Origin of the sequence: Frankia sp. AgB1.9, assembly GCF_016786355.1 — a bacterium.
Lineage (GTDB): Bacteria > Actinomycetota > Actinomycetes > Frankiales > Frankiaceae > Pseudofrankia.
Genome location: NZ_JADWYX010000039.1, coordinates 28,849 through 82,775 on the forward strand (window position 1 = coordinate 28,849; position 53,927 = coordinate 82,775).

48 protein-coding genes are annotated in these 53,927 nt (G+C 72.6%); 33 read left to right on the plus strand and 15 right to left on the minus strand.

Going from position 1 to position 53,927, the window contains the following annotated elements:
• The first annotated feature begins 186 nt into the window (after positions 1-186).
• Positions 187-1,212 carry a class II fructose-bisphosphatase gene (gene glpX, locus I6A60_RS17485; RefSeq protein ID WP_203016179.1) on the plus strand — a complete coding sequence of 342 codons (1,026 nt, stop codon included), beginning with the start codon at positions 187-189 and terminating at the stop codon, positions 1,210-1,212.
• A gap of 99 nt (positions 1,213-1,311) precedes the next feature.
• Here glpX and I6A60_RS17490 read toward each other — a convergent pair whose 3' ends face one another.
• The 3 genes from I6A60_RS17490 to rmuC form a co-directional block, all read right to left on the minus strand.
• Positions 1,312-2,133, minus strand: coding sequence for a glycosyltransferase family 2 protein (locus tag I6A60_RS17490; RefSeq protein ID WP_203016176.1), 822 nt, complete (start codon positions 2,131-2,133; stop codon positions 1,312-1,314).
• Between the two features lie 1,101 nt (positions 2,134-3,234).
• A complete protein-coding gene (locus tag I6A60_RS17495) occupies positions 3,235-3,708 on the minus strand; it encodes a DUF6542 domain-containing protein (protein ID WP_203016174.1) in 474 nt (157 codons plus the stop codon).
• Positions 3,709-3,899: 191 nt separating this feature from the next.
• Positions 3,900-5,330 (minus strand): DNA recombination protein RmuC, encoded by a 1,431-nt coding sequence (gene rmuC, locus I6A60_RS17500; RefSeq protein ID WP_203016172.1) that lies wholly within the window; start codon positions 5,328-5,330, stop codon positions 3,900-3,902.
• A 140-nt stretch (positions 5,331-5,470) separates the two neighbouring features.
• Between rmuC and ychF the strand changes: the two genes are divergently transcribed.
• The gene (gene ychF, locus I6A60_RS17505) at positions 5,471-6,547 is read left to right on the plus strand and encodes a redox-regulated ATPase YchF (RefSeq protein ID WP_203016167.1); all 1,077 of its coding nucleotides are present in this window, start codon (positions 5,471-5,473) and stop codon (positions 6,545-6,547) included.
• A gap of 221 nt (positions 6,548-6,768) precedes the next feature.
• Complete coding sequence (locus tag I6A60_RS17510; protein ID WP_203016160.1) at positions 6,769-7,779, plus strand: glycosyltransferase family 2 protein; 1,011 nt, start codon at positions 6,769-6,771, stop codon at positions 7,777-7,779.
• Between the two features lie 55 nt (positions 7,780-7,834).
• Here the strand turns inward: I6A60_RS17510 and I6A60_RS17515 are convergent, their stop codons facing one another.
• On the minus strand, positions 7,835-9,184 hold the full coding sequence (locus tag I6A60_RS17515) for a heparan-alpha-glucosaminide N-acetyltransferase domain-containing protein (RefSeq protein ID WP_203016158.1): 1,350 nt from the start codon (positions 9,182-9,184) through the stop codon (positions 7,835-7,837).
• Between the two features lie 321 nt (positions 9,185-9,505).
• On the opposite strand from I6A60_RS17515, the gene I6A60_RS17520 reads away from it, so the two are divergent.
• The 5 genes from I6A60_RS17520 to I6A60_RS17540 all read left to right on the plus strand — a co-directional run bounded on the left by I6A60_RS17520 (position 9,506) and on the right by I6A60_RS17540 (position 15,364).
• Positions 9,506-9,907, plus strand: a complete 402-nt coding sequence (locus tag I6A60_RS17520) for a (deoxy)nucleoside triphosphate pyrophosphohydrolase (RefSeq protein WP_203016202.1) — start codon at positions 9,506-9,508, stop codon at positions 9,905-9,907.
• 400 nt (positions 9,908-10,307) lie between these two features.
• Positions 10,308-12,188, plus strand: coding sequence for a translational GTPase TypA (gene typA, locus I6A60_RS17525; protein ID WP_203016201.1), 1,881 nt, complete (start codon positions 10,308-10,310; stop codon positions 12,186-12,188).
• Between the two features lie 496 nt (positions 12,189-12,684).
• Positions 12,685-13,710: a UDP-glucose 4-epimerase GalE gene (gene galE, locus I6A60_RS17530; protein ID WP_203023220.1), complete on the plus strand. Its 1,026-nt coding sequence runs from the start codon at positions 12,685-12,687 to the stop codon at positions 13,708-13,710.
• 56 nt (positions 13,711-13,766) lie between these two features.
• A complete protein-coding gene (gene mshB / locus I6A60_RS17535; RefSeq protein ID WP_203023219.1) occupies positions 13,767-14,645 on the plus strand; it encodes an N-acetyl-1-D-myo-inositol-2-amino-2-deoxy-alpha-D-glucopyranoside deacetylase in 879 nt (292 codons plus the stop codon).
• 179 nt (positions 14,646-14,824) lie between these two features.
• Entirely contained in the window at positions 14,825-15,364 is a 540-nt protein-coding gene (locus I6A60_RS17540) for a DUF6113 family protein (protein WP_203023212.1), read from the plus strand.
• 104 nt (positions 15,365-15,468) lie between these two features.
• On the opposite strand, the gene I6A60_RS17545 is transcribed toward I6A60_RS17540, so the two are convergent.
• Both I6A60_RS17545 and I6A60_RS17550 read right to left on the minus strand, forming a co-directional pair.
• Complete coding sequence (locus I6A60_RS17545) at positions 15,469-16,335, minus strand: transglutaminase-like domain-containing protein (RefSeq protein ID WP_203023211.1); 867 nt, start codon at positions 16,333-16,335, stop codon at positions 15,469-15,471.
• Positions 16,332-16,604 (minus strand): ferrous iron transport protein A, encoded by a 273-nt coding sequence (locus I6A60_RS17550; protein ID WP_203023210.1) that lies wholly within the window; start codon positions 16,602-16,604, stop codon positions 16,332-16,334. The genes I6A60_RS17545 and I6A60_RS17550 overlap by 4 nt, the downstream gene beginning before the upstream one ends.
• A gap of 87 nt (positions 16,605-16,691) precedes the next feature.
• Here I6A60_RS17550 and fdxA point away from each other — a divergent pair, with 87 nt between their 5' ends.
• The 6 genes from fdxA (at position 16,692) to I6A60_RS17580 (ending at position 22,814) form a co-directional block, all read left to right on the plus strand.
• Positions 16,692-17,015: a ferredoxin gene (fdxA, locus tag I6A60_RS17555; protein ID WP_013421911.1), complete on the plus strand. Its 324-nt coding sequence runs from the start codon at positions 16,692-16,694 to the stop codon at positions 17,013-17,015.
• A complete protein-coding gene (gene dapC, locus I6A60_RS17560; protein WP_238435658.1) occupies positions 17,012-18,781 on the plus strand; it encodes a succinyldiaminopimelate transaminase in 1,770 nt (589 codons plus the stop codon). Before fdxA ends, dapC begins: the two co-directional genes overlap by 4 nt.
• 318 nt (positions 18,782-19,099) lie before the next feature.
• The gene (locus tag I6A60_RS17565; protein ID WP_203023209.1) at positions 19,100-19,936 is read left to right on the plus strand and encodes a 2,3,4,5-tetrahydropyridine-2,6-dicarboxylate N-succinyltransferase; all 837 of its coding nucleotides are present in this window, start codon (positions 19,100-19,102) and stop codon (positions 19,934-19,936) included.
• A 48-nt stretch (positions 19,937-19,984) separates the two neighbouring features.
• The gene (gene dapE, locus I6A60_RS17570; RefSeq protein ID WP_203023208.1) at positions 19,985-21,055 is read left to right on the plus strand and encodes a succinyl-diaminopimelate desuccinylase; all 1,071 of its coding nucleotides are present in this window, start codon (positions 19,985-19,987) and stop codon (positions 21,053-21,055) included.
• Positions 21,056-21,392: 337 nt separating this feature from the next.
• Complete coding sequence (locus I6A60_RS17575; protein WP_203023217.1) at positions 21,393-22,196, plus strand: TIGR00730 family Rossman fold protein; 804 nt, start codon at positions 21,393-21,395, stop codon at positions 22,194-22,196.
• A gap of 12 nt (positions 22,197-22,208) precedes the next feature.
• Positions 22,209-22,814 carry a TIGR00730 family Rossman fold protein gene (locus I6A60_RS17580; protein ID WP_203023207.1) on the plus strand — a complete coding sequence of 202 codons (606 nt, stop codon included), beginning with the start codon at positions 22,209-22,211 and terminating at the stop codon, positions 22,812-22,814.
• 8 nt (positions 22,815-22,822) lie between these two features.
• Here the strand turns inward: I6A60_RS17580 and folP are convergent, their stop codons facing one another.
• Positions 22,823-23,635: a dihydropteroate synthase gene (folP, locus tag I6A60_RS17585; RefSeq protein WP_374113448.1), complete on the minus strand. Its 813-nt coding sequence runs from the start codon at positions 23,633-23,635 to the stop codon at positions 22,823-22,825.
• A 317-nt stretch (positions 23,636-23,952) separates the two neighbouring features.
• Here folP and I6A60_RS17590 point away from each other — a divergent pair, with 317 nt between their 5' ends.
• The 4 genes from I6A60_RS17590 to I6A60_RS17605 all read left to right on the plus strand — a co-directional run bounded on the left by I6A60_RS17590 (position 23,953) and on the right by I6A60_RS17605 (position 27,487).
• Positions 23,953-24,363, plus strand: a complete 411-nt coding sequence (locus I6A60_RS17590; RefSeq protein WP_203023205.1) for a DivIVA domain-containing protein — start codon at positions 23,953-23,955, stop codon at positions 24,361-24,363.
• Between the two features lie 296 nt (positions 24,364-24,659).
• Positions 24,660-24,827, plus strand: a complete 168-nt coding sequence (locus I6A60_RS17595) for a DUF3117 domain-containing protein (protein ID WP_007511639.1) — start codon at positions 24,660-24,662, stop codon at positions 24,825-24,827.
• Between the two features lie 310 nt (positions 24,828-25,137).
• The gene (locus tag I6A60_RS17600; protein WP_203042566.1) at positions 25,138-26,919 is read left to right on the plus strand and encodes a M17 family metallopeptidase; all 1,782 of its coding nucleotides are present in this window, start codon (positions 25,138-25,140) and stop codon (positions 26,917-26,919) included.
• 67 nt (positions 26,920-26,986) lie between these two features.
• Positions 26,987-27,487, plus strand: a complete 501-nt coding sequence (locus I6A60_RS17605; RefSeq protein ID WP_238435643.1) for a hypothetical protein — start codon at positions 26,987-26,989, stop codon at positions 27,485-27,487.
• Positions 27,488-27,502: 15 nt separating this feature from the next.
• Here I6A60_RS17605 and I6A60_RS17610 read toward each other — a convergent pair whose 3' ends face one another.
• Together I6A60_RS17610 and I6A60_RS17615 are read right to left on the minus strand one after the other, a co-directional pair.
• Positions 27,503-28,072, minus strand: coding sequence for a PGRS family protein (locus tag I6A60_RS17610; protein ID WP_238435644.1), 570 nt, complete (start codon positions 28,070-28,072; stop codon positions 27,503-27,505).
• A 263-nt stretch (positions 28,073-28,335) separates the two neighbouring features.
• Positions 28,336-28,998, minus strand: coding sequence for an O-methyltransferase (locus I6A60_RS17615; RefSeq protein ID WP_013421922.1), 663 nt, complete (start codon positions 28,996-28,998; stop codon positions 28,336-28,338).
• Between the two features lie 211 nt (positions 28,999-29,209).
• On the opposite strand from I6A60_RS17615, the gene sigE reads away from it, so the two are divergent.
• From sigE to tatB, 4 genes are all read left to right on the plus strand, one after another.
• The gene (gene sigE, locus I6A60_RS17620; protein WP_238435664.1) at positions 29,210-29,989 is read left to right on the plus strand and encodes an RNA polymerase sigma factor SigE; all 780 of its coding nucleotides are present in this window, start codon (positions 29,210-29,212) and stop codon (positions 29,987-29,989) included.
• Positions 29,986-30,663, plus strand: a complete 678-nt coding sequence (locus tag I6A60_RS17625; protein WP_203042567.1) for an anti-sigma factor — start codon at positions 29,986-29,988, stop codon at positions 30,661-30,663. The genes sigE and I6A60_RS17625 overlap by 4 nt, the downstream gene beginning before the upstream one ends.
• Before the next feature lie 220 nt (positions 30,664-30,883).
• On the plus strand, positions 30,884-33,229 hold the full coding sequence (locus I6A60_RS43600; RefSeq protein WP_307873737.1) for a trypsin-like peptidase domain-containing protein: 2,346 nt from the start codon (positions 30,884-30,886) through the stop codon (positions 33,227-33,229).
• Positions 33,230-33,366: 137 nt separating this feature from the next.
• Positions 33,367-33,819, plus strand: coding sequence for a Sec-independent protein translocase protein TatB (gene tatB, locus I6A60_RS17635; protein ID WP_203023200.1), 453 nt, complete (start codon positions 33,367-33,369; stop codon positions 33,817-33,819).
• Between the two features lie 26 nt (positions 33,820-33,845).
• Here the strand turns inward: tatB and I6A60_RS17640 are convergent, their stop codons facing one another.
• The gene (locus I6A60_RS17640) at positions 33,846-34,451 is read right to left on the minus strand and encodes a MarR family transcriptional regulator (protein ID WP_203023199.1); all 606 of its coding nucleotides are present in this window, start codon (positions 34,449-34,451) and stop codon (positions 33,846-33,848) included.
• A gap of 483 nt (positions 34,452-34,934) precedes the next feature.
• Between I6A60_RS17640 and I6A60_RS17645 the strand changes: the two genes are divergently transcribed.
• From I6A60_RS17645 to I6A60_RS17660, 4 genes are all read left to right on the plus strand, one after another.
• Positions 34,935-36,143, plus strand: a complete 1,209-nt coding sequence (locus tag I6A60_RS17645; RefSeq protein ID WP_203023198.1) for an Mrp/NBP35 family ATP-binding protein — start codon at positions 34,935-34,937, stop codon at positions 36,141-36,143.
• A 266-nt stretch (positions 36,144-36,409) separates the two neighbouring features.
• On the plus strand, positions 36,410-36,916 hold the full coding sequence (locus I6A60_RS17650) for a MaoC family dehydratase (protein ID WP_013421929.1): 507 nt from the start codon (positions 36,410-36,412) through the stop codon (positions 36,914-36,916).
• A 148-nt stretch (positions 36,917-37,064) separates the two neighbouring features.
• Positions 37,065-37,712 (plus strand): DUF6758 family protein, encoded by a 648-nt coding sequence (locus tag I6A60_RS17655; protein ID WP_203023197.1) that lies wholly within the window; start codon positions 37,065-37,067, stop codon positions 37,710-37,712.
• Positions 37,713-37,823: 111 nt separating this feature from the next.
• Complete coding sequence (locus tag I6A60_RS17660) at positions 37,824-38,768, plus strand: diacylglycerol kinase family protein (RefSeq protein ID WP_203023196.1); 945 nt, start codon at positions 37,824-37,826, stop codon at positions 38,766-38,768.
• 12 nt (positions 38,769-38,780) lie between these two features.
• Here the strand turns inward: I6A60_RS17660 and I6A60_RS17665 are convergent, their stop codons facing one another.
• Complete coding sequence (locus I6A60_RS17665; RefSeq protein WP_203023195.1) at positions 38,781-39,509, minus strand: suppressor of fused domain protein; 729 nt, start codon at positions 39,507-39,509, stop codon at positions 38,781-38,783.
• 455 nt (positions 39,510-39,964) lie between these two features.
• Between I6A60_RS17665 and I6A60_RS17670 the strand changes: the two genes are divergently transcribed.
• Both I6A60_RS17670 and I6A60_RS17675 read left to right on the plus strand, forming a co-directional pair.
• On the plus strand, positions 39,965-41,656 hold the full coding sequence (locus tag I6A60_RS17670) for a TerD family protein (protein ID WP_203055653.1): 1,692 nt from the start codon (positions 39,965-39,967) through the stop codon (positions 41,654-41,656).
• A 31-nt stretch (positions 41,657-41,687) separates the two neighbouring features.
• Entirely contained in the window at positions 41,688-42,554 is an 867-nt protein-coding gene (locus I6A60_RS17675; protein WP_203023193.1) for a PHP domain-containing protein, read from the plus strand.
• A gap of 127 nt (positions 42,555-42,681) precedes the next feature.
• Here I6A60_RS17675 and I6A60_RS17680 read toward each other — a convergent pair whose 3' ends face one another.
• Positions 42,682-43,881: an acyl-CoA dehydrogenase family protein gene (locus I6A60_RS17680; RefSeq protein ID WP_203023192.1), complete on the minus strand. Its 1,200-nt coding sequence runs from the start codon at positions 43,879-43,881 to the stop codon at positions 42,682-42,684.
• A gap of 89 nt (positions 43,882-43,970) precedes the next feature.
• A complete protein-coding gene (locus I6A60_RS17685) occupies positions 43,971-44,921 on the minus strand; it encodes a CoA ester lyase (RefSeq protein WP_203023191.1) in 951 nt (316 codons plus the stop codon).
• Between the two features lie 304 nt (positions 44,922-45,225).
• On the opposite strand from I6A60_RS17685, the gene I6A60_RS17690 reads away from it, so the two are divergent.
• Positions 45,226-46,671 (plus strand): magnesium transporter MgtE N-terminal domain-containing protein, encoded by a 1,446-nt coding sequence (locus tag I6A60_RS17690; RefSeq protein WP_203042569.1) that lies wholly within the window; start codon positions 45,226-45,228, stop codon positions 46,669-46,671.
• A 64-nt stretch (positions 46,672-46,735) separates the two neighbouring features.
• Here I6A60_RS17690 and I6A60_RS17695 read toward each other — a convergent pair whose 3' ends face one another.
• Positions 46,736-47,038 (minus strand): chorismate mutase, encoded by a 303-nt coding sequence (locus I6A60_RS17695; protein WP_203023214.1) that lies wholly within the window; start codon positions 47,036-47,038, stop codon positions 46,736-46,738.
• A gap of 449 nt (positions 47,039-47,487) precedes the next feature.
• Here I6A60_RS17695 and I6A60_RS17700 point away from each other — a divergent pair, with 449 nt between their 5' ends.
• The 3 genes from I6A60_RS17700 to I6A60_RS17710 all read left to right on the plus strand — a co-directional run bounded on the left by I6A60_RS17700 (position 47,488) and on the right by I6A60_RS17710 (position 51,770).
• Entirely contained in the window at positions 47,488-48,354 is an 867-nt protein-coding gene (locus I6A60_RS17700; protein ID WP_203023189.1) for a PD-(D/E)XK nuclease family protein, read from the plus strand.
• A 48-nt stretch (positions 48,355-48,402) separates the two neighbouring features.
• Positions 48,403-49,617 (plus strand): aminotransferase class I/II-fold pyridoxal phosphate-dependent enzyme, encoded by a 1,215-nt coding sequence (locus I6A60_RS17705; RefSeq protein ID WP_203023213.1) that lies wholly within the window; start codon positions 48,403-48,405, stop codon positions 49,615-49,617.
• A 773-nt stretch (positions 49,618-50,390) separates the two neighbouring features.
• Positions 50,391-51,770: a right-handed parallel beta-helix repeat-containing protein gene (locus I6A60_RS17710; RefSeq protein WP_203023188.1), complete on the plus strand. Its 1,380-nt coding sequence runs from the start codon at positions 50,391-50,393 to the stop codon at positions 51,768-51,770.
• Between the two features lie 222 nt (positions 51,771-51,992).
• Here the strand turns inward: I6A60_RS17710 and I6A60_RS17715 are convergent, their stop codons facing one another.
• Entirely contained in the window at positions 51,993-52,799 is an 807-nt protein-coding gene (locus I6A60_RS17715) for a hypothetical protein (protein ID WP_203023187.1), read from the minus strand.
• 291 nt (positions 52,800-53,090) lie between these two features.
• Between I6A60_RS17715 and I6A60_RS17720 the strand changes: the two genes are divergently transcribed.
• Positions 53,091-53,927 (plus strand): ParA family protein (locus I6A60_RS17720; protein ID WP_307873738.1); only part of this gene is annotated, 837 nt, incomplete at its 3' end.

Here is a 53,927-nt window from a genome sequence, read left to right on the forward strand (position 1 = left end):
GGGGGGGGGGGGGGGGGCGGGGGGGCGCCCCGGCCCCCCGCCCCCCCCCCCCCCCCCCCCCCCCCCCGTTACTCGCGCCCGCGCACCCACCCGCACCCCGTCAGGGACCCGACGGTTCCCGTCAAGGACATTGGGCGGCCATCACAAGTGTGGGCCGCGAAGGGGCGGGGCCACTACGCTTCTGCCGTGGCACATGAGAGCGGGGCCGTCCCCGCACCGCTTGCCGTCCAGGGCCAGGCGCCCGACCGCAACCTGGCGCTCGAACTGGTCCGAGTCACCGAGGCCGCCGCGCTCGCGGCCGCTCGCTGGGTGGGCCGTGGCGACAAGAACGGGGCGGATGGTGCCGCCGTCGACGCGATGCGCCGCCTGGTCGGCACCGTCTCGATGCGTGGCGTCGTCGTCATCGGGGAGGGCGAGAAGGACGAGGCCCCGATGCTGTTCAACGGCGAGGAGGTCGGCTCGGGCGAGGGTCCCGAGTGCGACGTCGCCGTCGACCCGGTCGACGGGACCACGCTGACGTCCAAGGGCATGAACAACGCCGTCGCGGTGATGGCCGTCAGCGAGCGCGGCACGATGTACGACGCGAGCGTCTGCTTCTACATGGACAAGCTCGTCACCGGCCCCGAGGCCGCCTCCGTCGTGGACATCACGGCCTCGGTCGAGGACAATGTCCGCGCGGTCGCCAAGGCCAAGGGCATTCTCCCGCGCGACGTCACGGTCGTCGTGCTCGACCGTCCGCGCCATGCCGACCTGGTCGACGAGATCCGCGCCACCGGCGCCCGCGTCAAGCTGATCTCCGACGGAGACGTCGCGGGCGCCGTCATGGCCGCCTCCGCAGACACCGGCGTCGATCTCCTGCTCGGTGTCGGCGGCACGCCGGAAGGCATCATCACGGCTTGCGCCGTGACCTGCCTGGGCGGCGTCATCCAGGGCAAGCTGTGGCCGACAGACGACGCCGAGCGGGCGAAGGTCACCGCCGCCGGCCTCGATGTGGACCGGGTGCTGTCCACCCGGGACCTGGTCAACAGCGACAACGTCTTCTTCGTGGCCACGGGCATCACCGACGGTGAACTGCTCGCGGGCGTCCGCTACCGCCCCGGCGGCGCGAGCACGTCCTCGCTGGTCATGCGTTCCCGCAGCGGAACCATCCGCCGGGTCGACAGCCAGCATCAGCTCACCAAGCTGCAGGCCTACTCGACCGTCCCGTTCTAGGAAGCGGCCCGTTCCAGGAAGGCGGTCCTGAGCGAGCACACCGGCTCAGGCCGGGCGCGGTGCGTCGCTCGGGACCGACCACGTTTCGGGTCGTCGCGGTCAGGCTGGACGCCGGTACGACTCCTCGACCGGTGCCGCCTTCTCGGCGAGCCTGCGGCGCAGCTGAGCCCGCCCGTACGCCGCTTCCAGCAGCACGCTTCGGGACAGCGGACGGAACGCCTCGACAAAAATGGTCCGTAGGACGCGCATGCCATCCGAGAACGCGTTGAGGTTCGTGACGCCCATGAGGCGTGGGTGCTCGTAGCTCGGGACCTCGACGATGGTCAGCCCGCCGCGCGCCGCCCGGATGTTGATGAGGGTCTCGACCTCGAAGCCGTCGCCCCACTGTGGTTCCTGGCCCTTCTCGCCGGGGCGGAGGTCCAGCACGGGCAGGCAGTACGACCAGAACGCGTTGTAGCCGTAGCAGAGATCCGTGAACCGGTGCCGCAGCAGAATGTTGACGAGGCCGCTCAGACCGAGGTTGCCGCGGGCCCGCAGCCGGGTGATATCGCTGCTGCCGCCGCCCTTGATGAAGCGGGAGCCCTTCGCGAAGTCGGCGCCGTCCACGAGTGCCTGGACGAAGTCCTTGATCTCACCAGGATCCGCTGAGCCGTCGGCGTCGAGCATGACGATGATGTCGCCGGTCGCGGCGGCGAACCCGGCCGCCAACGCGTTTCCCTTGCCCTTCCTGGTCTGATGCACAACGACGCAGTCCGGACGCAGGGCGCGCGCCACCTCCTCGGTGCCGTCGGTGGAGCGGCCGTCGACCAGGACGATCTCCGCGTCCCTCGGCAGGATGCGGAAAATGTGTGGCACGTTTCGAGCCTCGTTCAGCGTCGGAATGACGATGCTGATCGCCGGCACTGAGCCTGTCGCGGTCAAGTTCCTTCCCCCCTGGACTTTCGCGCGCGACGCCTCTGTCGGGCGAGCCTCATACGTACCGGCCCTGCCCCCGGAAGTCGGAGTTATCTCGTCCTCTCGGCCGGCGGCCTCACGATCACTCACGCCTGAAGCCTGGGTGACTGTGCGACGTAGCCGTAAGCTCGAACGAGGTGGCAGCGTCCGACGTTCTGGTGACAATTCTGGCCCACACCGGCCCCCGCCTCCGGTGCTTCTCTGCTCGCTATTTCCGTGCTGTCGGTTCTGCGTTGTCCGGCCTGTGATGTGAGGCCCGTGTTGTCAGGCCTGACCGCCATCGCGCAGTAACGGTAGCATCCGGCCGCGGTGGCTCATCCGCGGCTGTGAGGGGTGCGATACGGGCCTCGACCCATCGGTGCCGGTTCATTTCGGAGCGCGGTCGGTCGAACGCGGGTCGCGATGGTTGTAGCGGCAACCGGCCATCGGCCATGGTCAGGGATGTGGCCGAAGGCCCAGGTACCGGCGCTGTCCAAGCGGCGGTGCTGCTCTAGCTCGCGCCAGCCGGCTGGAGTTCGCGCAAGGCGGCCAGGCCGCTCGGCGCCATAGCCGTGGAGCGGGGCGCGTCAACCGGCTTGCTTCTCGACAGGAACCTGCTCGCAGGGACGCCGCCGGGCGATGGGCTCCGGCCTGTTCGCGCCGCCGCGGACCCTGCCGGCGACATTTCTGGCGGTCCACGTGCCGGGCACGGCGCTTCTGCCTACGCGCCCGGACGTGTGGCTATGGGGTACTTCGCCGGAAACGTGAGAATTTGCCGCACTCGCACAATCCGCAATCGGTGCCTGCGCGATAGTGCTGATGCGCCTGGAAAACATGGCCGCAGGTACAGGTGCGCAGCCAGGCAGCCAGCCCACTGCGCTTCCCGGACCACAGGCACATAACACGTTGATAACACGGCGCGTGGCCGCGCATCGCCAGGATCGCTCGGACGCGTCGGCTGCACCACTGTGCCGGTCTTGTGGTCAAGCGGCGCCAGGTTCCTGAACGCCCTCGTTACGGCGCCGACCGTCCGTTCCGGCCTGGCCGGCGGTTCAGGTTCGGCCCGCGCGCCGCGCGGCCGTCCGTCTGTCAGTGCGGCGTGTAGTCGTCGCGGTCGCGGCGGGTGCGGCTGGCCAGGGCGCGGGCGCGTTCCCGCCGGGCGACCGTCGCCCGCCGGGCGCGGACGAGGGCGACGACGACGACCAGAAGCTCGGCGATCAGCAGGCTCGGAGCCCGCAGGATCAGCTCCGACCCGATATCGATGGCCTCGGTCCGCAGGCCGCCGCCGCTGCCGGACGCCGGGTGCAGGAAGCCGACGGCGACGGTGATCACCGCGTAGATCAGTGGTGGCATGATCGCCACTCCGACCAGGTCGTCGACGTGAGTGCGCAACGCGCTGGCGACGCAGGCGAGCACGAACAGCACTCCGAAGATCCAGCTGAGGTTGCCGAACACGGCGACGTCCGCGGCCGCGCCCACCGCACTGATGATCAGCACGATCAGCGACGCGCCGAAGGCGGTCAGCCCACGACGGTTCTGGCTGATGACCGTCGTGGGTTGCACGGTGGGACGACGTCGGCCGACGGAGGCTCGGTCGGTTGACCCGCGCGGGCGCTCGGCGCGGCCGCGCGAGCCCGCGGGTTCCCGGTCGGGGAGGCTCACGGGGGCAACGTACCGCTCCGGCTTTAAGAAAACGTCAGAGCGATACGTCGCGGCCGTACCATCCGCCGATCTTGCCGGCGATCCGTGTGACTTCAGGCACTCCGCGAAGCGCTGTCGGCACCAACGGTGTCCGCGCCGCCCGCGACCGTGGCGGCGGGAACCGAGGATACGAGCTCCACCACGGTGGGCTCCGAGGCTCTGGCCGCCGCAGGGGAGTCGGTCGAATCCAGGACGAGGCCGGCCGCCGGCCGGACCTCCGCGTCGATCCGTAGCTCGGGAGCGGTGACCGGGCGGACACCGAGCTCGACCGGCCGTGGACTGGTGAGCTCGTCCTCGACGAACTCCATCGCGGCGAGCCGGCGTGCCTGCACCAGCACTCGGCTCTCCAACGAGCCGACGGTCGCGTTGTAGCTCTCGACCGCTCGCCCGAGCGACGTGCCCAGCCGATCGACGTGCTCGCCGAGGGTCCCGAGCCGGTTGTAGAGCTCCTTGCCCAGGTCGTAGACCTCCTTTGCCCGGGTGGTCAGCGCCTCCTGGGTCCAGGCGTAGGCGACCGTGCGGAGCAGCGCGATCAGGGTGGTCGGGGTGGCGATCACGACGTTGCGCCCAGCCGCGTATTCGAGCAGGCCCGCGTCATGGTCGAGCGCGGGCGCGAGGAAGGCCTCGGCCGGGATGAACAGCACCACGAACTCGGGTGAGTCGAGCCGGCGCCAGTAGGCCTTCGAGCTCAACTGGTCGACATGGGTGCGTACGTGGCGGGCATGCGCGGCGAGCCGCTCGGCGCGTACGGCCTCGTCGGTACTCTCGGCCGCCTCGAGGAACGCGGACAGCGGGACCTTCGAGTCGACGACGATGCTGCGCCCGCCGACCAGGTGGACGACCAGGTCCGGCCGCTGGGTCGCCTCGGCGCCGTCGCCGGTCATCGTCAGCTGCTCGGTGAAGTCACAGCGGTTCAGCATGCCGGCGACCTCGACGACCCGGCGCAGCTGCAGCTCGCCCCAGGCGCCCCTGGCCTGTGGCTTGCGCAGCGCGGTCACGAGCTGCGCCGTCTGGGTGCGCAGCCCGTCGGACGCCTCGCGCACCGAACGAACCTGCTCAACGAGCGTCGCGTAGGCCTCGGTCCGAGCCGTCTCCAGCTCGCGCAGCCGGTCCTCCATCTTGGTCAGCGTGTCCCGCAGCGGCGCGACCAGGCTCTCGACGGCGGCGCGGCGAGCTTCCAGATCACCCTGGGCGCGGGTGCCAGCCTCGTCGAAGCGGGCCGAGGCGAGCTGAAGAAACTGCCGGCTCGCGCCTTCGAGCGCCCGCGCCGACAACGCCTCGAAGGTCTCGGTGAGCCGCCGCTGGCTTTGCTCGACGAGCTCGACCCGCTCGGTGGCCGACCGGCGCTCGTACTCCAGCGCGGTCCGCATCCCGGCCACGTCCGCCGTCGCCTGCTGGCGCGCCGCCTGCCGCCCCACGAGATACCCGCCCGCGGCCCCGATCGCGAGGCAGAGCAACGCAAGCAGCACCCCGATGGCGTCCATGACCACAGGCAATCACGCACCACCGACAAAACTCCCCGCGCCCCGGCGGCAGCCCGCTCGCCCACCCTGCGCTCACCCAGCCCCGATCGCCGTACCCAGACCATGATCGCGGGTCTGGCCCTCGCGTTAGGATTGGCTGCATGGGTCTGTCGATCGGCATCGTCGGGCTGCCCAACGTCGGCAAGTCGACGCTCTTCAACGCGTTGACCCGTAACGACGTGGTGGCCGCCAACTATCCCTTCGCGACGATCGAGCCCAATGTCGGCGTCGTCGGCGTGCCGGACTCGCGTCTAGGCGAGCTGGCCAAGCTGTACGGCGACCCGCGGGTGGTTCCGGCGACGGTGAGCTTCGTCGACATCGCCGGCCTGGTGCGCGGCGCTGCCGAGGGGCAGGGCCTTGGCAACAAGTTCCTCGCCAACATCCGCGAGTCGGACGCGGTGTGCCAGGTGGTCCGGGTGTTCTCCGACCCCGACGTCGTGCACGTGGAAGGCCGGGTGGACCCGGCCGACGACATCGCCACGATCAACACCGAGCTGATCCTCGCCGACCTGCAGACCGTCGACAACCGGCTGCCCCGCCTGGCCAAGGAGGCCAGGATGGACAAGTCCAAGCAGGCGTTGCTGACCGCCGTCGAGGCCGCGCGAGCCGTGCTGGACGCGGGCCGGCCCCTGTCGTCCGAGCCGAAGATCGACCTGCCGGTGCTGCGTGAGCTGTTCCTGCTGACGGCCAAGCCCTTCCTCTACGTCTTCAACGTCGATGAGGACGTCCTGGCCGACGACGCGAAATGCAAGGAGCTGACCGGGCTCGTCGCCCCGGCCGACGCTGTTGTGCTGTGCGCGAAGGTTGAGGCCGAGCTGGCGGAGCTGCCCGAGGAGGACGCGGCGGAGCTTCTTGCCTCGCTCGGCCAGAGCGAGAGCGGCCTCGCGGCATTGGCCAGGATCGGTTTCCACACTCTCGGCCTGCAGACCTATCTCACCGCGGGCCCGAAGGAGGCGCGGGCCTGGACCATCCGGAAGGGCGACACCGCGCCAGAAGCTGCCGGGGTGATCCACACCGATTTCCAGCGCGGCTTCATCAAGGCCGAGATCGTCTCCTTCGACGACCTGATGGCCGCTGGCTCCATGGTGTCGGCCCGCGCCGCCGGCAAGGTCCGGATGGAAGGCAAGGACTACGTCATGGCCGATGGCGACGTCGTCGACTTCCGTTTCAACGTCTGACGCTCTGTCTCTCTGATGCTCGGGCGCTCGGACCCTCTGGGCCGACGGGCCATGCGTCGTGGCGTAATCTTCCGTTACTGCCTGGTTGCCAGGTCCGCGACGCACGCCGGAGGTCGGCCTCTCCAGGGCAGGCTCCCTTGGGCGCGCCCGCGGGCGTTGCCATAACCCGACGCCCGGTCCGGACTGAGTCGGCGCGCGATGGAGCGAGCGGAGGAGGCCGTATGAGCACGGTGAGTGTCGTCGTCTGTAGTCATCTGGTCTCGCGTTTCCCGTTGCTGGTGGCGGCCCTGGACTCGCTCCGCGCACAGACCTGTGGGCCCGTCCAGGTTGTCGTCGTCGTCGACGGTGACGACGATCTGCTGAAGAAGTTGTACGACCGCGATGGTGACGAGCTGATCCTGTCGACCGGCGGCCGGACGGGGCTGTCGAATGCTCGGAACACGGGGCTGCGGGCGGTCACGACAGATCTTGTCGCTTTTCTGGATGATGACGCGACGGCGGAGTCGACCTGGTTGGAGTCGTTGATCGCCGCGGTGGCGGGTTCTCCGGACGTTCTGGGTGTGGGCGGGCGGACGGTACCGGCCTGGGAATCTCGGCAGCCGGAGTGGTTCCCGGATGAGCTGCTGTGGACGGTCGGCTGTAGCCATCGGGGTCTGCCGAGTTTTCGCCAGCCGGTCCGGAACGTGTTCGGCGGTTGCGCGTTGTTCCGGCGTGGTCTTTTCGATGAGGTCGGTGGCTTCGACGACCGCCTGGGCCGTAAGGCGAAGGGCGCGGCCGGGTGCGAGGAGACGGAGTTCTGTATCCGGGCGCAGCGGCTGCATCGGGGCGGCAGGTTTCTGTACGAGCCGGCGGCCGTGATTCATCATCGCGTGCCGCGGGAGCGGAGCTCGGCGTCGTATGTGTTGCGTCGCTGTTGGGAAGAGGGGCGTTCGAAGGCGATTCTTCGAATGATTACCCGCGATGAGGGCGGCCCGGTGCGGGTGGGGCGTCGAGGATCGGCGTTGGGTCCCGAGCAGGACTTCCTGTTGCGGGTCCTGCCGGCCGGTGTGGTCGACGGGCTGAGGCAGGCGGTACACGGCCGGCCCGCCGCGGCTGCTCGGGCGCTCCTGCTCCTGGTGGGCTCGGCCGCCACCGTCGTCAGCTTCGCGGCGGCCGCACTCCAGTCGGCCGGCCGTGGCCGGGCCGCGGCGCCGGCACCGCGACCGGTCGCGGTGCACACCCGCGACCTGTAGAGCTCCGGCGGCCGAGGCCCGGCATCGCGGCGCGCGGAGTCACTCGGGCGCGGAGTCACTCGGTCGCGACGGCGCCTCGGCGGGTGGCGGCCCGGGCGGCCGCGGCGACGGCGGCCTCGAGGGGGCCGCGACGGCGGGTCGCCCGCCAGGCGCTGGCGAGGACGAGGGCCACCACGACCTGCAGGACGTAGGAACGGTTCGGGTCGGCCGGCAGCGCGTCGGTCGCGAGCAGCGCGGCGTGCAGGGTGTACCAGGTCAGCGTCATCGAGCCGACCGCGGCGAGCGGCCAGAGCAGAATCCGGCCCAGCCGGCCGTCGGCGCCGAGGCGGGCCACCAGCAGCGCCAGGCCCAGCAGCGCGATCGCCGTCCCGGTGGTGTGGACCAGGTCCAGTGGCGTGGTCGCGTGTGGTGAGGAGACCGCGAGCCACCACCAGCTCTGGGTCGGCGTGCTCCCATAGAGGCCGGCGGCGAGCAGCCGGGCGGTCTGCGCGGGCGGCATCGGCCCGATCCCCGGCAGCACCGCGTTCGTGGCGAGAATCGCGGACCGCCCGCCGAGCGGCCCGAGCAGGAACCAGGACAGGATCTTCGCCGCCACGGCAGTCGCGGCGCCGCCGGCGAGCAGCCATCCGGCGGTTCGGGCGGACCGCAGGTCGAGCCGGCCGACGAGCATCCCGACGGCCAGGTACCCGACCCACGCCAACGCCGGGTAGTAGCCGGTCAGCAAGAGGGTCAGCGTGAGTCGACCAGGCGTGGTCACCAGCGTGCTGAACGAGGGGTTCGCCGTGATCGGCGCTGGCAGGTGTGGGCGGACGAGCTGGCTCAGCCACGGCTCGCCGGCCAGCGTGACCGCGGCGACAGCGGCCAGGACCCAGCGGGGCGCCCGCAGCAGCGGGAGCACGAGCAGGAAGAACACCGCGTAGTAGACCAGGATCACCGCGAGTGGCGTGCGCGTCTCGCCCAGGACCAGCCCGACCAGCCCGATGCACAGCGCCCGCATCAGCGTCGCGAGATGCGGCCGGGGCGTCCGGGCCGCCACGAGGGCGAGCGCCACCCCGGCGAGCACGGCGAACGCCGCCGCCGACCGTCCGGCCGCGATCCGGAACGCCCAGGTCAGGTGGCCATGGGAGTCGAAGTCGGGCAGCACGTGCGTCGCGGCCATCCCGAGCAGCGCCGCGCCGCGCGCCGCGTCGACGCCGACGATCCGTCCCGGCCGCGGCCGCGTGACCCAGACGACGGCCGGCGAGCCCGGGGAGGGCGAGGCGGCCGCCCGGACAGTGGGGGAGTCCCGCTCCTGAACCTCGGCGCTGGGCGGGCCGTCCGGCGGCGGCGTCCTCGGAAGCGGCAGGACCCCGGGGAAGGGTGGCTCGTCGGATGCCGGCGCCGGGAGCTCCGGCATGTCGGGCATGGCCTCACCCTCTCACCGGCTGACCGCCTGGGACCGGCATGGGCGCCGCGAGGCCATAGGTCCCAGTTCGGGTGGGGTGGCTATACCCAATGGGGCCACGTTCTGGGAAAGTCAAGAGCTATGAATCCCGAGCCGGATGCGGGCCGCGCCGCCGGTGCGGACCCCGCGCTCGGTGGCGGTCTGGTTACCGGCTCCGACGGTAGGGCCGGGGCGGCCGGCGGTCGTTCGGCCAGGCACCCCGGTGGGACCCGCGCCACAGGCTCGGATGAGACCGGCGGCGGCCGGGCCGCGGTCAGCTCGGCCGCGAGCCGGGGCCGGCTCGTGGTGGCGATCGCGCTTCTCGACGACGCCCGGCGCGTGCTGGCCGCCCGGCGCACGTCCCCGCCCGCGTATGCCGGGATGTGGGAGTTCCCCGGCGGCAAGGTGGAGCCGGGCGAGGGCGAGCTGGCCGCGCTGGCGCGGGAGTGCCGCGAGGAGCTCGACGTCGAGATCGAGATCGGCTCGTTCCTCGGCCAGGCCGATCTCGCCAGCCCTGGCTGGCGGCTGCGCGTCTGGTTCGGCCGGATTCTGGCCGGCACGCCGCGCGCGGTCGAGGGCGGCGAGCTGCGCTGGCTGACCGTCGCCGAGCTGGACGACGTCTCCTGGCTACCGGCGGATCTGCCGCTCGTCGAGGCGATGCGCGGCAGGCTGGTCGATCCGGCTCCGCTGACCGCGGGCGACTGACGTCACAACCGGCCCGGCTCGGGTACGTGACCGGTGCCACACGTCCGTCGCCGATCGGGCCTGGCACAGGCCCGCAGGGGCGAGCTGTTGTTGAAATCTCCCCGGCCGGTGGGTGTCCAGACTCTCGCGCCAGGTAAGCCCGTCAGCCGAGTCCGTACGATGGAACGGAAGCCCGAGTCGGTCCTCGTTCTCGATGTCCGAGATCTCGTCATCCGATTTCTCGTCGGTCGAGCCGCCCGGGCTGTCGGCACGCCTGGCTTGGCGCGTAATCGCGCCCCGTCACGTCGGACCCGGGCGTTCCAGCAGTCAAGCCCATCTCGGGGTCGAGCGCCCCCTGTCCGCCCCGGAGCCCGCCACCGTGCCCACCAGCACTGAGCAGACCAGCACCGCTATCGACGCCGTGCCCACCAGCACCGAGCCCGCCACGGGCGAGGTTCGTAGCCGCAACGACCGCCGCAACATCGCGATTATCGCGCACGTCGACCATGGGAAGACAACCCTTGTCGACGCGATGTTGCGCCAGTCCGGTGCCTTCAGCGCCCACGCCAGCGAGGACCTCACCGACCGGGTGATGGACTCCATGGACCTGGAGCGCGAGAAGGGCATCACCATCCTCGCGAAGAACACCGCGGTCCGCTACGGCGACACGACCGTCAACATCATCGACACTCCGGGCCACGCCGACTTCGGCGGCGAGGTCGAGCGCGGCCTCGCGATGGTCGACGGCGTGCTGCTGCTCGTCGACGCGAGCGAGGGCCCGCTGCCGCAGACCCGGTTCGTGCTGCGCAAGGCGCTCGCGGCCCGGCTGCCCGTGATCCTCGTCATCAACAAGGTCGACCGCTCCGACGCCCGGATCGCCGAGGTCGTCGACGAGGCCTACGAGCTCTTCATGGACCTCGACGCGGACGAGGACCAGATCGACTTCCCGATCGCGTACTGCAACGCCAAGCTCGGCCGCGCGTCGATGACCCGCCCCGCCGACGGCGACAGCCCGGACTCGCCGGACCTCAAGCCGTTGTTCGACCTGATGCTGGAGACGATTCCGGCGCCGACGTACATCGAGGGCGCGCCGCTGCAGGCTCTCGTGACCAACCTGGACGCCTCGCCCTACCTCGGCCGGCTCGCGCTGTGCAGGGTGCACAACGGAACGATCCGGCGTGGCCAGCAGGCGGTGCTCTGCAGGGCCGACGGCACCCAGGACCGGGTGAAGATTAGCGAGCTGCTGGTTACCCAGGCGCTGGACCGGGCGCCCGCGGAGTCGGCCGGCCCCGGCGACATCATCGCCATCGCCGGCATCCCGGACATCACCATCGGTGAGACGCTCGCTGACCCCGAGGACCCGCGCCCGCTGCCGGTCATCACCGTCGACGAGCCGTCGATCAGCATGACCATCGGCGTCAACACCGCGCCGCTGGCCGGCAAGTCCGGCAAGAAGCTCACCGCTCGGCTGGTCAAGGCCCGCCTTGAGGCGGAGCTCGTCGGCAACGTGTCGATCAAGATGCTGCCGACCGAGCGGCCGGACACCTGGGAGGTCCAGGGCCGAGGCGAGCTGCAGCTGGCCGTCCTGGTCGAGCTGATGCGCCGGGAGGACTTCGAGCTCACCGTCGGCAAGCCGCAGGTCGTCACCCGCGAGGTCGACGGCAAGCTGCACGAGCCGGTCGAGCGCCTCACGATCGACGCGCCCGAGGAGTTCCTCGGCACGCTGACCCAGCTGCTCGCGGTCCGCAAGGCCCGGGTCGAGCAGATGATCAACCACGGGACCGGCTGGATTCGGCTGGAGTACCTGGTGCCGGCGCGCGGCCTGATCGGGTTCCGCACCGAGTTCCTCACCGAGACCCGCGGCACCGGCCTGCTGCACCACGTCTTCGAGGGCTACGAGCCCTGGTTCGGCGAGCTGCGCACCCGGTCCACCGGCTCGATGGTCGCCGACCGGTCCGGCCCGACCACCGCCTACGCCCTGTTCAACCTGCAGGAGCGCGGCACGATGTTCGTCCCGCCGATGATCGACGTCTACGAGGGCATGATCGTCGGTGAGAACTCCCGGGCCGACGACATGGACGTCAACCCGACCAAGGAGAAGAAGCTCACCAACATGCGCTCCTCGACCGGCGACGAGCTGGTCCGGCTGACCCCGCACCGCCAGCTCACCCTGGAGCAGGCGCTGGAGTTCTGCCGCGAGGACGAATGCGTCGAGGTCACCCCGGCCACGGTCCGGATCCGCAAGGTCGCGCTCCTCGCGGCCGACCGGGAGAAGCTGCGGGCGCGGCGCCGGTTTAGCTGAGTTTCTGGTTCGCTCCGTCCGGGCGGCGCGCTCCGGTCCCTCACTCGCTTCGCTCCTGAGGGACCTCCGCGCGCCGTCCTCCTCCGCTCACGGGCGCTCCGGCGACCTCGCTGCGGCCCGGCCCACTTCGCTTTGCTCGTGGGACGGGCCTCCGCGAGGCGCGCCTCCGCGCCGCGGGGGTTTCTGCCGGATCGCGCGGGCGATCTTGTAGGTTCGCTGCTCCGCTCGCGGGCGCGCAGGACCGGCCACGTTCGCTTCGCTCCGTGGGCGGGCCTGCGCGCCGTTGTGGCCGGGGGGCGGCTTTGCGGGCGCTGACGAGGCACGCCTGCGCGCCGCAGGGGGTCGGCCTTGAGGGTTCTGCGAGGTCGCTGTACCCGGGCCGTGGGCGGGGTGGGTGGGTCGGTACCGTCGGGGGGCGGGTAGAAGTGCGCATCCGGGGGCGGGGGTGCCGCCGGACCGACGAGACGGGTGAGCTGTGCCATCTGCGGACACGACGGTGCTGGTGACGGGGGCGGCCGGGTTCATCGGCTCGCACACCTGCGTCGACCTGTTGACGGCCGGCTACCGGGTCGTCGGGGTCGACAACTTCGCGAACAGCTCGCCGCGTGCCGTCGAGCGCATCCGGGAGGTCGCGGGCGCGGCCGGCGCGAACCTGGAGTTCGTCGAGCTCGACGTCCTCGACGCGGTGGCGCTCGGCAAGCTGCTCGCGGCGACGCCGTTCGAGGCGGTGATCCACTTCGCGGCCCGCAAGGCGGTCGGCGAGTCCGTGGCGATGCCGGTCGAGTACTACGACACGAACCTCAACGCGACGCTGCGGCTTGTCGAGGCGCTGCGCGAGCACGGCCCGCGCAAACTGATCTTCTCCTCGTCCTGCTCGATCCACGGTGACGTCGACGTCCTGCCGATCCGGGAGGACGCGCCGGCCCGCCCGACCAACCCGTACTCGCGCACCAAGTGGATGTGCGAGCAGATCCTCGCGGATGTCTGCGCCGCCCAGCCCGACTGGCACGTGACCGCGCTGCGCTACTTCAACCCGGTCGGCGCCCACCCGTCGGGCCTGCTCGGTGAGGACCCGCGCGGCATCCCGAACAACCTGATGCCCTACCTGCAGCAGGTCGCGGTCGGGCGTCGGGAGTACCTGTCGGTCTTCGGCGAGGACTACCCGACCGCCGACGGCACCGGCGTCCGCGACTACATCCACGTCGTCGACCTCGCCGAGGGCCACCGGGCCGCGCTGGAGCACCTCGATGACGAGGCCGGCTACCGCGTCGTCAACCTCGGCACCGGCGTCGGCACGTCGGTCCGCCAGCTGCTGACGGCGTTCGGCGCCGCCTGCGGCCGCGAGCTTCCGTACCGGGTGGTCGCGCGGCGCGACGGGGACGTCGCCGCCCTCTACGCCGATCCGTCGTACGCGGCCGAGACGCTCGACTGGCGGGCCAGCAGAGGACTGGACGAGATGTGCCGCGACGCCTGGGAGTTCCAGCGGCTCAACCCGGGCGGTTACGACGGGGCGTCAGCGTGACAGCCGCCGAGCCGTCCGCCCCCGCCGAGTCGACTCCGGCTGCGGCGCGCCGGGTGATGTTCGTGCACGCCCACCCGGACGACGAGATCATCGCGACCGGGATCTCCATCGCCCACTACGCGGCCACGCCCGACACCCACGTCACGCTGGTCACCTGCACGCTCGGTGAGCTCGGCGAGGTACTCGTCCCCGAGCTGGAGCACCTGCGCAGCGACCTCGGCGACCAGCTCGGCGGCTACCGGATGTCCGAGCTGGCGGCCGCCTGCGCCGCCCTGGGCCTCGACGACCAGCGCTATCTCGGCGGCCCGGCCCGGTTCCGGGACAGCGGCATGATGGGCACCCCCGGCAACGACGACCCGCGCTGCTTCTGGCAGGCCGACCTCACCGAGGCGACCGCCGAACTCGTCCGGATCGTCCGCGACGTCCGGCCGCACGTGCTGGTCAGCTACGACTCCAACGGCGCCTACGGCCACCCGGACCACATCCGCGCGCACCAGATCACGGTCGCGGCGTTCACCGCCGCCGCCGACCCGGACTTCGCGACCGACGCGGGCAAACCCTGGGCACCGTCGAAGCTGTACGAGACGGCGCTGCCGAAGTCGTTCGTCCAGCGCGCCGTCGAGCGGTTCTCCGACGTCGAGGGAACTCCGTTCCATGGTGCGACCAGCGCCGACGACGTGCCGATGGGCGTGCCCGACGAGGTCATCACGACCCGGATCGAGGCGCCCGAGTACCTGGACGCCAAGCTCGCGGCGCTGCGGGCGCACCGCACCCAGATCGCCGTCGACGGGTTCTTCTTCGCCCTGGCCGACGGGGTCGGCCAGCCGGCGTTCACCGTCGACCACTATGTCCTGACCCGAGGCGAGGCCGTCCCCACGGCCGGGCCGGACGGCACCGCGTACGAGACGGACTTCTTCGCCGGCCTCGATCTCTGACGTTGCGGCAGCGGCCCGCTGTCACATCACGGGCGGAGCCCGATGGTGTGATCCGGTCGGGGCCACCTCGGCCAGTCGCCCGAGGGCCGGAACCCGGTGCGGCGCCTGAGCTGCCGACCGGCGAACCGCCATGCCACGGCGCCTGGCGGGCCGGTCCGGCGGCTGGCTACTGTCGAGGTATGCCTCGCCCCAGCACAGGCCCGCGCTCGCCCGCACCCGGCGGGCCGGACGCGGGCGCCACTGGCGCGCGACCGGAGGACTCGATCGCCGCCCGGGTGACGGGGCTCGGCTCGACCGAGCGGCTGCCGGCCAACCCGCCGCGGCTCTTTCTCGCCGCGGCCTACGCTCTCGGGCTCGGGCTCGGGTTCGTGCTCGGCCTGTACGGGGTCGTCTGGGTGCCGGAGGGGCTGCGGCTGGGGGGCGCCTTCCTGTCCGCCGGCCTGCTGCTCGCGCTGGTCGGCAACACCGCCGTCGCGCTGCTGGTGCGCTGGCTGACCGGGACCCGCCTGGGCGCCCTCGTCGTGCTGATCGGCTGGGCCCCGGTCGTCCTCGCGCTCGGCTCGTCCCGGCCGGAGGGGGACCTGATGCTGCGGGCCACCACCACCGGCTACCTGTTCCTCGCCCTCGGCGCGCTCGCCCCGGTGACCGTGGCCGTCGTCGGGACCGCCAGGCGCGGCCTGACGGCGTTCACGCTGCCTCCGCCTGGGTCGTCCAGGTAGTTCGGGGACGGCGCTCGGCGCTGGCACCAGGAGCGGCCGTGACGGGCCCCAGATCCACGCTGGCGGCGCCCAAGCCCCTGCTGGGCACTCGCCCAATAAGGGCGCTAGTTGAGCCGGGAGCGGGCCGCGCGGGCGGCGGCACGGGCCGCCGCGGCCGCCGTCGGCTCGGCAGCGTCCACCGCGTCGGCGAAGTTGGCGAGGTCGCGGGCGCCGCCGAGGTAGTCGCCCCGGCGGATGCGCAGCTCGCCGCGCTCGCGGCGCAGGCTCGCGGGATGGTGCGGGAGCAGCAGGGACAGCTCGACCGCCCACAGCCTGGTCGACGTCGAGTCTGCCCGGGCGGCCAGCACGCGGATGTTGCCCAGCACCCGGGCGAGCAGGTCCTCCCGGTTCATCGGGGCCAGCTGGGCCCGGCTGAACGGGACGCCGGCCGCCCGTACCCGGGCTGCCGCGTCGTGGACGGTGATCCGCCGCCCGCCCGCGAACGGATCGACCAGCACGTTCTCGCGCGGGGTCCCGATCGCCACAACCATGTGGCCCGGTAGCCCGACCGGGTAGGCCGGCACCCCCAGCCGGGCGGCCACCTCCAGCCAGATGACCGAAAGCAGGATCGGCAGGCCGTGCCGTCGGCGCAGCACCTCCGGCAGCAGCGACGAGCGCAGGTCGTCGTAGTCGCCCTGCAGGCCCGAGTAGCCGCCGCGCAGCCCGAGCGACTCGTGGAGCGCCTCGGCGGCGTCCAGCGGCTCCGACGTCGCCATCGTGTCCCCGGCCTGGCCGCCGGCCGCGCGGGCTCGGGAGACCTTGGCGGCGAGGACCGGCCGGGCCTCGTCGGTCAGCCGGTCCAGCGCCCCGGGGACGTCGGCGGTCTCGGCCTCCGGGTCGGCCTCGGCGGCGATCAGCTGGCAGGCGAGGGCGAGGTCGATCGGAGTCCTTCTGACGACATCGGTGAAGCGGGCTCGGCTGCGGGCGCTCATCGACGGACCTCCTGACCCCTGTCCTCCGGGTCCGGCGGGTCGGGCTCCGGCCGGCGCCGGTCAGGTCGCGGTGGGACGACCTTGGCAGCGACGAGATCGGCCTCCGCGACCCTGGTGACCTCGCCATTCGCGTCGACGACCGTGAGCACCCCGGCTGTCCAGGACTGGAGGGTTCCGATAACGTCCGTCAGCGGCACCGGCCCCGCGATGCGGCGCCGGATCACGACCCGCGCGCCGATGTCGGCCAGAGTGATGCGGACGACATACACGACCAGCGAACGCCCTTGCTGTCGACACGGAACGGTCGAGGTCGATACTAAGGAATCAGTCGCCCGTGAGCCGAGGAGGAACATCCGGTGACCTACGTCATCGCCGAGCCCTGTGTCGATGTTAAGGACAGGGCTTGCATCGAGGAGTGCCCGGTCGACTGCATCTACGAAGGCGGACGGATGCTCTACATCCAGCCTGACGAGTGCGTCGACTGCGGTGCATGTGAGCCGGTCTGCCCGGTTGAGGCCATCTACTACGAAGACGATGTGCCCGAGCAGTGGAAGCCGTACACCGACACGAACGCGAGCTTCTTCGAGGAGCTCGGCTCGCCCGGTGGCGCTTCCAAGGTCGGCGCTCTTGACTACGACCCGCCGGCGGTTGCCGCGCTGGCCCCCCAGGGCGAGCACTGACCAGCCCCACCGGCGTACCGCGCACGACCCGGGCGGGCGGCCGGGCCAAGGTCCGGCTGCCTGACTTTCCCTGGGACACGCTGGCCCAGTACAAGCAGAAGGCCAGCCAGCACCCGTACGGCCTGGTGGACCTGTCCGTCGGCACCCCGGTAGACCCGGTGCCGGCGGTCATCCAGCGCGCCCTCGCCGCCGCCGCGGACTCTCCCGGCTACCCCCAGGTCTGGGGTACGCCGGAGCTACGGGACGCGGCGGCCGGGTGGATGGCCCGGCGGCTCGGCGTTCGCGTCGACCCGTCGGCCGTGCTGCCCGTGCTCGGGACCAAGGAGCTGGTCGCCCAGCTGCCGACGCAGCTTGGCCTCGGCCCGGGTGACCGGGTCTGGGTGCCGACTCCGGCGTACCCGACGTACGAGGTCGGCGCGCTGCTCGCCCGCTGCGAGCCGGTCTACGGGCCGGCGGACGGCGTGGCGCTGGTGTGGCTGAACTCACCGTCCAACCCGACCGGCCGCTGCATGAGCGTCGAGGAGATGCGGGCGGTCGTCGGGTGGGCCCGGCAGCGAGGCGTGATCGTCGCCAGCGACGAGTGCTACATCGAGCTCGGCTGGGAGAACCGGGCCGTCTCGGTGCTGCACCCGGACGTCTGCGGCGGCTCGCACGAGGGCCTGCTGGCGGTGCACTCGCTGTCGAAGCGGTCGAACCTGGCCGGCTACCGCGCCGGGTTCGTCGCCGGCGACCCGGGGCTGGTCCGGGAGCTGCTCGAGCTGCGCAAGCACTCGGGCTTCATGCTGCCCGGCCCGGTCCAGGCGGCCATGACGGCGGGGCTCGCCGACGACATGCACGTCGCCGACCAACGGGCCAGGTACGTCAACCGGCGCACCGTGCTCGCGGCGGCGCTCGCCGTCGCCGGGTTCACGATCGAGCACAGCGAGGCCGGCCTGTACCTGTGGGCCACCCGCGGTGAGGACGCGTGGGCGACGGTGGACGCGCTGGCGAGCGTCGGCGTGCTGGTCGCGCCGGGGACGTTCTACGGCGAGGCCGGCCGGCGGCACGTCCGGGTCGCGCTGACGGCGCCGGACGCCCATGTGGCGACGGTGCCCGAACGCATGGCCATGCTGCCGCCACCACGATCGGCCGCGCCGGCCACCGGCCCGCGCACCGGTGGGTACGCCTATCCGCCAGCCGGGCAGGCACCGCCGACCGGGCCCGTGCGCATCACCGGTCCGGGAGGCGGCGCGCCAGGCGGCCACCAGCCGCCCGTGCCCGGCCGCGGACCCGCCGGCCAGGGGCAGCCCGGATACGGGCAGTCGCGGCCAGGCGCCGGGCCCCCAGGCCCTCCGCCCGGCTACGGCCAGCCCGACCACGGTCAGGGCGGCTATGGCCAGCCGGACCATGGTCAGGGTGCCTTTGGGCAGTCTGACCATGGTCAGTCCGATCGCGGTCAGTCCGATCGCGGTCAGTCCGATCGCGGTCAGGGTGGCTATGGGCAGTCTGATCATGGTCAAGGTGGCTACGGCCAGCCTGATCATGGTCAACCCGACCACGGTCAAGGTGGCTACGGCCAGTCCGACCGTGGCCAGCCTGGTCACGGTCAAGCCGGCTACGGCGAGTCCGACCAGGGACAGCCTGGATACGGCCAGCGGGCGCCCGGCCAGCCAGGCCCCGCCCGCCAGGGCGCGGACCGGCAGGGGGTCTTCGACACCTTCGCGGGTCTCGCGGACACCTACGGCGGCCCGGACGACGAGCAGGACGGGCCAGCCGACCTGAGGTGATCATCCGGCCCAGGGCCAGGAGGACTGGACCTGGGCCGGCCGGGGTCCAATGTCGAATCTGGCAACGTTGGCCTCGTCCTGAGACCAGCAAGATCGCTGTTTTCGCCCTCGCGTGGCTGTAACCGCCGCGGTTTTGTGACCATCAGAGGGCCAAAACAGCGATCAAGCTAGCGGGCGGACCTCGCCGGGCCCGGCGCAACGCGGGAGCGACCACCAGGGCGCCCTGCGCCCGGGGCGTTCCGCGGTGCGGTGGATCTCCGCGCCTCCGATTGGCTTTGGTTTTTCGGGGTGGGGGCGGGCTCGGCTAGGGTCGGGCTGGTGAGCACTTCATCCTTCGTCTCTCCGCTGGACTCGGGCATCGACGAGCTCTGGGCGCGCCGGGCCGACATCACCCCGGCCGACGCGGACGCCCGCAAGGCCGTCGTCGCGGCCGTGGACGCCATCGACGCCGGCGAGGCTCGGGTCGCGTTCGTCGCCGCTGACGGCTCGGTGGTCGTCGACGAGCGGGCCAAGCACGCGATCCTGCTGTCCTTCAAGGTTCTGCCCATGGGCGAGTCGAACGCCGGCGACTTCCACTACCACGACCGGATGCCGCTGAAGACCCGGTTCGACGGCGTCCGCGTCGTCCCCGGCGCGATCGTCCGCTGGGGCGCCCACATCGCCCCAGGCGCCGTGCTCATGCCGAGCTACACCAACATCGGCGGCTTCGTCGACTCCGGCTCGATGGTCGACACCTGGGCCACTGTGGGCTCCTGCGCGCAGGTCGGCAAGAACGTGCACCTGTCCGGCGGCGTCGGCCTCGGCGGCGTGCTGGAGCCGCCGAACGCGGTGCCGGTCATCGTCGAGGACGACGCCTTCGTGGGCAGCCGATCGATGATCATCGATGGCGCCCGGGTGCACCGCGGCGCGAAGCTCGGCGCGGGCTCGATCCTCACCGCGTCCACCCACGTCTTCGACGCGAACACCGGCGAGGAGTACCCCCGCGGGGAGATTCCCGAGCGAGCCGTCGCGGTCGGCGCGAGCCGGGTCAAGAGCTTCCCCGGCGGCGACTTCGCGATGCCCTGCATGCTCGTGCTGCGCACCCTGGCCGAGGGCCAGATCCACGACAAGCTCGCCCTGAACGACGTCCTACGCGAACACGGCGTCGCCACCTGAGCCGGCGGGCGGGCTCGTAGGGTCTCTGGCACTCGTAGGGTCTCTGGCATGGGACTTGATGTCGCGGCGCCGGCGGGGGAGCTGACCGGGGCGCTGGTGGACTTCGCGTCGGTGAGCGGTTCCGAGGGGCCGCTCGCCGACGCGGTGGAGACGGCGCTCGCGGGCCTGCCGGGGCTGACGGTCGACCGGGACGGTGACGCGGTGGTCGCCCGGACGAGCCTCGGCCGGGCGACCCGGGTGGTGCTCGCCGGGCATCTCGACACCGTGCCGATCGCGGACAACGTGCCGTCCCGCCGGGACGGCGACCGGCTCTACGGCTGTGGCACCTCCGACATGAAGTCCGGCGTCGCCGTGATGCTTCACCTCGCCGCCACCGTGCCAGCCGAGTCCCTGGCGCACGACCTGACCTGGGTCTTCTACGACAACGAGGAGGTCGACGCCTCCCGCAACGGTCTGCGTCGGCTCGCGGAGCGGCACCGGGACTGGCTGGAGGGCGACCTCGCGGTCCTGATGGAGCCCACGGGCGGCGAGATCGAGGCCGGCTGCCAGGGAACGTTGCGGGTGATCGCGGCCCTGCCCGGCCGCCGCGCCCACTCGGCCCGCTCCTGGCTCGGGGACAACGCCATCCACCGGGCCGGCGACCTGCTCACCCGGCTCGCGGCCTACCAGGCGCGCACGGTCGAGATCGACGGCTGCGTCTACCGCGAGGGCCTGTCCGCCGTGCGGATCTCGGGCGGCGTCGCCGGCAACGTCATCCCGGACCGATGCGAGGTGACGATCAACTTCCGGTTCGCCCCGGACCGGGACGTGGCTGGCGCCCTGGCCCACGTGCGGGAGGTGCTCGCGGGCTACGAGCTGGAGCTCGCCGACAGCTCGGGCGGCGCCCTGCCGGGCCTGTCGGCCCCGGCCGCGGCGGCGTTCGTCACCGCCACCGGGCGCCAGCCCCGGGCCAAGTACGGCTGGACCGACGTCGCGCGGTTCGCCGCCCTCGGCATCCCGGCGCTCAACTACGGCCCCGGCGACCCGAACCTCGCGCACACCCGCGACGAGTACGTCGAGCTGCCCCTGGTCGAGGAGGCAGAGCGCGTCCTACGCGCCTACCTCACCACCAGGTCATAGATCCCCACCTCTAGTAATTGAAAATGGGATTCGTCACAACGTGTACCGACAGTCCGGCGACCGTTCAGGGACGTAACGGCGCGAACGCGGCTCTCGACGCCGGCCACGGTCACCATGCGGATCCCGGCGGTGCCGGTCGGTCGACGCGGGCCGCGACCGGGCCCAACCGGCGCTCCGGCCCGGCCTCCCGGTGGCCTATGGTGCCGAGGTGACACCCATCAAGCCTGGTGAACCGGACCCGACGCCGGCCGACAGCCTCGCCCGCGCCGCGGCCGAGGCGGCGGCCGTGCTGGACGAGACGGCGGTACTGGACGAGACGGTGGCGCTGGGCGCTCCGGTGCCGCCGAACGACGGCCCGCGCCGGTACGAGCCGGGCGAGTTCCCGACTCCGCCGCCGGAGCAGCGGCGCGGCCCGCAGCTGGCTCGCCGCAGCCAGATCCGGCATTCCACCTCCGACGAACGGCTGCTCGCCAACCGCGGCTCCGGGGACTTCACCCACGCGGACCCGTGGCGGGTGCTGCGCATCCAGAGCGAGTTCGTCGAGGGCTTCGACCTGCTCGCAGACCTGCCGCGTGCGGTGACCGTCTTCGGCTCGGCCCGGGTGCCGCGCGACCACCCGGACTACGAGGTCGGCCGCAGGCTCGGCGCCGCCCTGGTCGAGGCGGGCTTCGCCGTGATCACCGGAGGGGGTCCGGGCGCGATGGAGGCGGCGAACCGGGGTGCCCAGGAGGCCGGCGGCCTCTCGGTCGGCCTCGGCATCGAGCTGCCGTTCGAGCAGAAGCTCAACGACTGGGTGGATCTCGGCGTCAGCTTCCGGTACTTCTTCGTACGCAAGACGATGTTCGTGAAGTACGCCGAGGCGTTCGTCATCCTGCCGGGTGGGCTCGGCACGCTCGACGAGCTGTTCGAGGCGCTCACGCTGGTCCAGACCGGCAAGGTCCGCAGGTTCCCGGTCGTGCTGCTCGGCACCGAGTACTGGCGCGGCCTGCTCGACTGGCTGCGAGGCACGGTCGTCGGCACCGCCCGGATGAAGGACACCGACCTCGACCTGTTCGCGCTCACCGACGACGTCGACGAGGCTGTCCGGCTGGTCGTGGACGGCATCGCCTCCAGCACGCCGCCCCAGCAGCGGGGCCGGTAGAAAGCCGGGTTCATGAGGATCTGCGTCTACTGTTCGTCGTCGGAGCGGATCGACCCGGGATACGTACTGCTGGCCGGCCAGGTGGGCACGGAGCTCGCGGCGCGTGGCCACTCGCTGGTCTCCGGCGGCGGGTCGATCTCCTGCATGGGCGCGGTCGCCCGGTCGGCGCGGGCCGGCGGCGCGAGCACCCTCGGGGTGATCCCGCGCAAGCTGCTCGACCTGGAGGTCAGCGACACCGACGCCGACGAGCTGATCGTGACCGAGACCATGCGGGAACGTAAGGCCATCATGGACGAGCGGGCGGACGCGTTCCTGGCGCTGCCCGGTGGCCTCGGCACCCTCGAGGAGCTGTTCGAGATCTGGGTGGCGGCCATGCTGGGCATGCACGCCAAGCCGATCGTCGTGCTCGACCCGGACGGCGTCTTCGCTCATCTGCACACGCTCGTGGACGGCCTGGTCGACCGGGGCTTCGTGCGTCCCGAGGCTCGGGCGCTGCTGCGGTGGTCGACCACCCCGACCGAGGCCCTGGACTTCCTCGAAGCCGCCGCCGGCGTCGGATCGGCCGTCAACCCCACCGCCGGCGAGGCGATCGAGGCGGCGGCACCCCCGATCGACTGAGCCGAGGCCTACGCGAGCCCGCGGCGCGCCACGGTGAGGTCGACGTCGCCGCGGATCGCCGCGACCATCCGCAGGGCCCGGCACGTGGCCGCGACCTGGTGGGCCCGAAAGATCCGGGCACCGAGCCAGGCGCTGACGGCGGTGGCGGCCAGCGTGCCCTCCAGCCGCTCCTCGACGGGCGTGTCGAGGGCCTCGCCGACGAAGTCCTTGTTGGACATCGCCATGAGCACCGGCCAGCCGGTGGCGACGAGCTCGTCGGTCCGCCGGGTCGCCTCCATCGAATGGCGGCTGTTCTTGCCGAAGTCGTGCCCCGGGTCGATCACCACCGCGTCCGGGCGCACGCCGAGCGAGACGGCCCGCTCGGCGAGCCCACAGGTGGTCGCGACGATGTCGGCCACGACGTCCTGGTAGGTCATCCGGTGCGGCCGCGTGCGTGGCGGCAGGTGCCCGGCGTGGGTGCAGACCAGGCCGACGCCGCCCGCGGCCGCCACCTCGGCGAGTTCCGGTTCGACACCGCCCCAGGCATCGTTGAGCAGGTCGGCGCCCTCCGCGACGACGACCCGGCCGACCTCGGCCCGATAGGTGTCCACGCTGATCACGACGTCCGGATGGGCCGCGCGCACCCGGGCGACGAACCCGCCGATCCGGCGCAGCTCCTCGGCCGCGCTGATCTCGGCGCCCGGCGCGGCCTTCACCCCGCCGATGTCGATGATTCCGGCGCCCTCGGCGATCGCGCGCTCGACGGCGGCGAGCGCCTCGGCCTCGCCGTAGGTCGCGCCCTTGTCAAAGAAGGAGTCCGGCGTCCGGTTCACGATGGCCATGACGACCAGCTCGGTCGGCTCGAAAACGCGCCGGCCGAGCCGCAGCGGCCCAGGTCGGTGGCCCCGGTCGTCCGGCGCGGGGCCGGGCGGGCTGGTACGGAGGTCTGTGGGCGGAGCGACGTCGTGCGGCACGACTGCGAGCCTGCCAGACGTCGACGGGCGCGGCGTTCCGCCTGCGGAGGACCCGGCGCGGGGCTGGCGCCGTCGGTCCGGGTTCCGACCGGCGACGGGTGTCTTCGCCCGATTTCGGCGCTGTCCGGGTAGGCAGGGGATGCCCGACGGGGTGGCCACTATGGGCCCGACCGTACGATCGGGGCGTGGTGCTCGCTATCGAGATCCTCGTCGTCGCCGCGCTGGTGTTCGTCGTCGCGGCGCTGGCCGTCGGCTGGTTCGACCGGATGGCCCCGGCCCCGCCGGACGCGGCGCCAACCGGTCTGCCCGCGGACGGCCCGGTCGGCGCGCGCGAGGTCGGCGGTATCCGGCTCAACCTCGCCTTCCGTGGCTATCGGATGGCCGAGGTGGACGCGCTGCTCGCCCGGCTGGCCGGCGAGCTGGCCTGGCGGGACGAGGAGCTGGCCCGTCGCGACGACGAGCTGGTCCGGCTCGCCACGTTCGCGCACGCCGACGCTACGCAGGGCCCGGCCGGCGGCGCCGAAGGCGCGGCACCCGGCGCCTCGCCCGTGACGCCCACGGACGGCCAGTCTCCGTGGTCCGGCCTCGACGGATAGGCCGCGAATTCCCCGGACCGGGCGGGTGACCGGTGCGGTGCGGGCTCAGAACGCCCCGCCGGCCGGTCCGAGCGGCCCATGAACCCGACCTCGGTCGGTTCGGCCGCCGATTTCCGCTCCGTGGTGCGGTGAGCGTGGGGAGGGCGCCCAGCGCCCGACATGTCGCGCCGACTAGGGCCCGACAACATCGGCCGCCGACCGTTGTGGTTCTGCGGAGGGCCGTGTTTCGGTTTGCTGCCCTGACTACGGGATAATCGTCGGCAGACGTAGGTCCGACGGCAGGAAGAGGTGCACCGATGGCGGCCATGAAGCCGCGGACGGGTGACGGTCCGCTCGAGGTCACCAAGGAAGGGCGGGGGATCGTGATGCGCGTCCCGCTCGAGGGCGGCGGCCGGCTCGTTGTCGAGCTCACCGCCGACGAGGCGAGCGCGCTGGGCGACGCCCTCAAGACCGCGGTCGGCTAGCGCGGGTCGACCCGGTTCGCCGCCCGAGGGTGGGCGGCCGGGTGCCCCGCCGTATGACCCTGGGACCCGTTCCCAGGACAGTTCAGGACGCCCGGCGTCGAGCGAGCCTCGACCTGGGCGCTTCGGTGTTGACGCCGCAGGCCGTCGCGGCTGACCGTGCGGGTGGGCACGTCGTCGTGCTCCTCGGTCGCCCGCCGCCTCGCTCTGGGTCTGGGAAGGTGTGGCTATCTCCATCCGTACGGAGTCCGGGAGTGGGCGCGTCCCGGTCGTCACCCTACGGCCCGGCGGGCCGGCCGCGCCGGAATCGTCCGTGCTCGCAGTGGTCGTCCTGTCGTCTGCCCAGGCCGACACGGCCGACGGGGCTGTCGCCGTGGCCGCCGCCGGCAGCCCGGCGGAGGGCGACCAGAACGGCGCCACCCCGGCCGGTACCACCGTGGGCGTCGTCAGCCCGGCAGCCGCCGGAGCCTGCGCCGACCTGGGCCTCGATCTCGACGCGCTGCTGACCGCGCACAACGTCGGTGGCGATGCCGGCTCGGTGCTGGTGGTCCCACTCGCCCGAGCCGAGGCGCCGACCCGGCTGCTGCTGGTCGGCGCGGGCGCCGGCGGCGTCGGGGAGTGGCGGACCGCCGGGGCCGCCCTCGCCCGCAGGGCGGGCGGCGGCGACCGGTTGGCCCTGGTCGCCGACCCGGAGCCGGCGCAGCTCGCCGCGCTCACCGAGGGTCTGGCCCTTGCCGCCTACAAGCAGCCCAAGGGCCCGGGTGAGCCCATCCCGACGGACGACCTGGACCCGGACAGCGAACACGCGGACGGCGACCACGCGGACAGCGCCGAGCGCGGCGCGGCGGACGTCGAGGCGGGTGACCTCTCCACCGGCGCGACCGACCTGGCTGGTGCCGAACGCGACGCCGACGGCGCGGCCGAGCCCGCTGGCGAGACCGACGAGCTCCCGCCGGCCGCGGCCGAGAGCGTGCCTGCCGCGGCCGGCGGCCCGGGCTTCGACGAGGTCATCGTCTGGTACTCGGGTGCGCTGACGTCGACCGAGCTGGCCGAGGCCACCGAGGCGGTCCGCCGGGCGTCGGTGCTCGCGCGCGCCGTGTTGACCGCCCGAGACCTGATCAACACCCCCAGCCTGGTCAAGTCCCCGGAATGGCTCGCGCGACGGGCGACGGCGGCGGCCCGCGCCGCCGGGCTCGACGCGACGCTGCTGGACGCCAAGGAGCTCGCCGCCGGTGGGTTCGGCGGGTTGACGCACGTCGGTGGCGGCTCGTCCCGGCCGCCGTATCTGGTCGAGCTGCGCTACCAGGGCCCGCCGGCCGAGGACGGCCCGGCCGCCCGACACCGGGTGCTCGTCGGCAAGGGGATCACCTTCGACTCCGGTGGCCTCTCGCTCAAGCCCCCCGGGTCGATGACCAGCATGAAGACCGACATGTCCGGCGCGGCGGCCGTGCTCGCGACCATGGTCGCGCTGCCGGAGCTGGGCGCCCCCGGCAAGGTCACCGGCCTGCTCTGCATCGCCGAGAACATGATCGGCGGCGCGGCCATCCGGCCGGGCGACGTCATCAGCTGCTGGGGCGGGACGACGGTCGAGGTGCTCAACACCGACGCGGAGGGCCGGCTGGTGCTCGCCGACGGGCTTGCCTACGCCGCCGGAGCGCTCGGCGCCGAGGTGCTCGTCGACCTCGCGACCCTGACCGGAGCGGTCTCGATCGCGCTCGGCCGGCGGACGGCCGGGCTGTTCGCGAGCGACGACGCGCTGGCCGGTGAGCTGACCGCCGCGGCGGAGCGGGCCGGCGAGCGGGTCTGGCGGCTGCCACTGGTGGAGGAGTACCGCCCGGCGCTCGAGTCGACGGTCGCGGATCTGGCCAACATGGGCTCGGCCCTCAACGTCGGCGGCGGGTCGATCGCGGCCGCGCTCTTCCTGCGTGAGTTCACCGCCGGCCTGCCGTGGGCCCACCTGGACATCGCCGGCACCGCCCGGTCGGACGCCGACGACGCCGAGATCACCCGCGGCGGCACCGGCTGGGGCGTCCGCACTCTGCTGCGCTGGCTGACCGCCGACCCCACGCTGGCCGGGGAGGCCGCCGGGTCCTGACCAGGGCCGCCGGACGTCCCGACGGGGCCGGGCCTGTTGGCCCGCCGGCCTGGTCGATCGTGCCTGGTTGGGTGGCGGGCCGGGTGGGAACGCCTGGTTCGTGAACATCCGTGACTTCTACGCGGCCGACCCAGAGCGTCAGGAGTCCGAGGAGGTCTCCTTCGGCGCCGGCTGGACCGACCACACCGATGCGGCGTCGACCTTCCGGCTGAGCTGGGTCGCGCGGACCCGGGAGCTGTACGCGGTTCGTGAGCCGCATCCCGGCGGTGGGCTGCTCGCGCCCGTGTTCGACCACTACAACGTGCATCAGGCCGGGGTCGACGAGCTGAGGGTGGAGATTCTGGCTGTCGCGGACCTGCCCGTGGTCGAGGAGGCCCTCGCCGGCTGGCGGCAGGTCATCACCGACCACGACAGCCTGCGCTGGGCCCGCAAGCACGTCGCCGCCCTGCCGCGTCCCACGGCGGAGTCCGGGCCGGAGCCGGCCGAGCAGGAATACCAGCCGCCGCGGCTACACCCCGAGAAGGCCGGGATCTTCCACCGATCGCGGTCGCCGCACGGCGACGACTAGCGCAGGGCGAGAGGGTCAGGCGGCGGGAGGCGGCTTGGCGAGGGCGGTGAGCGCCGTCCCGTAGGCCTGCGTCTGGGTCTGGGCCAGGTATCTGGAGAGCCGCAGAACCACACCGTCCTGTCGGAAGTCGACCTCCTGGGTCAGCTGCCCGCCGGCGGCGCTGATCTGGCGCAGCTGCTGGAGGCGGGCGTCAGCGTTGGCCGCGTTGGCGAACACCTCGATGCTGCCGCCGATCTCGACCGGGTCCTGGTTGGTGACTCCGTTCAGGTTGACGCCGGTCCGCGCGTCGGCGAACTCGATTTTGCTGGTGTAGCCGCCGGGCTTGCCGAACAGCTGGTTCGGGTCGCTGTCGGCGGTGTATACCCTGACTGTCCTCAGCGGCAGACCGGTGGCAGCCAGCTTGATCGCGACGACCTCCGCGTTTAGGCCGGTGAGGGCGCTGGGGGCCGTGGGGGTCGTGGGGGTCGCGGTGCTGGCGGCCGTGGGCGTCGAGGTGCCCGAGTCGTCATTGCTCAGCGTGACCTTGCGGACGCCGTAACCGGCGAGGCAGGCGACGACGGCAACGGCGACTAGAAAGACCGCCATAGAGGCGTTTCCGCTGCCCCGGTCCCGCTCCGACCGCCGGCTGCCAGACATGATCGTCCCCTTGGAATTGCCGCGTACTGTCCGGTGACCAGGCCGCCGGTCCGGTTATGAGCGGTGTCATCTCGCCCGGGCGGCCCGCGGCGAACGGGTCATTCGGATCGTATGTCGGAAATCCGACAGCCTTACCCGCGCTTCAGGTGACCGTAAGGCGCCGGGGGTGAGGTGAACGCATGACCGCACCACCGCCGGCCCGCCCGGGCAAGCTATCCGACCGGATAGGACTTCGCGACGGCGGCAACCAACAGTCCGTCGCCGGAGTTCAGCAACATCGGCGTCAGACGGGCGTCGTCGCGCACAGCGGTCGCCAGCTCGCGGATGGCCATGATCTCCGGGTTGCGCACCGCCGGGTCGGCGGCCAGGCCGTCGATCAGGATGCCGGCGAACGCCACCACTCCACCCGGGCGCAGCAGCCGCAGTGCCTGGATGAGGTACTCGGTGCCCTCGCGCCGGTCGGCGTCACAGAACACCAGGTCATAGGCCCCGTCGGTGAGGCGGGGAAGCACGTCCAGCCCGCGGCCGGTGATCAGCCGGCTCCGGTTGGGCGCCATCCCGGCGTCCGCGTAGGTGCGCCGGGCCAGGCGCAGATGCTCGGCCTCGACGTCGATCGTGGTCAGCGTGCCGTCCGGCCGCATGCCCCGCAGCAGCCAGGTACCCGAGACACCCGTCCCGGTACCGATCTCGACGACGGCACGCGCGCCCACGGAGGCGGCGAGGAATCGCAGCACCGCTCCGGCTCCGGGACTGATCGGGAGAATCCCGACCTCCTCGGCGCGGGCGCGGGCAGCACGAAGAATCGGGTCTTCCAACAGGAAGCCCTCGGCGAAGGCGGCGGCTCGATCTTGTGCGCCGATGTCGGTGTCCGGCATGACAAGCGCAGCCTACGGGAACGGCGCCGTACGAAGGCGCGTTGCTCCCGTCAACAGATGTCGTGTCGAGTCGGGCCCAGCGCCGCCAACGTGTCGTTCTAGCTGGACGAGGGGAGAAGCACTCGTGTCCGCAGCGGGAATTGCCGCGCCGTGGCCGGGCCGTCGAGTACGGTCATCGTCCCGGATCGATCGAGAGGCCACCGTGACTGGACTGGACGCCACGTCGTCCACCCAGGCGGCCCAGCCTATGGTCGCGTCGGCGCAGGAGGCGACGGCCTGGGTGCCGCCGTCCTGGGATGACGTCGTGCGCGAGCACGGCAACCGGGTCTATCGGCTGGCCTACCGGCTGACCGGCAACGCGCACGACGCGGAGGACCTCACCCAGGACGTCTTCGTCCGGGTCTTCCGCTCGCTCGCCGACTACACACCCGGCACCTTCGAGGGCTGGCTGCACCGGATCACCACGAACCTCTTCCTGGACCGGATGCGCCGGCAGCAGAAGATCCGGTTCGACGCGCTGCCGGAGGACACCGAGCGGCTGGCCGGCCGCGAGGCGAGCCCGGAGGCCGTCTACGCCGAGGCACATCTGGACGCGGACATCGAGGCAGCCCTTGCCGCCCTGCCGCCGGACTTCCGGGCCGCCGTCGTGCTGTGTGACATCGAGCAGCTGTCCTACGAGGAGATCGCGCAGACGTTGGGCGTCAAGCTCGGAACCGTGCGCAGCCGGATCTCGCGCGGGCGGGCCATGCTGCGGGCGGCGCTCGCGGACCGTGCCCCGCGTGAGTCGCGGGCCGTCGACATCGACGAGGACGCCATCGCCGCCGTGCCGGCCCAGCTGCCGGACCCGGTGGCGCTGCTGGCGTCGGCAGAGGTGACCCCCGACCCATCCCCGGTGCCCAGCAGCCGGGAAGGGGGAGCGCGGCCCCGAGGCCGCCGGCGTCGCGCCGCGGTCAACGCCGGCGTCGAGGTCGGCGCGGAGAGCCGGGCGTGACGGGACACCTCGGCGAGCGGCTCTGCCCGCTCGTGGACGGCCAGCTGCGGCACGACGATCGAGACCGGGCGCTGGCCCATCTGGCGCACTGCCCGACCTGCCGGCGGCAGGTGGCCGAGTACCGCAGGATGAAGCAGCGGCTCGCCGGCCTGTGGGATCCGGCCCTGCCGGACCAGCTGGCCGATCGGCTGCGCGGGCTCGGCGTCGGTCTACCGAGCGCCGAGCCGGCCGAGAGCCGCGGTACCGACGATCTCGCGTTGGTCGCCGGTAGGCATGCCGCCGTGCTGACGCAGCCGCGGGTGCCGGTGGCAGGCCCGGCGCACGCCGTCGCGTTCGGGCCGTCGCCGCGTCAGCGCCTGGTCCTGGTTGGCCCGCCGGGACGGGGCGACCGCACGGCGCCGGCCAGTGGGATCGTGCGCCCGGGGCGGACGCCGCTGCTCGGTGTCGGCCTGGTCCGGCCGGCTCGGCGGTCCCGGGTCCGCCGGACACTGATCAGCTCGGCGGCGCTGATGGTGCTCACGGTGACCGGCGCCGCCGCGTCGGACCACGCGAGCGTGGCCGGCGGCAGCTCGTCGAACGTGCGGCCGTCCGCCCCAGCCAGCCAGCAACCGGTGGCCAACGGCGGTCGGGCGACGCCGCAGATCGCGCCCGTCTCCTATGCGCTGCGGCGCTGAGATCCGGCCGGGCGTTACCGGCAGATGACGCTCGGGGCGCGCTTTTGTCACGGTGTGCCCTACACCGGATCAGTCGGCCTCCCGATGTGGGTCGGCTGTCCAGGCGCTGTGGGGGAGTTCACGAACAGGCCTTACCGTGTATTCCGCACACGCCGTCCTGGGCGGGCCGGCCCAGGGGATCGGGAGTTCTCCGAGCGGCGTGGGCGTGATCGGAGGGCGCGTGGGCGTGACCGACGGCGAGCCTGTGGGCAGCGATGCCGCCGCGACGAACGCGCTGGGCCGGGTCGCCGCGCAACGTGCCCAGGCGCTCGCGGGGGCGGTGCGGGCGGTAGACCTGTCCGGCCGGCCCGACCCGCTTGGCCCCCGTGGCTCCGGCGCTCGCCCCGCGGCCCGGACGCCCAGCCCCGCCCTGACGTCCGGCCCGGCCACGACCGGTTCGCAGGGGTCCGGCGAGCCCGACCTCGACCCGGCCGACCCGCTCGGCCTTGGCGCGAAGCCGGCCGCCGCCGTCGACCCGCCCACCCCCGAGAGCCGCAGGCCTGAGACCGGTAAGCCGGAAGGTCCCAAGCCCGAGACCCACAAGCCCGCGGCACCGGCGCGTCCCCGCCGGTTGGAGGCGGACGCCACGCCTGCCCCGGTCGAGCCCGCCGCCCCGGCGTCGCGGGGTGTACCGACGGTGGCGCAGCCCGACGAGCGGGACGACCCCGCCGAGACAGCCGCAGAACAACCGTCGGACAACGAGCCGTCGGGTCGGCCGCCGCGGCCGCAGCGGCCTCCCTGGTACCGCCAGACGCCCGCGGAGCCGACGCCGAGCGCCCAGGCCCCTGCGTCGACCGAGCAGTCGGCGCCGGCCGCGTCGCCGGCGTCGTCTGGGCCGACCCCGTCTGGGACGACGGCACAGGCCGGATCGACCGCGCAGGCCGGGTCGACCGCGCAGGCCGGGTCGACCGCGCAGGCCGGGCCGGCCGCGCAGGACGGGTCCAGCACCAAGGCTGGGACGCCCGCGAAAGCTGGTCCGCCTGTGAAGGCTGGGTCGCCGGCGGACACGAAGGACGAGCCGGCCGGGCGGGACGCGGCCGGCCAGGTGACCGACGCGCGCCAGCCGTCCGCGGCGAAGCCCGCTCCGCCCAGGAGCCCCGAGCCCGGTGCCGCCACGTCGAGATCGCGGGCACAGCCGATCCCGCCGCAGCCGGGGGAGACGACGCCGTGGACGCCGGCGGTGGCCGGCGGTGGTTCGGCTGGTCGCGACCAGCCGGCGGCACGGGCCCAGACGCCTCGGCCGCCCGTCGCGCCGCCCACTGAGCGCCCCGCACATCAGCACCAGCACCGGCGGCCGCCGTCGGAACCGGCCGTGGCTGGACGGCCGTCTCGCGGCGTCCCGGCCGGCGGTACCCGGGTCGAGCGTGTCGAGCCAGCTGATCGGGACGAGACACAGCCCGCCGCCGCGGGCGACGGGCGCCGGCGACGGTTCAGCGGACGGGCACTCGCCGCGGCCGCGGTCACGGCAGGGGTGCTGGGCGGCCTGGTCGGTGGCGGGTTCGCCGCCTGGCTAGCGCCCCACGACGCCGGCTCCGGTGGCGCAGGGATGATCGTCAGTGCGACCGTGCCCGTGACCGGTGCCGGGTCGGTGGCCGACGTGGCCGCGAAGGCGCTGCCGTCGGTCGTCACCGTCGAGGTACAGGGCCACGACGGCAGCACCGGCGCCGGAGTGATCATCCGCTCGGACGGCTACATCCTCACCAACGCGCACGTCATCGCGTCCGCGACCAGCGGCGACAAGATCGTCATCAGCCGCTACCAGGACGTCACCCAACTGCCGGCGCACCTCGTCGGTCAGGACCCGAAGACCGACCTCGCCGTGATCAAGATCGATTCGGGCGCCTCGCTGCCGGCCGCGACGCTCGGACAGTCGGCGCCGCTGCGGGTCGGCGACCCGGTGATCGCGATCGGCGCCCCGCTCGGCCTGTCCGGCACGGTCACCACGGGCATCGTGAGCGCGCTGGACCGCAGCCCGACGGAGCCGGTCGCCGGCGGGGCGACGACGGTTCTCGCCGGCGCGATCCAGACCGACGCGGCGATCAACCCGGGCAGCTCGGGCGGCCCGCTGCTGGACGCGCTCGGCCAGGTGATCGGCATCAACACCGCGATCGGCGCGGTTCCGGGTGCTCCCGGCGGCGCGGACGGGCAGACCGGCAACATCGGCGTGGGCTTCGCGATCCCGATCGACTACGCCCGGTCGATCGCCCAGGAGATCATCCAGACGGGGCATGCGACCCACCCATACCTGGGTGTGTCGGCCGACACCGTCACGGCGGCGGCCGCGGCCAGCAGTGGCCGGGTGCCGGGCGCGCTGATCCGCGACCTCGACCAGGGTGGCCCGGCCGCGTCGGCGGGCCTGCGGGTCGGCGACGTGGTGACGAAGATCGACGGCCAGGCGGTCACGACCGCGGACCAGCTGCTGGAGACGGCCCGGCTGCACCACGTCGGCGACCGGCTGAGCGTCAGCTACGTCCGGGCCGGCCACACCGCCACCACGCAGGTCACCCTGGCCGAGCAGCAGGCCTGAGCCCCGGTCGGCCCCGCCCCGGCACCGCCGTCGGCCGGCGGCTGGCCCGGGCTGGACCTGGAAATGAATCGAGACCCTTACCAGAGCGTCATGTGCGGGGCCTTCGCGGGCGAGGGTGGCAGAGGTACGCTCGGCCGGTGTTCAACGGGCTTGGATGGGGTGAAATCGCTGTCCTGCTGGTGATCGGACTGTTCGTCTTCGGTCCGGACAAGCTTCCCAGGGTGGCGCGCGATGCCGGCAGGCTGATTCGACAGCTCCGGCAGATGGCGACCGGGGTGACCAACGACCTGCGGGCGGAGCTGGGCCCGGAGTACGCCGATCTGGACATCCGGGACCTGCACCCGAAGACGTTCGTCCGCAAGGCCCTGCTGGAGGACGACGACGACGCGCTCTTCCCGTCGATCCTCGACAAGCACGGCAAGCTCGACCTCTTCGGCGACGACACCCCGTCGGGTCCGCTGCTGACGAAGGACCGGAGCCCCGGCGGCGCCACGTCGCTGTCGAAGAACAACGGCGCCAAGGCCACCACGAAGGCGAGCCCGAGCCAGCCGGAGGCCGCCGACATCCCCTGGGACACCGACGCGACCTGAGCCGGAGGGCTGGGCGGCCACCGCCGCTACGCGGTCTGGCCGCAGCCCGTTGCGCTGGCCGTCTCGCCGCAGCCGCCCGCCTCGTCGCCGGTGGCCAGCCGGCCGAGCAGGTCGCCGAGCAGCTCGAGCTCGGCCGGGGAGTAGCGCGACAGCACGTTGCGCGCGACCCCGCGCAGATGGGTCCCGGACGCATCGCGCAGCCTGGCCAGCCCGGCTGGCGTCAGCACGGCCAGCGTGCCGCGCAGGTCGGACGGGCAGGACCGGCGCTCGACCAGGCCCTCCTTGACGAGACGGTCGACCAGTCGCGTCAGTCCGCTGCGTGACAGCAGCACCGCGTCGGCGAGCTCGCTCATCCGCAGCGCGCCGTCCGGGGTCTCGGCCAGCTGGACCAGGACGTCGTAGGACGCGAGCGGGAGGCCGTGCGCCTCCTCCAGCTCGGCCTCGAGCACCCTGGTGACCTGGGCGTGCGCGCGCAGCAGGTTCCGCCAGGCGCGCATTCCCCTGGAGTCGACCCGGTCGCTCGCGACCTCCGGCACGCCCGCCTCGTCGGTGGCTGACTCGTTCTGGGTGGTCTCGTTCTCGACGCCCGAGGAGTTGGTGGCCTCGGGCAAGGACGTTGGCTGGGTGAGCATGGGGCTAGCTCGAACCTTCTGGCCGCGCGAGGCTCGACCCCGGGGCGCCCGGCCAGGCTGCCCGAGGTTTGGTGACCGGCGCGAGCGCGGGCGTGACGGACCGGCGGCGGCGCTGGGCCGCGCGCGGGGGCATCGTCATCGACCCGGGCAGGCACACTCGATCAGGGTACGTCCGGTGCGGCCGGGCATGCCGGCCGACGCGGGCGGGCGGGCGGCGCCACAGTCCAGGGCCAGTCGCGCCGCCCGACGCGGGAACGCCTGCCGGGCAGGGTGACGGGCGTCGTCCCGGCCTCGACGGCGGCCCGCATGGCCGCCACGGCGGGCTATGGTGGAGTTCCGAGACGCCGTCGTCGGCGTGCCGCCCGGCATTACCCCCGGGCACCACCACCCGACAGCGTCCTGATGTCCGCTCGATCGGGTCTCCAGTTCGATCGACAACCGCCGCTACCGCCCTTCGGCGGCAGCCAGACGGCCGAGGTTCCGTTGTCAGCTCCCACTTCCTCATCCGACGCCGGGGTCCTTCCTGGTTCGGCGAAGCCAACCCAGGACGCCGTCCAGGCGGCGCTGTCCACCGTGCTCGACCCCGAGATCGGCAAGCCGATCACCGAGCTGGACATGGTCGAGGCCATCCAGGTCCGTGGTGACGGGTCGGTCGACGTCGTGGTTCTGCTCACGGTGTCCGGCTGCCCGATGCGGGACGAGATCACCAACCGGGTCGACCGCGCCGTCCGCGGCGTCGCGGGGGTCACCGACGTCCGCGTCGTGCTGTCCGTGATGAGCGACGAGCAGCGGTCGGGCCTGCACGAGAAGCTGCGCGGCGGCGCCCCGGTGCGAGTGATCCCGTTCGCGCAGCCCGGTTCGCTGACGCGCGTCTACGGCGTGGCCAGCGGTAAGGGCGGCGTAGGAAAGTCGTCGGTCACCGTCAACGTGGCCGTCGCGATGGCCCAGTCGGGCCTGAAGGTCGGCGTCCTGGACGCGGACATCTACGGGCACTCGGTGCCCCGGATGTTCGGCATCGACCGGGGGCCGACGCAGGTCGACAAGATGATCATGCCGCCGCAGGCGCACGGCGTGAAGGTGATCTCCACGGGCATGTTCACCCGAGGCAACGCCCCGGTGACCTGGCGCGGGCCGATGCTGCACCGTGCGCTGGAGCAGTTCCTCTCCGACGTGTTCTGGGGCGATCTCGACGTCCTGCTGCTCGACCTGCCGCCCGGCACCGGCGACATCGCCATCTCGCTGGCGCAGCTGGTCCCGTCGTCGGAGCTGCTGATCGTCACGACCCCGCAGGTCGCGGCCACGGAGGTCGCCGAGCGGGCCGGCACGATCGCCGCCCAGACCCGACAGAACGTGGTCGGTGTCCTCGAGAACATGGCCTACCTGCCCTGCCCGCACTGTGACGAGCGGATCGACCTGTTCGGGGCCGGCGGCGGCGCCGCGGTCGCCGAGCGGCTGACCACGGTGCTCGGCCACGAGGTCCCGCTGCTGGCGCAGATCCCGCTGGACGTGCGGCTGCGCGAGGGCGGCGACGCCGGCGTGCCGCTCGTCGTGTCCGACCCGGACTGCGAGGCCAGCAAGCAGCTGCGAACGGTCGCCGACCGGCTCGGCCACCGCTCCCGTGGGCTCGCCGGCCGGTCGCTCAACCTGTCGCCGTCCCGTGGGCTGGCCGCGACGCCGCCCCACGCTCACTAGGACGCCTGGCCGCGTCGGCAGGGGCCGTCGGTACGAGGAAGCCCCTCGTGCCGACGGCCCTTGTTCGTGGTGCACGTGCGGCGCCCGGCCGTTGGCTGGGGCGATGTTCAGCCGGATGCGTGACAGTTCGAGAGTCGCGCGGTAGTGATGTTGCCCGCGAACGCCTGCGCGGGGGTCGCGCCGCCGCCTACGCTCCCCCCGTACGAGCGGTCGGTGGCCCGTGGCCAGACCGGCTCGTCCCGGAACGTCTGGTCAGGGGAGGGCGCATGCAGTTCGGCCGGTATTACGAGGAGTTCGAGGTCGGTGCCGTCTACAAGCACTGGCCAGGCAAGACGGTCACGGAGTACGACGACCATCTGTTCTGCCTGCTCACGATGAACCACCATCCGCTGCACCTCGACGCGCACTACGCCGAGGAGACGACCCAGTTCAAGCGGAACGTCGTCGTCGGCAACTACGTCTACTCGCTGCTGTTGGGCATGTCGGTGGCCGACGTGTCCGGCAAGGCGATCGCCAACCTCGAGGTCGAGTCGCTGCGTCACGTCAAGCCGGTCTTCCACGGCGACACGATCTACGGCGAGTCCACCGTCCTGGACAAGGTCGAGTCGAAGAGCAAGGACGACCGGGGCATCGTCACCGTCGAGACCCGCGGTTACAACCAGGACGGCGTGGTCGTCTGCGTCTACCGGCGCAAGGTGATGGTCCCGAAGCGGTCCTACGGCGAGGCGCGCGGCGGCGAACAGCCGGGCCGTCCGGTCCCGGCCGAGGCCTGAGCCTCCGGACCGCCTCCCCCCGAATTGCGCGGTCCCAAACCGTGGTCGTCGGTTTGTCGAGGCCGGGCGGTGGCAACACCTTGAGGGCGGGACGTAACCCACTGTAGGTGGTCCCGGGATACTTGAGGAGAAATTCGGGAGGAGCCAGGTGACAAGCGAACCCGCCTGTCCCCGCTGCCTCGGCCAGCTAAGGCCGCCCGACGTGCGGAGCGACCAATGGCGGTGTGACGTGCACGCAGCCGTCGCTCCCTGGCGCGAGGCGACGGCGGCACCGGAGGAGGCTCTGCGCCAGCTCGCCAGCTCGGCCGCCGTGCCCGTCTGGGTGCCGACGCCGATGCCGGTGCACTGGACCGTCGGAGGCGTCGGCTGGGCCGGAGACGACCGGACCGGTGCCCGGGCGACCGCACTGGCCACGGCCGGGCCGTCGCCGGTCGGCGGCCCCGCCGACATGCTGCTGGTGGCCGAGTCGCCGGGCACCGGTCTCGGCGCCCGGTTCGCCGGGATCGCCGGGCCCGACCCCAACCAGCTCGACACGCTGCCGGAGGCGAAGGTCGAGGCGGCCGGGCATCCGACCGCGCTGTGGCCGGTGCGGTCACCGCCGGACCGGGCCGCCTTCGTCGGTGAGGCCGGCGGCGTCTGGCTGTGGGTGCTGCTCTGGCCCGCGGACGCCGCGCTGCTGCTGCTGGAGCACCTCGTGCTGGCGGACCTGGGTGACCAACAGACGCTGACCGACCGCCTGATGTTCGGCGCGCCCACCGATCGGCTGGGAACGAGAATGGCCTCCTCGGCGGCCTGAGCCCTCCGGACGGGCCGCGATCCCATCGGCGTCCCCGTCCCGTCTGCTCGTAGGCTCTGGCACACCCGGGCGTCGCCCGAGGCGAACCCGAGCGAGAGGCGATCGGCCGCCATGACCGAAACCGCGGACCCCGCACCGGCGGTCCCGGCCGTACCAGAGGACGCGCCGGTCCAGCTCGACCGGCTCCGGGTGATCGTGAACCCGAGCGCCGGCCACGGCCGCGCCGGGAAGGTGCTGCCCGCCGTCGAGGCGGCGCTGCGCGGCTGGGCCACCGACGTCGAGGTGTCCCCGACCAGGGACATCGCGCACGCCGACGAGCTGGCCGCTGCCGCGGCCGCCGCCGGGCAGGTCGCGGTCGCGCTCGGCGGGGACGGGCTGGTCGGCCGGGTCGCGGGGGCTACCGCGGCTGCCGGGGGCGTCCTGGCGGTGCTGCCCGGCGGCCGCGGCAACGACTTCGCTCGGGGCCTCGGCATCGGCCGTGACCCCGTGGCCGCCGCGACGGCGCTCGCCACGGCGGTCGAGCGTCGCGTCGACCTGCCGGAGGCGGGCGGCACCCCGTTCATCGGCATCGCGAGCCTCGGCTTCGACTCCGAGGTCAACGCGCTGGCGAACCGGACGCGCTGGCTGCGCGGGCAGAGCGTGTACACGTATGCGGTCCTGCGCTCGATGGTGTCGTGGCGCCCGGTGAGGTTCACCGTCAGCGTCGACGGCGGCGAGCCCGAACAGATCGTCGGCTGGACGGTGGGCGCCGCGAACGCCGCCTACTACGGCGGTGGGATGCGGATGGCCCCGGACGCCGACATCGCCGACGGCAAGCTAGAAGTGATCTTCATCCACCGCTGCGGCCGGCTCACCCTGCTGGCCCTGTTTCCCCGGGTCTTCTCGGGCCGGCACGTCGACACGAAGCACGTAACCGTGCGCCGGGCCGCCCGGCTGACAGTGGACGCCGACCGGCCCTTCCAGGTCTACGCGGACGGCGACCCGGTCGCGGACCTCCCAGCCGAGATCCTCGTCCGCCCCGGCGCCCTACGCCTCCTCGCCCCACCCACCAGCTGAGCTCACATCTGCTCAGGTCAGGCGGGCCTCGCGGCGGGTGGGGTCGCGCAGGTCCAGCTCGTCGGCCAGCCAGCGTTCCCGCAGGGCGCCGGCGCCGTGGACCCGCTTGAACGCGGACTCGTTCGGCGTCATCGGGAACAGCGGCAGGAAGCGGACCGACGCCGGCTCTCCAGCCGAGGCTCCGGGGTCGTCCGGGCTGGCGGGGCCGCCTGACTCCCCGGGGTCAGCGAGGCCCGCGGGGCTGCCCGAACCTGCGGGGTTGGCGAGGCCTGAGGGGCCAGTCGAGCTTGCGGGCCTGGTCGAGCTCGCGGGGCCGGTGAGGTCGGTGGTCGGCAGGTCCGGTACCAGGCCGCCCGGCTCACCGACCAGCACCGCGTGGAAGCGGGCGTCGTCCCAGAGCGGTTCGCCGAGGTCGAGACCGGAGCCGGCGACGACTGGCACGCCCTCGATCGCGGGGATCGCGGCCAGCACCGCCAGCCGGCGCACCACGCTGTCGCGCGGCGTCCGCAGGGAGAGAACCAGCTCGGCGCGCGGGCCGGCGGGGTCGCGCACGGCCGCCGTCGGGTCGCTCATCGGCTCCGCGGACATGCCGACCGTCGCATACCGGAAGAAGCCATCCGGCTGAGGGCCGAACCGCAGCACGTCGATGGGGTCGGCACCCAGGAACGTGACCCCGGCGCGGCCGGTGATCGGCCCGAACGTGGCCACCAGGTGCCGTTCGACCGCGGCGCGTACGTCCACGAGCCTGATCCTACGGTCGGGCGCCGGGCGCCCGATCCGTCAGCCGCCGGGCGGCCCGAGTGTGGACGCGGCCGTGCCGGGTAGGGCGCGGTACTGGCGAGGGGGCAGCGTCTGGCGAGTGCCGTGACCGCCAAGGTCCTCCGGTCGCCTTGATCGCTGTTTTCGCCCTCTGGTGGCTATGAAACAGACCCGGTCACGACCATCGGAGGGCCGAAAAGGTGATCAGGGGACGCCGGAATGGGTGAACCCTGCTGAGGCGGCACTACCAGGCGAAGCGGTTCCGTGGTCCGGCGTTGAACGGTCTGTCTGGCGACATTCGTTGAGGCCGGGTGGGGTTGTGCGGCACGCTGAGGCGCAATTGGGCGGTGGGCGCTGTCGCGGTGTGGGCGGCATCTGGAACGATCGAGGCCGCTGGTCGCGTTGGCCGGGGGAGTGCAGGCGAGACGGAGGCAACCATGGCTGGGGTGCTGAGCAAGGGGGCGAACGCGCCGCTGCCGACGCCGGACGTGCGAGTGGAGATCTCCTCGTCGACGCCGCTGGACATCGCCGCGCTGCTCGTCACCGCGTCCGGCCGGGTTCGCTCGGACGCCGACTTCGTCTTCTACAACCAGCCCACCGGCCCTGGCGTACGGCTGCGGCCACCGTCGACGCTGGAGTTCTCGCTGCAGGCGGTGCCCCCGGACGTCGACAAGGTGGTCGTGACTGGCAGCCTGGACGGCTCCGGGCCGGCGACATTCGCGGCGGTGAACGGGCTGAGCGTCGCGGTTCGTGCCAGCCAGGGCGGTGCCGAGATCGCCCGCTTCGACCCGTCGGACCTGCGGACCGAGACCGCCCTCATCATGGTCGAGCTCTACCGGCGCGCGGGCAGTTGGAAGGTGCGCGCGGTCGGCCAGGGCTATGCCTCCGGGCTCGCGGGTATCGCCACCGACTTCGGCATCAGCGTCGACGGCGACGCCCCCGCGGCCGCCCCGCAGGCTCCGGTCGCGCCGCCGGCCCCGGTACGCACGCCCCCGCCGCCGCAGCCTCTGACGCGCCCAAGCGCGCCGGCGGCGCCGCCCACCCCGGCGGGCGGGCCAGGAAGGTGGGGGGAGGGCGACTACGAGGCTCCGACCCAGCTGGTCCGGCCGGACCAGCCGCCGACCCCCGCCTCCCCGCCGTCGCGCGGCGCGGCCACTGGGCCGCCTCCTGGCGGACCGGCCCAGGGCCAGCCACCCGCGTCGCCGCAGTGGGGTCCCCCGCCGGCGGGCCAGCCGCAGTACGGGCAACAGCCGCCGCGGGCGCCGCAGCCGCCGCCGGGGGGTCACGCGCAGCCGCAGGGCCCGCCGCAGTGGGGCCCGCCGCCCGGCCAGCCGGACCAGTGGGCCGCGCCGCCGCCCCCGCCCGGGGCGCAGTCGGGCCAGTGGGCCGGCCAGTCGGGGCAGCAGTGGGCACCTCCAGCCGGGGCGCCGGTGAACCCTGCCTGGGGCGCGCCGCAGCCCGGACAGCCCGGGGGACCGCCCGCCGGGGGCCAGTGGGGCCCGCCGCCCGGTCCGCCGGCCATGAACAAGGCCTGGGGGCCGCCGGCCGCCGGGGTCAACCTCGACAAGGGACGCGTGTCGCTGCGCAAGGGCGAGGCCGTCTCACTGGTGAAGACGGGCGCTCCGCCGCTGACCAGGGTCCGGATGGCGCTCGGCTGGGATCCGGCCGCCCAGGGCAAGGACATCGACCTGGACGCGTCCTGCATCCTCTACGACGCGCACGGCAAGGACGTCGACCGCGTCTGGTTCATGTCCAAGAAGGGCGCGAAGGGCGCTGTGCGGCACTCCGGCGACAACCTCACCGGGGCTGGCGAGGGCGACGACGAGACGATCTTCGTCGACCTCGGGGCGCTGCCGCCGACGGTGATCGCGCTGGTCTTCACCGTGAACAGCTTCGCGGGTCAGCCGTTCACCGACGTCCGGCGGGCCTACTGCCGGCTGATCGACGACCTGACCAGCCAGGAGCTGGTCCGGTTCGACCTGTCGGACTCCAAGCGGTCCACCGGCCTGGTGATGTGCAAGGTCCAGCGGGTGCCGAACACGCCGGTGTGGTCGATGACCGCGATCGGTGAGTTCCACGACGGCAAGACGGTCCGTGCCATGATCGAACCGGCCCGCCAGTATCTCTGAGCCGCCCTCGACCGAGCCGCGGGAGGCCGCGTTGGCGGGCATCGACCTGCATACCCACTCGACCGCGTCCGACGGGCTGTTGGCGCCCGCGGGGCTCGTGGCCGCCGCGGCCGATGCCGGGGTCCGCGTTCTCGCGCTGACCGACCACGACACCACCGCGGGGATCGCCGAGGCCGCGGCCGCGCTGCCGCCCGGGATGACCCTGGTGCCGGGCGCGGAGATCTCGTGCGAGGTGCGGGTCGACGACGGCCGGGTGATCAGCCTGCATGTGCTCGCATACCTGTTCGACCCAGCGGAGCCGGAGTTCGTGGCGATGCGGCGGCGGGTGCGGGAGAGCCGGGATTCTCGGGCGCGCCGGATGGTGGAACTGATGGTCGCCGACGGGCTGCCGGTGAGCTGGGACCAGGTCCAGGCCCGGGCGCGGGGAACGGTCGGTCGGCCGCACGTCGCCGGGGCGCTGCTCGACGCGGGGCTGATCTCAGACCTGGACGAGGCGTTCGGGCCGAAGTGGATCGGCAGCCGGGGCCCTTACCACGCGCGCAAGGAGCAGCCAGACGTCGCCGACGCGCTCCGGCTGATTCACGGCGCCGGTGGAGTGAGTATCTTCGCGCACCCCTACGCGGCTGCCCGGGGCCCGATCATCGGGCCGGACACGATCGAGTACATGGCGTCGCTGGGGCTCGGTGGCGTCGAGGTCGACCACCCGGACCATGAGCCGGCGGCGCAGGAGCGGCTTCGGGACCTGGCGGCCAGCCTCGGACTGCTGACGACCGGTTCGAGCGACTTCCACGGCACCCGCGAAGGCCCGGGCCGCGGCCTCGGCGCCCACAGCACCGAACCCGACGTACTGGCCGAGATCGTCGGCCGCGCCTCCGGTGACACTCCGCGCTCGGCCTGACCGGCGGGGATTGGCGTGAGCCATACCTGGTGGCCGGCGGGGCGCCGGGACCTGCCACCGCCAGGTATGACTCGCGCGAGGTGCCCGCAGGGCGGGGAGGTGCCCGCCGGGCGTGCGGAGCGGCCCGCTACTGGGCCAGCTTGTAGTCGCGCAGGAGTGCCCGGCTGATGATGCGCTTCTGGACCTCGGAGGTGCCCTCGCCGATCAGCATGAAGGGCGCTTCCCGGAACAGCCGCTCGATCTCGTACTCCTTCGAGTAGCCGTAGCCGCCGTGGATCCGGAAGGCCTCGGTGGTGACCTCGTAGCAGTACTCGCTGGCCAGGAACTTCGCCATGCCGGCCTCGACGTCGTTGCGCTCGCCGCGGTCCTTCTTGCGGGCGGCGTTCACCATCATCAGGTGGCCGGCCTCGATCTTCGTCGCCATCTCGGCGAGCTTGAAGGCGATGGCCTGGTGGTCGGCGATCGGGTGGCCGAAGGTCTTGCGCTGCTGCGCGTAGGCGATGGCCAGCTCGAACGCGCGGATCATGATCCCGCAGGCCCGGGCGGCGACGTTGACGCGGCCGACCTCGACGCCGTCCATCATCTGGTAGAAGCCCTTGCCGGCCTTCTCCGGGCCGCCCAGGATCGACGTGGCCGCGACCCGGTGACCGTCGAGGACCATCTCGGTGGTCTCGACGCCCTTGTAGCCCATCTTCTCGAGTTTGCCTGGAATGGTCAGGCCGCCCGTGGTGCCGAAACCGGGCTCCTTCTCCAGCAGGAATGTCGTCATGTTCCGGTAGACCGAGTCGGCGCCCTCGTCGGTCTTCACCAGGGTGGCGACGACGCTGGACTGAGCGCCGTTCGTCAGCCACATCTTCTGACCGTTGATGACGTAGTCGTCGCCGTCGCGGGCGGCCCGCGTCGTGATCGCGGAGACGTCCGAGCCGCAGCCGGGCTCGCTCATCGAGAAGGCGCCACGGACCTCGCCGGTAGCCATCTTCGGCAGCAGCCGGGCCTTCTGCTCGTCAGAGCCGTGCTGCAGCAGCAGGTAGGCGACGATGAAGTGCGTGTTGATGACGCCGGAGACGCTCATCCAGCCGCGGGCGATCTCCTCGACCACCAGCGCGTAGGTGAGCAGGGACTCACCGAGGCCGCCGAACTCCTCCGGGATCGTGATCCCGAAGAGGCCCATCTCCTTCATCTGCTCGACGATCTCGGCCGGGTACTCGTCCTTGTGCTCGAGTTCCGTGGCGTGCGGCAGAATCTCCTTGTCCACAAAGGTGCGGACCGCCGAGAGTATGTCGGCCTGAATCTCCGTGAGACCGTCGGTCTGCGCGATCCTGCCCATTTCCTGTGGATCCTTTCCTGGTTCTGCGGCGAGAGGTCGGCTGTGGTCCGGGTGGCGCCCGCCTCGGTGGCGGACGGGCGCGTTACCGGCTACTGGGCCGGCGGCTCGAACTTCTTGGTGCGCTGCATGCCCGCGGCGCGGCCCTTGCCGGCGATGACCTGAGCCATCTTCGCGCTGGCCTCGTCGATCATCTCGTCGCCGAGCATGACGGCGCCGCGGTGGCCACCGGCCTCCGAGGTGTGCCACGCGTACGCGTCGAGGATCAGCTCGGCGTGGTCGTAGTCCTCCTGGCGGGGCCGGTAGACCTCGTTCGCCGCGTCGATCTGGCCCGGGTGCAGCACCCACTTGCCGTCGTACCCGAGCGCGGCGGACTTCTTCGCCACCGACCGGAACGCGTCGACGTCACGGATCTGGAGGAACGGCCCGTCAATGGCCTGCACGCCGCGGGCGCGGGCCGCCTCGACAATCTTGAAGAGCGGGTAGTGGAACGGGTCGCCCGGATAGTCAGGGTTCAGCGCGCCCACGACGAGCGACGGCATGTTCATGGACGCCATGAAGTCGGCCGGCCCGAAGATGATGGTCTCGATGCGGTCGCTCGCGAATGCGATGTCCTTGACGTTGGACAGGCCGAGCGCGTTCTCGATCTGCGCCTCGATGCCGATGCGGCCGACCTCGAACCCCATCACCTGCTCGATCTGGGTGAGCAGCAGGTCCAGCCACTGCACCTGAGCGGCGGTCTGCACCTTCGGCAGCATGATGCAGTCGAGGTTCTGCCCAGCGCCCTCGACGACGGTGATGACGTCGCGGTAGGTCCACTTCGTGGTCAGGTCATTGACCCGGACAACTCGGGTCTTGCCGGTCCAGTCGCCCTCGTTCAGCGCGGCTACGACATTGCCGCGGGCCGACTCCTTCGCGCCCGGAGCAACGGAGTCCTCCAGATCACAAAAGATCTGGTCCGCGGGCAGGCCCTGAGCCTTGCCGAGCATCTTGGTCGACGAGCCAGGAACCGCTAGGCAGGAGCGGCGGGGACGTAGCGACATGATCGAGATAGTAGCCGCAGCCCGGTGCCGGCGCCCGGGAACGAAGGCGTTGTGGATCATGTTCGAGTGTGGGTTGCCTCACCGCGTTATTCCGCCCACGAAGCAGCCGGTGCTTTCTGGTAATTGGACTGGGCGGTCCGTCCAAAGATGGCGACTACCGGCCGGTGGGCGCTTCGTCAGTCGTCCGACCCCGGTCCGGTCGGTCAGCCGGCGGGGGCAGGCGCCGGCGGGCCGCGCGATCGCTCCCGCCTTGGCGCCGTCAAATGGCAGCGCGGTAGCTTTGCGCTGTGAGCAGCGAGGCACCGTGACGGCGACCGGGGCACAGCGCACGCCGGCGCCGGTCCGGGTCTACTGCCGGCGGTTGCACGGGCTGCTGGTGCTCGACCCCAACGGCGACCAGGTCGGCCGCGTCCGTGATGTCGTCGTCACGCTACGCCCCGGTCACGCGGCGCCCCGGGTGCTCGGCCTGGCCGTGGACGTGCAGCATCGGCCGATCTTCGTGGCGATGGGCCGGGTGACGGGTGTCGAGTCCGGGGCCGTGATCCTGTCGTCGGCGCGGCTGAGCTGGCGGCGGTTCGCCCAGCGCGCCGGCGAGACCCTCGTCCTCGGCGAGCTGCTCGACCGCCGGGTCACCGAGGTCGCCAGCGGCAAGGAGGTCACGGTCGTCGACGCGGCGATCGCGCCGATCCGCAGCGGCGAGTGGATCCTCGACCAGGTGGCCGTCCGGGTCGGCCGCGGCCGCCGCGGCGACATGCGCACCATCGGCTGGGACGAGGTCAGCGGGTTCTCCCTGCCGGAGGACGGCCAGGGCGCGGCGAACCTGCTCGCCGCGTTCGAGAAGCTGCGCCCGGCCGATCTCGCGTCGATGCTGCACGACCTGTCCCAAAAACGGCGGGCGGAGGTCGCGGCGGCACTGGACGACGAGCGGCTCGCCGACGTCCTCGAGGAGCTGCCCGAGGACGAGCAGGTGGAACTGCTCGGCGGGCTGGCCGAGGACCGGGCCGCGGACGTGCTGGAGGCGATGGGCCCGGACGACGCCGCCGACCTGCTCGGCGAGCTGCCGGCCGAGGACGCCGAGCGGCTGCTGCGCCTGATGGACCCGGAGGAGGCAGGGCCCGTCCGCCAGCTCCTGCGTTACGCCGACGACACCGCCGGCGGCCTGATGACCAGCGAGCCGGTGATCCTGGCGCCGAACGCCACCGTCGCCGAGGCGCTCGCCCGGGTGCGCGCGCCGGAGCTCTCCCCGGCCCTGGCGGCCCAGGTCTACGTGGTCCGGCCGCCCTACGAGACGCCGACCGGCCGTTTCCTGGGGCTGGCGCACTTCCAGCGATTGCTGCGGGAGCCGCCGTCGACGCTGATCGGCGCAGTGATCGACACCGACGTCCGGCCGCTGCGGCCGGACACCCACCTCGCCGACGTGACCCGCCACCTGGCGTCCTACAACCTGGTCGCGGCGCCGGTCCTCGACGACGCCGGCCGGCTGGTCGGCGTGGTCACCGTGGACGACGTCCTCGACCACCTTCTCCCGCCGGACTGGCGGGAGCGGCAGCTCGACGACGACGTCGAGCAACGCGCGGCCGAGGAGGCCCCGACCCTCGACGACGACTTCGACGACTTCGGCCGTGGCGACGACCCGGAGCGGGACAGGGCCCGGCTCGCGGGGGATCCGCGGTCGGCCGAGCCGGGCCCGGACGGGCCCGGCGTCGAGCGTGCGGATGTCGAACCGGAAGAGGGGAACCCGGGCCGCTAGCCGGCCCGGACCGTCCCGCGGCGCCGGCTTTCAGTCGACGTCGACTGTCCGCCGGCGCGGACCGTCAGGTCAGCGAGCCGCGGCAGAGTGTGAGGATCGCCAGCGCGATCTCGACACCGCGCGGGCCGAGCTCGTCCGCCCAGGCGGCGATGATCTCGTTTTCCCTGGAGTGCTGGACGCGCGGGCCACCGTCGGTGGTCCGGTGAGTCTGGATCTGCCGGGAGATGTCCCGGCGGACCGCGACGAGGCCACGCAGCTGGACGTCGATGTCGTCGATCAGGCGGCGGCCCTCGTCGATCGAGGCGATCGTCGGCGCGACCGGCGCCGGTGATCCGTCCGCGACGGCGTCGTTGAGGCCTGCGTCCATCGTGTTGCTCACGGGAGCACCTTTCGGGTGGGGGCTCGGCGCAGCCCAGGCACGATGAGGCCCGGGCGTTCCGGGCCTTCGGTCTGGGGCGTTGTGCCGCGAGGTCAGCGGCACATTGGGGACCGAGCCCGGCCCCCATAAAAGGAGTGCAGCGACATACGGAGCGGCGCGTGTACGACCACGGCTTCGCTGCGCTCCATGCGTCGGAGCATGCCAGGCTGCGCCGGGATCGTCCAGTTGCGGTACGTGACTTCGAGCTGGCGAAGCGGGCGCCTGGCCGCCGGGCTGACCCGGTTCGTGCTGCGTGGCCGGCGGTCCGGTGACGCGGAACCAGCCGGTTGTGAGGTGAGACGAACCGGAACTGTCGGTGGTGGGTGCGAGGATCTTCGTGTGCCTCGGCCGCGGCCGAGCGCCCCGCCCCACCCGCCCCTGAGCCGGAGGAGTCGACCATGGCGCAGCTCGTACTCGACGAGATGCCACGCCGGTTGTTCACCTGTACCCCGACCCGGCTGGCCTCGTTCGAGGACTGCCCGCGTCGCTACCGGATGACCTACATCGACCGGCCGGCGCCGCCGAAGGGCCCGCCGTGGGCGCACACCTCGCTCGGGACCAGCGCGCACAACGCGCTGCGGCTCTGGTGGGACGAGCCAACGCAGCGCCGCACGCCGGAGCGGGCCGCCGCGTTGGTGCGCTCCGGCTGGGTCGCGGAAGGCTGGCGGGACGGCGAGCAGTCCGCCGACGCCAGGGAGCGGGTCGCCGCGATGTGCGAGCGCTACGCCGCCGGTCTCGACCCGACGGACGAGCCGCGGGCGGTCGAGCGCCAGGTGGCGACCCGCACCGACCTGCTGGCGCTGCACGGCCGGGTCGACCGGCTGGACGAGCGGGACGGCGAGCTGGTCGTCGTCGACTACAAGACCGGCCGGCGGGCGCCGCAGGACGGCGACGCCCGCACGTCGCCCGCGCTGGCGCTCTACGCGTTCGCGGCCGAGCGGATGCTGCGGCAGCGCTGCCGACGGGTCGAGCTGCACCATCTGCCGACCGGTCGGGTCGTCGAGGCCGAGCACACCGACGAGAGCCTGGCCCGCCACCTGCGCCGGGCCGAGTCCATCGCGACCGACGCCGTCGCGGCGACCGAGCGGCTGGCCGCCGGGCAGCCGGCCGACGTCGCGTTCCCGCCGCGCCCAGGTCCCCTCTGCTCCTGGTGCGACTACCGCCGCCACTGCCCCGAGGGACGGGCCGCCGGCCCCGAGCTGGCTCCCTGGGCCGGCGTCGAGTACCTGTCCGAGCAGGAGCCGGCGGCGAGCCAGGGGACATGACCACCAGGTCGGTGGGAAACGCTGCATGATGGGGCCGTGGCCTCGCAGATGCTGCCCTCGCTGACCGGCTCCAGGCCCGGGACCGGTCAGGTTCCCGGCCCCGCCCGGCTGTCGGCGAAGGCGTCGACGTTCACCGAGTCCGTCATCCGGGACATGACCCGGCTGGCGGTCGCGCACGGCGCCGTCAACCTGGCCCAGGGCTTCCCGGACTTCTCCTGCCCGGCTGAGCTCAAGGACGCCGCCAAGGCGGCGATCGACGCCGACGTCAACCAGTACGCGATCACCTGGGGCGCGCCCGCGTTCCGCACGGCCATCGCGGCGAAGGTGGCCGGCGCCTACCCGGGCTGGACGGTCGACCCGGACACCGAGATCTGCGTGACCTGCGGAGCCACCGAGGCCATGATCGCGACCATGCTCGGCCTGGTCGACCCGGGCGAGGAGGTGATCTTCTTCGAGCCGTTCTACGAGAACTACGGCCCGGACGCGATCCTCTCCGGCGCGACGCCCCGGCTGGTGAAGCTGCGCGCCCCCGACTGGAGCTTCGACGAGGCCGAGCTGCGCGCCGCCTTCACCGACCGGACCCGCGCGATCGTCATCAACACCCCGCACAACCCGACCGGCAAGATGTTCGGCCGCGCCGAGCTCGACCTCATCGCGGAGCTCTGCCAGCGATACGACGCCCTGGTCGTCACCGACGAGATCTACGAGCACATCCAGTACCTCGGCCCCGGCGGCCACATCCCGCCGGCCACGGTCCCCGGCCTGGAAGATCGCACGGTCACCGTCAACGCGCTGTCGAAGACCTACGCCGTCACAGGCTGGCGGGTCGGCTGGACGATCGCCCCGGCGGCGCTGACGGAGGGCATCCGCAAGACCCACGACTTCCTGACCGTCGGCGCCGCGGCCCCGCTGCAGGCCGCCGGCATCGCCGCGATGGGCCTGCCCGCCGGGTACTACGCCGATCTTGCCGCGTCCTATCAGGCCCGCCGGGATCTGCTCTGTGCCGCGCTGGCCGAGGTCGGCTTCGGGGTCAGCCGGCCCGACGGCGCCTACTACGTCATGTGCGACACCCGGGCGCTCGACCCGGCCGGCGACGACGTCGCCTTCGCTCGCCACCTGGTCGCCGACATCGGCGTCGCGTGCGTCCCTGGCTCGTCGTTCTTCGCCGACCCGGCCGACGGCCGGCACATCATCCGCTTCGCCTTCCCCAAGCGCGAGGCGACCCTGCTCGAGGCCGCCGCCCGCCTGCGCACGCTGTCCTGACCTGGTTCGGCCTGGTCTGGCCTAGGCACCTGGCCCGGCCTCGGCCCTAGCCCGGCCTTGGCCCTGGCCCGGCCTTGGCCCTGGCCCGGCCTTGGCCCTGGCCCGGCCTTGGCCTTGGCCCTGGCCCGGCCTCGGCACCTCGGACATGATCGCCGTTTTGGCCCTCGGGTGGTCGTAAGAAGGCCCGATTCACGACCACGGGAGGGCCAAAACGGCGATCACTCCGCCGGGCCGACCTTCGCGGTGACGGCACTCGATCGCTTGGCGGGGCTCTGGCGGCTGGTTTGGTGGTGTGAGGTCTGGAAGCGGGGCGAGTGAGGCTGAGTTATACCCGATGGTCGGGACGGGTGAGAATCGGCGGCCACCAGGTATGACTGCATACTGCGAGGCGTCGCATTGTCTGGCCTCATTCCACCGGAGCCAGCTCGATCGACTCTCAGGTGGACAGCAGGACCTGGGCGGTCGTGGACATTCGGGGACGATATGAGGCCGTGGCCGGAATCCGGCTGTTCGGCGATGCGAGCTGGGTCCTTGTTCCGCCGCTATCCGTATGACGCTCCGGGGTCCCGGAGGATTGCCGCCACGAAATAGCCCGATGTTATCTTGACGGCCCCGGCGAGCTTGAAAGCCAAGGCAAGACCGGTCGCGGTATCCGCGGCGCGGGAACATGCCCATCCGACAGCCGAGGAGAACGCTGGCCCGGCCCTGCCGTTTCTGGGCGGTCGTGCGTCAGATCGTAGAACCCTCGCGGCAGCTGACTTTGGATCTCAAGAATGCCTCTCTCGAATTCTTCCTCGGCCTTCCCCGAGGCCGGTCCCAACATCCCCGAGGCGAGTTCCGGCGCTCTCTTCCGCGCGCCCGCGCCGCCCAGTGTCGCCTCGGCGCCGCCCGTGGACCGCCGCCATGGAAAGACCTCGCGGTCGTGGAGACGGGGGCAGCTGCTGCTCGCGCTGTCCGGCGTCGCGTTGGCCACGGCGATGCTGCCGACCGGTGGCGCCAGCGCCGCCACCGGCACCACCAGCACTACGGCCGCGGCCCACCACTCGGGGATACTGCGCGGCGGCACCACGAACCTGAACAACACCAATGCCTACCCGAACAAACCGATCATCCCGGGTCCGGTGAGAATCCCGGCCGGCGGCGTGCCCATCCCGGCGGGCGCCAACATCCAGTCCTACATCGACAGCCACCCGGCCGGAACCCAGTTCAACCTCGCCGCCGGCACCTACAACGGCCCTGGAGTCCTGCTCCCCAAGGCCGGGGACAAGTTCTACGGCGTCAAGGCCGGGTCCGGAGGAACCCTGCTGTCCGGCCTCGGTATCCATCGGCCGAACGGCAGCGCGACCAACGTCGAGGTCCACAACATCTCCATAACGGGCTACTCCGACGGCGGGAAGAACGGCGCGATCGACTCCGATATTCACGAGTCCGACCCGGCCTCCGGCTGGGTGATCAGCAACTCGGAGATCTACGGCAACTATCTGGGTGCCTCCGTCGGGTCGAACTCGCTGGTCGAGAACAACACCTTCCACGACAACTCCTGCAAGGGTGCCGCCGGCGGCATGACCGGCACGATCTGGCGCTACAACCAGTTCCTCCACAACAATCTTCCCGGAGTCAGCGACCCCAGCGGCGACTGCGCCGGCATCAAGGTCACGGTCGAGACGAACAACCAGTTCATCGGGAACCTGATCTCGGCCAGTGGCCATCCGTCCGGCGGCTGGATGGACGTGTCCTGCCACGGCAACACCTTCACCGACAATATTTCCTGGAACAACAACGGCTCCGGCTTCACGGACGAGACCGGCTACAACAACACCTTCACCAACAACATCGCCGCCGGGAACGGCATCAACACGCCCGACCCCTGGCGGCGCACCGGCATCGTCTTCCAGTCAGCCGCGAACGACACCGCGACCGGAAACTACGCGTGGCGGAACAACGGCCCCGGGATCACGATCTTCGAGCAGGACCGCCACGACGCCCCCGGCCAGGCGCGCAACTCCAACAACACCGTCCAGGGCAACTACCTCGACATCGCGCCGGCCGTCATCAAGGTGAACATCGACGCCCCGCAGCACGTGGGCGCCAACTCGCTCAGCCACGGCAACGGCATCCAGGTCCCGCAGATCATCGCCGGGCCCCAGATGTGAACCGATGGCCGGCGCCGAGCCGCCCGCGGTCCCGGCGCCGGCCAACAGCCGGCAAGCGCCAGTCGGCCACGAGCCGGGGGCGACCAGCAGGCAAGCGCCAGTCGGCCTCGAGCCGGCGGCCACCAGCCGGCAAGCACCAGCCGGCGGCCAGAAGTCGGCAAGCGCCACCAGATAAGCCCTGGTCGGCAAGCCCCGGCGGCCGAGTCTCGTCGGTGGGCTTCGTCAGTGAGCCGCTGGTGCGGCGGGCTCGGCGGCCGGCAGCGGTAGGGGATAGCCGGCCGCCGCGGCCCGAGACCGCCCGGCCCGTAGCTCGCGGTCCAGCGCACGCAGATATCCCGCGGCCCCGCGGCGCAGGCCGGTCCGGCGCAGGCCCGGATGGTCGAGCATCGCCTGATCGGCGGGCAGCCGGTAGCGGCCGCGGAGGTACTCGCCGACCCAGCCGGCCTGCGCCTTGGTCACCGCCAGGTCGCGCTCGCCGTCCGGCCGGACGACCTGACCGCTGTCGGGGACGCCTAGCAGGAAGACGCCGTCGGCGACCGGGTGGAAGACACCCCCGTACCAGGGAGCGGCCGCGAGCACCCCGGCGGCCGCGGCGAGGTCTCGCGCGGTGACCACGACAGCGTCCCAGCGCCCGGCCGGCCGACCACCGACGCTGATCGCGAAGCCGCGGCCCGGGCCCGTCCCGCTTCCGGCCCGGGTCACAGTAAGCACCGGGTCCCCACCGACCGCCGGGTCCCCACCGACTGTGGCGTCCGCGCCGACCGCAGGGTCCGCGCCGGCCCCGGGACCCGCGCCGGCCGGGGGACCCCCGCCGCCCATCAGGCCGCCGGTCACGTCGTCCGGCTCGGTCGTGCCGGCCGGGAAGATCCAGCGATCCGTGAGGGCGTACGCGGCGAGGAGTTCGGCGGCGGGCCGGGTCAGGCGGCCACCGACCCCGGTCGCGTCCAGCCCGGCGTCGACGAGCGTGACGAGCGCGGTCGCGCCGGCCAGGTCAGGTCCGAGCACGGCGACGTGGGGAAGCTGAGGCACGCCGCAGAACTGTATGCGCCCAGGGGTCTGACCCGTCGGGCGGGACGTCAGGACGGCCCGCCGCCCGGCCACCGGCGGCGCACCCGCCCACGGCTGGCGACCCTCCCGGCGTGGCCGCCGAGACCCTCCCGGCGTGGCCGCGGCGACCCTCTCGGCGGTGCCGCGGCGGCCCGCTCGGTGCCGCCGCGGCGGCGACTCAGGTGGCTACGAGCGGGACTTAAGTAGGCTGCGCGACACTCGCGGGCCCGGAAAGGTTGTGACCACACGGTTACGCTTGACACACTCTCCGCTGTGGCCCGCGTTCTCGCTGTCGCGAATCAGAAGGGTGGCGTCGCCAAGACGACCTCCGTGTCGAGCCTCGGCGCCGCCCTCACCGAGCTCGGCCAGCGGGTCCTGCTGGTCGACCTGGACCCGCAGGCCTGTCTGACGTTCTCGCTTGGCCTCGACCCGGACGCTCTCGAGCTGTCCGTGCATGACGTGCTGCTCGGGCGGCTGTCCGCGGGGCTCGTCGTGCTGCGGACGGCCGACGGGTCCGATCTGCTGCCGGCGACGATCGAGCTGGCCGGCTGTGAGGCTGTGCTGCTGTCGCGGACCGGCCGGGAGCACGTGCTGCGGCTCGCTCTCGCCGAGATCGTCGACGACTACGACTTCGTCCTGGTGGACTGCCCGCCGTCGCTCGGCGTGCTCACCATCAACGGCCTGACGGCCGCCGACGAGGTCGTCATCCCGCTGCAGTGCGAGACGCTGTCGCACCGGGGCGTCGGCCAGCTGCTGGACACCGTGCACGACGTCCGGCGCCTGACCAATCCCCGGCTGCGGGTGCGTGGCGTGCTGCCGACCCTCTTCGACGGCCGGACGGCGCACAGCCGCGCTGTGCTCGCCGACGTGGCCGCCCGCTACCAGATCCGGGTGCTGGAGCCGCCGGTCGCCCGCTCCGTGCGGTTCGCCGAGGCTCCGGGCATCGGGCGCTCGATCCTGACGACCGCTGCCCGTTCGAAGGGCGCGCATGCCTACCGGGAGCATGCCAGGGCGATCGCGGGCCTCGGCCCGGCTCCGCTTTCTGGCGCCGGCGCGCCCGCGCGGCGGGCCGCCCGCGGCACTAGCCGGGCCCCCCCGGAAGGCGGGGGG

Bases quoted from the DNA above. Each gene is read 5' to 3' on its own strand.
- I6A60_RS17640 (WP_203023199.1), bottom strand. From the start codon at position 34,451: ATGCTCACCCAGCCAACGTCCTTGCCCGAGGCCACCAACTCCTCGGGC.
- I6A60_RS17615 (WP_013421922.1), bottom strand. From the start codon at position 28,998: ATGCCGGACACCGACATCGGCGCACAAGATCGAGCCGCCGCCTTCGCC.
- I6A60_RS17710 (WP_203023188.1), top strand. From the start codon at position 50,391: ATGCCTCTCTCGAATTCTTCCTCGGCCTTCCCCGAGGCCGGTCCCAAC.
- dapE (WP_203023208.1), top strand. From the start codon at position 19,985: ATGGGACTTGATGTCGCGGCGCCGGCGGGGGAGCTGACCGGGGCGCTG.
- I6A60_RS17680 (WP_203023192.1), bottom strand. From the start codon at position 43,881: ATGGGCAGGATCGCGCAGACCGACGGTCTCACGGAGATTCAGGCCGAC.
- I6A60_RS17685 (WP_203023191.1), bottom strand. From the start codon at position 44,921: ATGTCGCTACGTCCCCGCCGCTCCTGCCTAGCGGTTCCTGGCTCGTCG.
- I6A60_RS17700 (WP_203023189.1), top strand. From the start codon at position 47,488: ATGGCGCAGCTCGTACTCGACGAGATGCCACGCCGGTTGTTCACCTGT.
- I6A60_RS17650 (WP_013421929.1), top strand. From the start codon at position 36,410: ATGCAGTTCGGCCGGTATTACGAGGAGTTCGAGGTCGGTGCCGTCTAC.
- I6A60_RS17545 (WP_203023211.1), bottom strand. From the start codon at position 16,335: ATGAGCGCCCGCAGCCGAGCCCGCTTCACCGATGTCGTCAGAAGGACT.
- I6A60_RS17540 (WP_203023212.1), top strand. From the start codon at position 14,825: ATGCCTCGCCCCAGCACAGGCCCGCGCTCGCCCGCACCCGGCGGGCCG.
- I6A60_RS17670 (WP_203055653.1), top strand. From the start codon at position 39,965: ATGGCTGGGGTGCTGAGCAAGGGGGCGAACGCGCCGCTGCCGACGCCG.
- I6A60_RS17580 (WP_203023207.1), top strand. From the start codon at position 22,209: ATGAGGATCTGCGTCTACTGTTCGTCGTCGGAGCGGATCGACCCGGGA.
- folP (WP_374113448.1), bottom strand. From the start codon at position 23,635: ATGGCCATCGTGAACCGGACGCCGGACTCCTTCTTTGACAAGGGCGCG.
- I6A60_RS17705 (WP_203023213.1), top strand. From the start codon at position 48,403: ATGCTGCCCTCGCTGACCGGCTCCAGGCCCGGGACCGGTCAGGTTCCC.
- I6A60_RS17510 (WP_203016160.1), top strand. From the start codon at position 6,769: ATGAGCACGGTGAGTGTCGTCGTCTGTAGTCATCTGGTCTCGCGTTTC.
- I6A60_RS17610 (WP_238435644.1), bottom strand. From the start codon at position 28,072: ATGGCGGTCTTTCTAGTCGCCGTTGCCGTCGTCGCCTGCCTCGCCGGT.
- I6A60_RS17515 (WP_203016158.1), bottom strand. From the start codon at position 9,184: ATGCCCGACATGCCGGAGCTCCCGGCGCCGGCATCCGACGAGCCACCC.
- I6A60_RS17660 (WP_203023196.1), top strand. From the start codon at position 37,824: ATGACCGAAACCGCGGACCCCGCACCGGCGGTCCCGGCCGTACCAGAG.
- I6A60_RS17595 (WP_007511639.1), top strand. From the start codon at position 24,660: ATGGCGGCCATGAAGCCGCGGACGGGTGACGGTCCGCTCGAGGTCACC.
- mshB (WP_203023219.1), top strand. From the start codon at position 13,767: ATGTTCGTGCACGCCCACCCGGACGACGAGATCATCGCGACCGGGATC.
- ychF (WP_203016167.1), top strand. From the start codon at position 5,471: ATGGGTCTGTCGATCGGCATCGTCGGGCTGCCCAACGTCGGCAAGTCG.
- rmuC (WP_203016172.1), bottom strand. From the start codon at position 5,330: ATGGACGCCATCGGGGTGCTGCTTGCGTTGCTCTGCCTCGCGATCGGG.
- I6A60_RS17695 (WP_203023214.1), bottom strand. From the start codon at position 47,038: ATGGACGCAGGCCTCAACGACGCCGTCGCGGACGGATCACCGGCGCCG.